Origin of the sequence: Colwellia hornerae (assembly GCF_007954355.1) — a bacterium.
GTDB lineage: Bacteria > Pseudomonadota > Gammaproteobacteria > Enterobacterales > Alteromonadaceae > Colwellia_A > Colwellia_A hornerae.
Window position 1 is genome coordinate 1 of sequence record NZ_VOLR01000025.1, and the last position, 57,671, is coordinate 57,671.

General features: G+C 37.2%; 40 protein-coding genes and 2 pseudogenes (1 of these 42 running past the window's edge). 15 read left to right on the forward strand and 27 right to left on the reverse strand.

All coding sequences use genetic code 11. The features are described from left to right. Positions 1-273: 273 nt before the first annotated feature. On the reverse strand, positions 274-957 hold the full coding sequence (locus tag ESZ26_RS15470; RefSeq protein WP_146800367.1) for a hypothetical protein: 684 nt from the start codon (positions 955-957) through the stop codon (positions 274-276). A gap of 749 nt (positions 958-1,706) precedes the next feature. On the opposite strand from ESZ26_RS15470, the gene ESZ26_RS15475 reads away from it, so the two are divergent. The 4 genes from ESZ26_RS15475 (at position 1,707) to ESZ26_RS15490 (ending at position 5,053) form a co-directional block, all read left to right on the forward strand. Then, entirely contained in the window at positions 1,707-2,081 is a 375-nt protein-coding gene (locus tag ESZ26_RS15475) for a BlaI/MecI/CopY family transcriptional regulator (RefSeq protein WP_146800368.1), read from the forward strand. Further along, positions 2,074-3,309, forward strand: coding sequence for a M56 family metallopeptidase (locus ESZ26_RS15480; protein ID WP_146800369.1), 1,236 nt, complete (start codon positions 2,074-2,076; stop codon positions 3,307-3,309). Before ESZ26_RS15475 ends, ESZ26_RS15480 begins: the two co-directional genes overlap by 8 nt. A gap of 181 nt (positions 3,310-3,490) precedes the next feature. Next, positions 3,491-4,093 carry a TetR/AcrR family transcriptional regulator gene (locus tag ESZ26_RS15485; protein WP_146800370.1) on the forward strand — a complete coding sequence of 201 codons (603 nt, stop codon included), beginning with the start codon at positions 3,491-3,493 and terminating at the stop codon, positions 4,091-4,093. Between the two features lie 405 nt (positions 4,094-4,498). After that, a complete protein-coding gene (locus ESZ26_RS15490; protein WP_146800371.1) occupies positions 4,499-5,053 on the forward strand; it encodes a carboxymuconolactone decarboxylase family protein in 555 nt (184 codons plus the stop codon). A 106-nt stretch (positions 5,054-5,159) separates the two neighbouring features. Here the strand turns inward: ESZ26_RS15490 and ESZ26_RS15495 are convergent, their stop codons facing one another. From ESZ26_RS15495 to ESZ26_RS15530, 8 genes are all read right to left on the reverse strand, one after another. Further along, positions 5,160-6,986 carry a monovalent cation:proton antiporter-2 (CPA2) family protein gene (locus ESZ26_RS15495; RefSeq protein ID WP_146800372.1) on the reverse strand — a complete coding sequence of 609 codons (1,827 nt, stop codon included), beginning with the start codon at positions 6,984-6,986 and terminating at the stop codon, positions 5,160-5,162. 565 nt (positions 6,987-7,551) lie between these two features. Next, positions 7,552-9,597, reverse strand: coding sequence for a response regulator (locus tag ESZ26_RS15500; protein WP_146800373.1), 2,046 nt, complete (start codon positions 9,595-9,597; stop codon positions 7,552-7,554). A gap of 7 nt (positions 9,598-9,604) precedes the next feature. Further along, a complete protein-coding gene (locus tag ESZ26_RS15505) occupies positions 9,605-10,228 on the reverse strand; it encodes a chemotaxis protein CheX (protein WP_146800374.1) in 624 nt (207 codons plus the stop codon). An 8-nt stretch (positions 10,229-10,236) separates the two neighbouring features. Then, positions 10,237-10,593: a response regulator gene (locus ESZ26_RS15510; RefSeq protein WP_146800375.1), complete on the reverse strand. Its 357-nt coding sequence runs from the start codon at positions 10,591-10,593 to the stop codon at positions 10,237-10,239. A gap of 460 nt (positions 10,594-11,053) precedes the next feature. After that, positions 11,054-11,920: a bifunctional allantoicase/(S)-ureidoglycine aminohydrolase gene (locus ESZ26_RS15515; protein ID WP_244947096.1), complete on the reverse strand. Its 867-nt coding sequence runs from the start codon at positions 11,918-11,920 to the stop codon at positions 11,054-11,056. Next, entirely contained in the window at positions 11,892-14,078 is a 2,187-nt protein-coding gene (locus tag ESZ26_RS15520) for a malate synthase G (protein WP_146800376.1), read from the reverse strand. The genes ESZ26_RS15515 and ESZ26_RS15520 overlap by 29 nt, the downstream gene beginning before the upstream one ends. 380 nt (positions 14,079-14,458) lie before the next feature. Continuing rightward, on the reverse strand, positions 14,459-15,136 hold the full coding sequence (locus ESZ26_RS15525) for a TetR/AcrR family transcriptional regulator (RefSeq protein WP_146800377.1): 678 nt from the start codon (positions 15,134-15,136) through the stop codon (positions 14,459-14,461). 14 nt (positions 15,137-15,150) lie between these two features. Next, positions 15,151-15,852 (reverse strand): GntR family transcriptional regulator, encoded by a 702-nt coding sequence (locus ESZ26_RS15530; RefSeq protein WP_170246399.1) that lies wholly within the window; start codon positions 15,850-15,852, stop codon positions 15,151-15,153. A gap of 657 nt (positions 15,853-16,509) precedes the next feature. Between ESZ26_RS15530 and ESZ26_RS19485 the strand changes: the two genes are divergently transcribed. Beyond that, positions 16,510-16,791: a transporter substrate-binding domain-containing protein gene (locus ESZ26_RS19485; RefSeq protein ID WP_244947097.1), complete on the forward strand. Its 282-nt coding sequence runs from the start codon at positions 16,510-16,512 to the stop codon at positions 16,789-16,791. Further along, on the forward strand, positions 16,745-17,086 hold the full coding sequence (locus ESZ26_RS19490; protein WP_223271667.1) for a transporter substrate-binding domain-containing protein: 342 nt from the start codon (positions 16,745-16,747) through the stop codon (positions 17,084-17,086). The genes ESZ26_RS19485 and ESZ26_RS19490 overlap by 47 nt, the downstream gene beginning before the upstream one ends. Before the next feature lie 347 nt (positions 17,087-17,433). Here ESZ26_RS19490 and ESZ26_RS15540 read toward each other — a convergent pair whose 3' ends face one another. After that, positions 17,434-17,955 (reverse strand): hypothetical protein, encoded by a 522-nt coding sequence (locus ESZ26_RS15540; protein WP_146800378.1) that lies wholly within the window; start codon positions 17,953-17,955, stop codon positions 17,434-17,436. Positions 17,956-18,258: 303 nt separating this feature from the next. Beyond that, entirely contained in the window at positions 18,259-19,194 is a 936-nt protein-coding gene (locus ESZ26_RS15545; protein WP_146800379.1) for a LysR family transcriptional regulator, read from the reverse strand. A 138-nt stretch (positions 19,195-19,332) separates the two neighbouring features. Between ESZ26_RS15545 and ESZ26_RS15550 the strand changes: the two genes are divergently transcribed. Then, positions 19,333-20,358 (forward strand): zinc-binding alcohol dehydrogenase family protein, encoded by a 1,026-nt coding sequence (locus tag ESZ26_RS15550; RefSeq protein WP_146800380.1) that lies wholly within the window; start codon positions 19,333-19,335, stop codon positions 20,356-20,358. A 76-nt stretch (positions 20,359-20,434) separates the two neighbouring features. Continuing rightward, positions 20,435-21,520: an L-dopachrome tautomerase-related protein gene (locus tag ESZ26_RS15555; protein ID WP_146800381.1), complete on the forward strand. Its 1,086-nt coding sequence runs from the start codon at positions 20,435-20,437 to the stop codon at positions 21,518-21,520. Positions 21,521-21,786: 266 nt separating this feature from the next. On the opposite strand, the gene ESZ26_RS15560 is transcribed toward ESZ26_RS15555, so the two are convergent. The 5 genes and pseudogenes from ESZ26_RS15560 to ESZ26_RS15580 form a co-directional block, all read right to left on the reverse strand. Beyond that, entirely contained in the window at positions 21,787-23,433 is a 1,647-nt protein-coding gene (locus ESZ26_RS15560) for an FMN-binding glutamate synthase family protein (RefSeq protein WP_146800382.1), read from the reverse strand. A gap of 148 nt (positions 23,434-23,581) precedes the next feature. Further along, a pseudogene (locus tag ESZ26_RS15565) lies at positions 23,582-24,905 on the reverse strand (NAD(P)/FAD-dependent oxidoreductase). 259 nt (positions 24,906-25,164) lie between these two features. Next, on the reverse strand, positions 25,165-26,160 hold the full coding sequence (locus ESZ26_RS15570; protein WP_146800383.1) for a hypothetical protein: 996 nt from the start codon (positions 26,158-26,160) through the stop codon (positions 25,165-25,167). Continuing rightward, positions 26,157-27,188 carry a hypothetical protein gene (locus ESZ26_RS15575; protein WP_146800384.1) on the reverse strand — a complete coding sequence of 344 codons (1,032 nt, stop codon included), beginning with the start codon at positions 27,186-27,188 and terminating at the stop codon, positions 26,157-26,159. The genes ESZ26_RS15570 and ESZ26_RS15575 overlap by 4 nt, the downstream gene beginning before the upstream one ends. Before the next feature lie 350 nt (positions 27,189-27,538). Next, on the reverse strand, positions 27,539-29,929 hold the full coding sequence (locus ESZ26_RS15580) for an alpha/beta hydrolase family protein (RefSeq protein WP_146800408.1): 2,391 nt from the start codon (positions 29,927-29,929) through the stop codon (positions 27,539-27,541). A gap of 253 nt (positions 29,930-30,182) precedes the next feature. Between ESZ26_RS15580 and ESZ26_RS15585 the strand changes: the two genes are divergently transcribed. From ESZ26_RS15585 to ESZ26_RS15600, 4 genes are all read left to right on the forward strand, one after another. Further along, positions 30,183-31,550 (forward strand): leucyl aminopeptidase family protein, encoded by a 1,368-nt coding sequence (locus ESZ26_RS15585; protein ID WP_146800385.1) that lies wholly within the window; start codon positions 30,183-30,185, stop codon positions 31,548-31,550. Between the two features lie 271 nt (positions 31,551-31,821). Beyond that, positions 31,822-32,367 carry a GbsR/MarR family transcriptional regulator gene (locus ESZ26_RS15590; RefSeq protein ID WP_146800386.1) on the forward strand — a complete coding sequence of 182 codons (546 nt, stop codon included), beginning with the start codon at positions 31,822-31,824 and terminating at the stop codon, positions 32,365-32,367. Between the two features lie 110 nt (positions 32,368-32,477). Next, positions 32,478-33,845, forward strand: coding sequence for a cytochrome ubiquinol oxidase subunit I (locus ESZ26_RS15595; RefSeq protein ID WP_146800387.1), 1,368 nt, complete (start codon positions 32,478-32,480; stop codon positions 33,843-33,845). A gap of 3 nt (positions 33,846-33,848) precedes the next feature. Then, the gene (locus tag ESZ26_RS15600) at positions 33,849-34,847 is read left to right on the forward strand and encodes a cytochrome d ubiquinol oxidase subunit II (protein WP_146800388.1); all 999 of its coding nucleotides are present in this window, start codon (positions 33,849-33,851) and stop codon (positions 34,845-34,847) included. A gap of 85 nt (positions 34,848-34,932) precedes the next feature. On the opposite strand, the gene ESZ26_RS15605 is transcribed toward ESZ26_RS15600, so the two are convergent. The 3 genes from ESZ26_RS15605 to ESZ26_RS15615 all read right to left on the reverse strand — a co-directional run bounded on the left by ESZ26_RS15605 (position 34,933) and on the right by ESZ26_RS15615 (position 39,897). Then, positions 34,933-37,134, reverse strand: coding sequence for a xanthine dehydrogenase family protein molybdopterin-binding subunit (locus ESZ26_RS15605; protein ID WP_146800389.1), 2,202 nt, complete (start codon positions 37,132-37,134; stop codon positions 34,933-34,935). Then, the gene (locus tag ESZ26_RS15610) at positions 37,131-37,589 is read right to left on the reverse strand and encodes a (2Fe-2S)-binding protein (protein ID WP_146800390.1); all 459 of its coding nucleotides are present in this window, start codon (positions 37,587-37,589) and stop codon (positions 37,131-37,133) included. The genes ESZ26_RS15605 and ESZ26_RS15610 overlap by 4 nt, the downstream gene beginning before the upstream one ends. Positions 37,590-38,310: 721 nt before the next feature. Next, a complete protein-coding gene (locus tag ESZ26_RS15615; protein ID WP_146800391.1) occupies positions 38,311-39,897 on the reverse strand; it encodes a methyl-accepting chemotaxis protein in 1,587 nt (528 codons plus the stop codon). A 513-nt stretch (positions 39,898-40,410) separates the two neighbouring features. Between ESZ26_RS15615 and ESZ26_RS15620 the strand changes: the two genes are divergently transcribed. Next, positions 40,411-44,583 carry a hybrid sensor histidine kinase/response regulator gene (locus ESZ26_RS15620; protein WP_146800392.1) on the forward strand — a complete coding sequence of 1,391 codons (4,173 nt, stop codon included), beginning with the start codon at positions 40,411-40,413 and terminating at the stop codon, positions 44,581-44,583. A gap of 269 nt (positions 44,584-44,852) precedes the next feature. Next, entirely contained in the window at positions 44,853-45,875 is a 1,023-nt protein-coding gene (locus ESZ26_RS15625) for a helix-turn-helix transcriptional regulator (protein WP_146800393.1), read from the forward strand. Between the two features lie 113 nt (positions 45,876-45,988). Here ESZ26_RS15625 and ESZ26_RS15630 read toward each other — a convergent pair whose 3' ends face one another. Next, the gene (locus tag ESZ26_RS15630; protein WP_146800394.1) at positions 45,989-47,128 is read right to left on the reverse strand and encodes a cell division protein FtsZ; all 1,140 of its coding nucleotides are present in this window, start codon (positions 47,126-47,128) and stop codon (positions 45,989-45,991) included. Positions 47,129-47,476: 348 nt separating this feature from the next. On the opposite strand from ESZ26_RS15630, the pseudogene ESZ26_RS15635 reads away from it, so the two are divergent. Continuing rightward, positions 47,477-47,812 (forward strand): annotated as a pseudogene (locus ESZ26_RS15635) (pseudouridine synthase); the annotation flags it as partial. Between the two features lie 70 nt (positions 47,813-47,882). Here the strand turns inward: ESZ26_RS15635 and ESZ26_RS15640 are convergent. The 7 genes from ESZ26_RS15640 to ESZ26_RS15670 all read right to left on the reverse strand — a co-directional run. After that, a complete protein-coding gene (locus tag ESZ26_RS15640; protein WP_146800395.1) occupies positions 47,883-49,028 on the reverse strand; it encodes an ABC transporter ATP-binding protein in 1,146 nt (381 codons plus the stop codon). Next, entirely contained in the window at positions 49,029-50,576 is a 1,548-nt protein-coding gene (locus ESZ26_RS15645) for an ABC transporter permease (protein WP_146800396.1), read from the reverse strand. Between the two features lie 98 nt (positions 50,577-50,674). Next, complete coding sequence (locus ESZ26_RS15650; protein ID WP_146800397.1) at positions 50,675-51,697, reverse strand: extracellular solute-binding protein; 1,023 nt, start codon at positions 51,695-51,697, stop codon at positions 50,675-50,677. 345 nt (positions 51,698-52,042) lie between these two features. Continuing rightward, positions 52,043-53,023 (reverse strand): sterol desaturase family protein, encoded by a 981-nt coding sequence (locus tag ESZ26_RS15655; RefSeq protein WP_146800398.1) that lies wholly within the window; start codon positions 53,021-53,023, stop codon positions 52,043-52,045. An 88-nt stretch (positions 53,024-53,111) separates the two neighbouring features. Next, positions 53,112-55,325, reverse strand: coding sequence for a TonB-dependent receptor family protein (locus ESZ26_RS15660; protein ID WP_146800399.1), 2,214 nt, complete (start codon positions 55,323-55,325; stop codon positions 53,112-53,114). Continuing rightward, positions 55,325-56,590 (reverse strand): imelysin family protein, encoded by a 1,266-nt coding sequence (locus ESZ26_RS15665; protein WP_146800400.1) that lies wholly within the window; start codon positions 56,588-56,590, stop codon positions 55,325-55,327. The genes ESZ26_RS15660 and ESZ26_RS15665 overlap by 1 nt, the downstream gene beginning before the upstream one ends. Positions 56,591-56,739: 149 nt before the next feature. Continuing rightward, a protein-coding gene (locus tag ESZ26_RS15670; protein WP_146800401.1) for a DUF4856 domain-containing protein crosses the window boundary here: on the reverse strand, positions 56,740-57,671 show its 3' portion. Its footprint extends 802 nt past the window's final position; only the last 932 of its 1,734 coding nucleotides appear in the window; its start codon lies beyond the right edge, outside the window; its stop codon occupies positions 56,740-56,742.

A 57,671-nucleotide genomic window follows, 5' to 3' on the forward strand; every position in this document is an offset into this window, starting at 1 on the left:
ATCCAAGAAATGGACGATGCCGATAAGAAACTGGAAAACGGCCTTGAATCGATTTATGATTGAATTCGAAGACCGCTTAAAGGACTTTATTTAAAACGGGCAGTTACACAAAATCTGTTACAGGCTCCACAGCTGATTTAATTATCCACTAGTTATTTGCCTATCATTCGGCGTATCGGTACAAAAATTAAATTTAAGGTCTTTACTTGCACTCTAGCGCCCCCAACCCTGACAGATATAAAGCTGGCTCGTTGTGATTAGGCGACTAAACAATTAAATACTAGCTAATAGGAGCTGTTTATACTTAAGGGTTTCTTCGTATAAGGGTTCATATTCAGAGAATTCATGCCACTCTTTTTTATATATTAGTAAGCAGTTTTTCCTAGATTCGATGAAAACACCATCCTTTTTTGCCAATATTTTCATCAGTTCATGTGGAAAAAATTTTTCAATTTTTTTTCTCTCTAACGAGTGTAATGCATAACGTTTAGAGAATTCTTTGAAATCAGCAAAATCAATATCTTCATAACCTATTGTTTGCTTAAGTTTGTCATAGAAACTCTCAGGTTTCAGATCAAAATTATATAATAAATCATTGGAAAACTTTATAAAAACGACGCGTTGAGTAGCGAGTTGAGTAGCTTGGTTACTTGTAGCATATTTATAGTCAAATATATAAGTTTCATCTGTTTGATTCACTTTTTTCAGTATATTTTCAATCAGCTCATAATCACCTAAATCAAATATACTAAAACCGTTTTTGTAAAGTTCAGATGAGATAGTGATAACTTTTTCAAACTTATATGCCACCAAAAATTTATTCGATAAAACGTTGAATGTTAACTTACCTTTTGTTGCCATTTTAGTGGTAAATATTAATACTATAAATAAGAACCCTAAAAATATAAAGTCTCCGGTACTTATCTTTCCTCCTCTTGGATAACGGCATATCAGCAACTGAGTATAGCTTTTAACGGCTATTAATATTTCAAAGTGCTACGTATACGTAAGCTTATTTTTAAAAGTCTAGGGCTATTAACAATTTCATCACTAAAGACATCTAAACAAGTCATTAAAGACTCAGTGTTTTGAGAGTCTTTAAAATCCAATAATAACCATTGTATGCCACAACGTTTAGATATATTGCCTGGTTGTTTAGGTAAAATATAATCAAATAACCAATTATTAAAACTCCGAGTGCTTCTTGAATATTGGTAAACGCCCATACAATAAAGCATCACCACTACATATTTAATTATAAACATAACGACCTACCATGACCTTTGCTTTTAAAAACGACTGCTGCGATAAAGCTTAAATATCATTATTCTGTTTATATAAACTTTAAACCCGATCAATACTTTAAGCAAAATAAAACTAAAAACCCCAACACTTTAGTTATTTTTATTCTGTGTTATAAATTGACTTACCTTGTTTGATATCGACTATTTTTGAGATATTTATCGAATCTGTCGAGAAAACCCACTGATCGACGCGGAGCGGCGTCGGTGGGTAGTTCACCTATCTCTGTCAAGAAGAAATCACTTTAAAATGAGGTGAATGTCAGGGGGGTGTTTAATTTTCCACTGATGCATGCAGACCAGATTACCAATAGACATAGAAATCCCATTAAGTTCACAGAAGCTTGACAACGGTGATTACAAGTGTAATATCAGTACATCGATTACAACTGTAATATTTAAAATATGTCTGAAATTACTAATACAGAATTTGAAGTTTTAGAAGCGTTGTGGGCTAAACACCCAGCTACAGCAAATAGCATTATTGAACAACTTAATAAACATAAACCCTGGCACGATAAAACAGTGAAAACGCTGATAAGTCGTCTGGTCAAAAAAGAGGCGATAGGTTTTGAAAAACAAGAACGCCATTATCTTTATTTTCCATTACTTGAACGAGATGCCTATACGGAAGTTCAAAGCCAAAGTTTTATTGAACGGTTATTCAGAGGAAGAGTATCACCATTAGTTGCTGGTTTTGCGAAAAAAAACAATTTGAAGAAAGAAGATATTGATGAATTAAAGCTACTCATTACAAAATGGGAGCAAGAAAATGATTAATACCCTCTTTACTTTATTGCTGCCCTTAACATTGTTGCTAACTATATTATTAGTTGGACATAAATGGCTGATACATTATTTAGGCGCTAGTACTACCTATTTACTGTGGTTAGTCGTGCCATTAGGGCTGGTAATATATAGTTTACCACTCCCTTGGCAGCAAAATAGCCTATCAAAAATATTTGAAATAAAACGTTATTTGATAACTCCAACGGTTGAACTTCAACAAAGCCTTTCGCTGTATTGGGCTTTCTATGTTTGGCTAATTGTTGCGGCTGCCATGATAACTTATGGCTTATTAACTTATCATATCTTTAACAAGCACCTTCAGCTCACCGCTATTAATAAGTCTATGGTGCCATTAGTGTTACCCGCAAATATATTGCTTTTCCAAAGTACAGCTACTTATAGCCCGATGTTGGTGGGTTTGGTAGAGCAAAAACTTATTATTCCAGAAGATTTTTTTGAGCTTTACAGTAGTGAGCAACAAAAACTAATTCTAGAACATGAAATTTGTCATTTTGATCGAAATGACATTTATTGGAACCTAGTTGCGCTAACTTTTTTAACGTTATTCTGGTTTCACCCTCTTGCTTGGCTCGGCTATTTTAGGTTTCGTCAAGATCAAGAACTCTCCTGTGATCAACTCGTTCTGGCGCGCAAACCAAAAGAGAGCAGGATTAACTATAGTAAAGCGCTGTTAGTGGCGGCTCAGTCGACGCCTTCATTAGCATTTGCCCAACTATCATTTAAAAAATATGGAGATAAAAAAATGATGTTAGAACGAATTAACAATTTAAGAACTAGCCAAAAAACCTCAAAATTAATACTGGCTACCGCAATATTAACCACGGTTACCCTGCTTTCAGGATTAAGTTACGCAGGAAACCAACAGGAAAGTCTTGGAGATAAAGTCGCAGAGTCAGTTCATCTTCAGCCTATGCAGCGTGTTAATCCTCATTATCCAGCAGAGGCAGCAAAAAATAATATAGAGGGTTCAGTCGTACTAAAGTTTGATGTCATGGCAGATGGTACGGTTGAAAATGTAGAGGTAGTTAATGCAAAACCTGCCTATGTATTTGACCAAGCCGCTTTAACAGCATTAAAACAGTGGAAATACTCGGCCACTGGCCACACGGTAAAAAGTGCCTTAGTTCAATTAGATTTTTCAATGGACGAAAGTACAAAACATGAAAACTTAATTGAGCGCATTCAGATAACTAAATAAAGTTAGAGTAATATTATAAAGAGGTTACTCAGGTAGCCTTTTTACATTTAAGTGAGTATATCCTATGCTAGAATTAATCACTTTTGCTGTAAACCTTTCCTAACCATGTCTATTTTTTGCGACTTGAAAGCAGCTGTACCGTTAGGTACAATGAAGTGAGTTAATTTTATAGGCTAATATTGTGATAAAAGGTAAAAGAAGATCCTTCGATGAGAGTACCGCATTAAATGCTGCAATGAATGTTTTTTGGCAAAAAGGCTATGTTGGCGCATCACTCACCGATTTAACTCAACAGATGGGTATTAACAAGCCAAGTATGTACAGTACTTTTGGTAACAAAGAAGCCTTATTTGTTAAAGCCACACAGTGCTATATTGAGACTAAAATGAAACCTCATATGGCATTACTATTTACACCTGATCTTTCCTTAAAAAATCGTTTGAAAAATCATATGATGTCAATTGTAACTATGCAGTGCAGCGATGACCTAGCAAAAGGATGCTACTTAGTTTTATGTCAATCAGAACTGGTAAGTGGTGATATTCCTGAACAGGCAAAAATGATACTCAAAGATGCTGAAGTCATTCCTAAACAATTGTATGTTGATTTCTTTAATCAAGATTTAGAGGCCATCGCTTTAGGGCTAAATAAAAATGCCGACGCAAACAGTTTAAGCCTATATACGCTATTAAAAGGCACTGCTTCTATGGCTCGTTCTGGCGTAGCTAAATCACAACTTGAATATACGGTAGATAGTATGCTTAAAGGTATCGGCGTTAACTAAAGAGATTACTCTTTTATAAACGAAAATTACAAGGCTATGCACAACTAAAAATGATGTGCTATTTACTTTTATTTCTCTGAGTATTTAAAGTTTTACCTTCCGCCAATACGTCACTATAAGACCTCCACTTCACTCTCAATTACCCTTTCGTTCTTGAGTATAAGTAATCAGCATAGGTAAACACCTTATTTACTTATTAACATGACTTAATCTCTAGCACTTTAAATCGATAAAATTTATTTTATTCATTACGATTGACCTTAATGTACCGATCGGTACAATATAAAAATCAAGACATACCGATCGGTACGTTGTTTGTAAATAAGCACCATAGACATGAAATAATTATTCACTGTGAATTTTTAATCTGGTCAATAAAATTAAATTAATGATAAGGAAAGTAAAATGACAACTTTAACAATACATACCATTGAATCTGCTCCACAAGCAAGTAAGCCACTTTTAGAAGGCTCAGTTAAAGCTTTTGGCATGTTACCAAATTTACACGGTGTACTTGCTAGCTCACCTCAACTACTTGAAGCTTATCAAAAACTTCATGAGCTATTTACAAACACCTCATTTGATGCAGAAGAATTGACTGTTGTTTGGCAAACAATAAATGTTGAGCACGGTTGTAATTACTGTGTACCCGCGCACACCGCTATTGCTCATTCAATGAAAGTAGACGCAGCAATAACCGAGGCTTTGCGTAATCAATCGCCAATGCCAACGGCTAAGTTACAAGCACTTCAAGATATGACCTTGATCATTGTTCGTAACCGCGGACACGTTAGCGATACAGAATTAGCAAATTTCGTAGAGGCTGGGTATGGTGAACAGCAAATATTAGAAATAATATTAGGGCTGTCTCAAAAAGTGATCAGTAACTATACCAATCACATTGCGAGTACGCCAACAGACGCACCATTCAAAGAATTTGCATGGCAGAAAAATGCATAACTAGCGCTGGGCAAAAGGCTAAATTAATTATTGTCTTGGCCATTCCCCCAATAAATGCTGAATACTTTAATAAAGTACTAATAACATCGATTTATTAGTACTTTTATCAGTTGTTTTTTTGGCAAGTTTTTAACTTGTTTTGCTCAATTTTATCGTTTTGTAATACTTGTTTCAAATCTTCACTACGTTGTTTAACCGCTACCCCATAACTTTTATCATCACCCCATTTATCAGCCAAAATTGTCATTGACTCAGTATCATGTTCAGTAAAAAGCTCTCCTGCCCTAGCCGATTCAACCGGATCGTTGCCAAGTAACACTAATGCTTCAATACCAAAATTTACCGCAGAGTCAAAAGTTTCTCGTTTAAGACTTGTTACCCCAAGCTGCATAATTTGATAAGCGTGTCGTCGGTCAATCGCACGTGCAAGAATTTTTAAGTGCGGATAGTGTTTGTGAGCTAATTTAATAATATCTAAGGTTTTATCGGGTTCGTCTACGGCAATAACAAGCATTTTTGCGTCTTGGGCCCCTGCAGCTGCTAATAAATCTTGTCGAGCGGCGTCACCATAAAAAACTTTGTTACCAAAACGTCTAAGTAAGTCTATTTGGCTTGCACTGTGATCGAGAATCGACAAATGGTAGCCTTGAGCCGTTAATAGACGACCTATTATTTGGCCAAAACGTCCATAACCAGCAATAATAACATTTTTTGTCGGTTCGAGGTCTTTTATGGCATCAAATTCAGGGGCAGCAGACGTTTTTCTAGCCAACACCTTCTCATATACAATCAACAGTAATGGCGCACAAAGCATTGATATAGCAACGATAAGTGTAATTAACTTAGTCTGCTCTGGCGTGGTAATAAGTAGATTACTTGTTAATGAAAGTAAAACAAAAGCAAATTCACCTCCTTGTGCTAAAGCTAAAGTGAACAGTATCTTTTGACTGCCTTTCATCTTAAAAAAATGTGCCAAGACAAAAAGAACCAGTGCTTTAATCGTGATAAGGGCTAACACCGTTAGCGTAACTAGGGTAATTTTATCAAAGAGTAAAGGAAAGTCTATTGAAGCACCTACGGTTATAAAGAACAAACCGAGCAGGAGTCCTTTAAAGGGTTCAATATCAACCTCTAGTTCGTGCCTAAATTCGCTTTCAGCCAGCACGACACCCGCTAGAAATGTACCTAGCGCAGGAGACAAACCTATTTTTTCCATAATAAGTGCGATGGCAATAACGAGTAGTAATGCCGCAATGGTAAATATTTCACGTAACCTTGTTTCGGCAATATAACGAAATAATGGCGATGAAATGTATTTACCCGCTAAAATAATGGCTGCAATGACTGAAAGAGAAACACCAACCTGACCATAAACAGGTAAGTGAGCGATTAAACTATGCCCAGAAGACTGTGCGGTACTTAAGTCTTGAAAAGCAAGTAGTGGTAATATCGCGAGAATAGGAATGACCGCGATGTCTTGAAAAAGTAGTACTGAGAAAGCATTTTGACCCGCGTCTTGCTTGATCCAACCTTTCTCTGTCAATGTTTGCAAAACAATCGCCGTTGAAGACAGTGCCAACATTAACCCTATTGCTAACGATGTTTGCCAAGGCAAACTGAATAAGTAAAAACAAAGTGCAAAAATAAGCGCGGTGGTTGCTACAACTTGTAAGCCGCCTAAGCCTAGAATAGAGTGACGCAGTTTCCATAATCTGGCGGGTTGTAATTCTAAGCCAACTAAAAATAGCATCATCACAACACCAAACTCAGCAAAGTGCATAACACTGGTTTGATCGCCAACCAAGCCGAGTAAGTTAGGGCTAATTAAAATTCCCGCTAACAGGTAACCTAAAACAGACCCCAAGCCGAGTCTTTTTGCGACTGGCACTGCAACAAGTGCTGCAACTAAGTAGATAACTGCTATTTCTAACATCTTTAAATATGCTCCTTTTGCTAGGCCATCATCGAATGGTTAATCCTGGGACTAGTCGTGTAAATTATAAGTATTTTATCAATATTTTAAAGCTGATGCGACAACCTAATACTGATTCATAAACAACTAACAAATTTATCATCTGAATATTAATGATGAAGGTAATAAAATGATTTTTCAATTTAAAGGGTGTGTAGCAATTTGCTATTTGTTGACTGTTGATGGCGATAACAGCACTAATGGTATGTCTGATATCACCAAAGTAACTTATACTTCAGTCTCGACTGAAGAGCCTAAAGCTGTCAGTTTATCAACAAATCACTACATTATGTGAAGGAACTCAAACGCCAATAATACAACTAGGAATATATGTTCTTCTCTGTATACCGTTAGCAAGGTTATTAGAAAATGTTGCTCAGCATATATTAGTTTGCTTCATGGCGAAGATCTTGTACTGCACGATTAACAACATTTAGTTTTACTGCTAATGTTGCTTTTGATGGTCTTCAGATAACATAAGTAATGAGCGATGATAGTTAATTTTAGTGATACTTGATTGCTAACATCAATTATTATTTTTCAACCAATAACTAATCTTCTCTTCCAATAGTTTAGGGTTTATCGGTTTAGAAATATAATCATTCATACCCGATGCTAAGCATTTTTCTTTATCACCCTTCATGGTATTTGCTGTCATTGCAATAATAGGGATAGTTGAGAACAAAGCACTGTCCATATTATTTCTTAGATGTTCAGTGGCTTGATAACCGTCCATCTCTGGCATTTGGCAATCCATTAAAATAAGGTCATAAGGATGCTCTGGATTTTGCTTTTCTAAAATATCGATTGCATTTATACCATTGACCGCTATATCAATAGAATAATCAAACTTTCTTAGTATACCTAAAGCGACTTGTTGGTTAATTCGGTTGTCTTCAACTAACAATATTTTTGCTTTCGCGGTCTGGCTTTTATTGTCTAACATATGACTTCCAGGGCTAGCTAAAACGCCAGCCGTCTTTTTTAATAGCGATGCCTTGTTAAGCGTAACATCTAAGATATTAAGTAATTCATCAATGACTACAGGTTTTAATAAATAATCTGAAGATCCTGACGTTGATGACAAAGGACCTTTAACGATCTGATCCATTGAGGTTAACATCACTATTTTAAGCTCATCAAGTGACTTAATTCTTCTGATCTCAGCACTTAGCTCACTACCTGACATGCTCGGCATTTTCATATCAATAATAGCCAGAGTAAAATAATGGCTATCGTATTGCTTCAATATAGCCAATGCCTTACTACCACTGTTAGCTTGAATAACTTTAGCCCCCAAAAGACCGAGTTGTTTGCTAAGGACTTCAAGATTAGTAGGGTTATCATCAGTAACTAGAATTTTGATCCCATTTAAATGAGTACCTAACTGAGTTTGCGGCTTTTCTGTGCTTGGTTTTAATTGGATATTGAAACTGAACTCGCTGCCTTGCCCAAAGACACTTTGAACAGTAATGCTGCCCCCCATTAATTGACATAATTGTTTTACAATAGATAAGCCTAAACCTGTACCGCCATACTCACGTGTTGTCGATACATCGACTTGAGTGAACGCATCAAAAAGTATCGAACATTTATCCGTTGGTATACCAATCCCTGTATCTATAACACTGACACTTAAGGTTATATCTCCATTGTCATTTAAAGCTGTCTTTGCTTTAACAACAATTTCCCCCGCGGGGGTAAACTTTATTGCATTGCCAACTAGGTTAGTAATTATTTGTCTTAATCTACCGGGATCACCTATGACCATTTGGTGAGACACACCAGTGACATCAAGAATAATTTCTAATTCTTTCTCTTTACTGCTCATCGATAAAGACTGGACCAAATCGCCTAAATTTCTTAAAACATCAAAAGTAATCAATTCAACTTCAAGTTTGCCGGCTTCTATTTTTGAAAAATCCAAGATATCGTTAAGAATATGAAGCAAGGTATCGGCACTTGAATGCGCTAATCGAGTAAAATGAGCTTGCTCTTGACTTTGCTGAGTCGTTGATAATAAATTCAACATGCCTAAAACACCGTTCATTGGCGTTCTAATTTCATGACTCATATTAGCCAAAAACTGTGACTTTGTTCTATTAGCTAATTCTGCCTTTAATTGTTGCTTTTTATTATCATCGGCGAGACTTTTCAACATTAATTCTTTTTTAACCGAACTAGAAACATCCTGGATAAGAATTTCACACAAGCGTTCATTGGGGCAAGTATTGATACTTTTAATCGATATTTGTTGTTGTATACGGTAATCGCTATCACCGACATGACTTTTATGAAATAAAGCTAAAGGTTTAGGATTAAAAGTATTAGAAAGTTTTGTTGGCAATCCTAACGTTAACGCTTCACTACAAGCATCACTTAAGCGAGAGTCGTTGAATCCCTCTAAAATATCACCAAGTTTACAACCAAAACCTTTATCATCAGCTATAGCAGAATGATCTTTTATCCACTGATTATAAAAAACAACCTGATGATTTTCATCAATAATGATAATGCCAAGAGAAAGCTCATTGACAGAACTAAACAAAATATCTTTTGTTAAATTATTCATAGCAGTGCTAGGCTTCACTTTTATTGGTAATGCCAAAAACAAATTTTCGCACAGATTCTTGAAAAATCTCTAATGAGGTAATATCCATAATAAAAGAGATAAAACCTTCAATATTATCATCAGGCAAAGTGAATTTAACTTTTATATATAAAGACCAATCATTTTCGCTGCTATATACATAGACTTTATTAATATCTCCTTGTATAAACTCCGGCATTTCAATTTTAATTGAAGATTTTAGAAAGTTGATAACCGTTCCAAAACAAGCATTTAGAATCACATTACCTATTTCAACTAAAGAGTCTTGCTCAAGGTCAGACAAAGCCTCAGGAGGGAATTTATTACCAAGTAAAGTACTAACTAATTGCAAACCACTTTCTTTACTAAACATTAATATGGCTTGGCCCTTAAAGTCACCTTCAAAACGTTGAATTACAGCACTAATTTCCGTATCACTAGCAAATTGCAATTTAGACTTGGCTATTTTATTAGAGACAATTTCAACTTTTGGGATAGTTAAATCAACCGGCTGAGATACCATTTTATTCAGGGAGTTAGCAGCTCTACCAATACCAATGTTAAATATTTCGGTGAGGGCATCAATTTCAAGTGGAGATAAATTATCCTTCATGTTATTTCCTAACTATTTAAAAAATGGCTAATGAGTTCTTCGGTTATAGGTTTATTTAAAAAAACAACACCCGCTTGCTCAGCTTGCTGTTTTATTTCATCTTGAATATTTGCGGTTAACAAAGCCCGCTTAGGAATTGAAATTAGCTTATCTAAAGCAGAAATCAATTCAAAGCCTGTCATTCCAGGCATATTATAATCAAAAATTGCAATATCAATTTTACTGTCTGCTGTTATTTGGCTCAAGCACTGCTCTCCGCCTCCAGTTTCAATGATATTGACCCCAGGTATATAAGATTTTACAATTTCTTTAAGCATCATTCGAGAAACAATACTATCGTCAACAATTAATACAACTTTACTCATTTAAATACCCAATTATGTTTTTATCATCTTCACCCTAAAAGCATATAAACGAATGTGTTTATATGCAAGCTAATATATTGAAATATAATTAGTAATTTGAAGAAGGTCAAACATCCTGCTTAAATTTTAAATTCATCGCCTTCATCAGTGCGTGTTCTTTGTTTGAGCGTCCTTTCAAATAATATATTTTTAAAGAGGTAAACTTAGTTGCCGCGCTAGGGTTTATTACAAGATTTTTAAAGTAAAAATTAGTGTTATGGCGTGCGATGAAGTGAATTTTTGTTATAAAAATGATACTTTATCTTTGCAACACGGCTAACGTAAACTTGTTATTAAGGTTAACAAAAAACTAATAAAAAATGGTTATCCCGAGATTAAAGCAAAACATCCAACATTATTAGCACGTTAGATATTTTGCTAAAAAGTGCACACAGAGCGACTAAAAGAAGCACAGCAAAGCCTAACTTTTCGGACGTATAAACGGCATATGTCTATTTACATCTTTATATAATAAATATCTAAATGGACCTGGGCCACCTGCATAGCAAGATTGTGGACAAAAAGCACGTAACCACATAAAGTCACCCGCCTCTACTTCAACCCATTCACCATTTAAATGATAAACGGCTTTCCCTTCTAAGACATATAATCCGTGTTCCATAACATGTGTTTCGTCAAAAGGGATCACGCCACCTGGCTCAAAAGTGACAATGTTAACATGCATATCATGGCGCATATCTGATTGTTCAGTAAACCTGGTGGTTTTCCATACACCGCCGGTATTAGGCATTTCAATAGCTTCAACTTCATGGTCACTGGTTACAAAAGCTTCTGGCGCATCGATGCCTTCAACAACTTGATAGGCTTTGCGGATCCAATGGAATTTTACATTTTGTAAACTATTGTTTTTAAGTGACCATTTAGCGCCAGCAGGTAAATAGGCATATCCGCCTGATGCCATATGATGGTTTTTCCCTTCAATAATAACATCCATTTCACCCTCAACGATAAAGAGTACACCCTCAGCATTTTCATCAAGTTCTGGTTTTTCAGAACCGCCATTTGGCGCTACTTCTACTATGTATTGAGAAAAAGTTTCTGAAAAACCACTCAATGGACGAGCCAGCACCCACATCCGCATATTATTCCAAAAGGGTAGATAGCTGATAACAATATCAGTTAATACACCTTTAGGAATAATTGCGTAAGCTTCGGTAAAAATAGCACGATCAGAGATCAATTGTGTTTGTGGTGGCAATCCACCTGTCGGTGCATAATATGTGCTTTTATTCGACATTTTAGTTTTTCCTTGTTGTTTGGGCTTCATTAAATTCTTTCCGATAAGCGTGAAGTAAAGGCTCGGTATAACCATTGGGCTGTGTTTTTCCTTTAAAGACAAGATCTAATGCTGCCTGAAAAGCTAAACTACTGGCAAAGTCAGCAGACATCGCCTGATATAAAGGATCATGGGCATTTTGATGGTCAACAACGACCGCCATTTTTTCTAAGGAAGACCTCACTTGAGACTCAGATAAAATACCATGTGCTAGCCAGTTACAAATGTGCTGACTAGAAATTCGTAATGTCGCTCTATCTTCCATTAAGCCAACATTATTAATGTCGGGGACTTTTGAAGCGCCCATGCCTAAATCAACCCAACGAACTACGTAGCCTAAAAGACCTTGGGCATTATTATTAAGCTCTTTTTCAATAGTATCTTTGCTTAATTGTTCAGGGTTATTTAATAAGGGTACCGTTAATATATCATCTAAACTTGCGCGTGGTCTTTTCGCAATATTTTCTTGTACTTCAAATACATCCACTTGATGATAATGCATTGCATGTAAGGTAGCACCAGTTGGTGATGGTACCCATGCCGTATTAGCACCCGATAAAGGATGAGCAACTTTCATTTTCATCATATTAGCCATTTCATCAGGAATAGCCCACATCCCTTTACCTATTTGAGCTTTACCCGAAAAACCACAGGCTAATCCTATATCTACATTGCAATCTTCGTAGGCTTTAATCCAAGGTTGTGCTTTCATCTCACCCTTTGGCACCATAGGTCCAAGTAGCATACTGGTATGAATTTCATCGCCCGTTCTATCTAAAAAACCGGTATTAATAAATACAACGCGACTTTTTACCGCTCTAATACACTCTTTAAGGTTTACTGTTGTGCGACGTTCTTCGTCCATAACTCCAATTTTAATGGTATCTCTGGCAAGATTTAAACCATCTTCAACAGCATTAAACAGTTTATTAGCAAAAGCCACTTCATCAGGACCATGCATTTTAGGCTTAACAATATAAACACTGCCTTTTATTGAATTACGATGAATATTGTTTTTCTGTAAATCGTGTAAGGCTATTAAGGTGCTTATCATGGCGTCCATGATGCCCTCTTGAATTTCTAAGCCCTCTTTATCGAGTATCGCAGCGTTAGTCATTAAGTGACCAACATTTCGACAGAATAATAAACTGCGTCCCGGTAAACTCAAGGTGCCTCCGTTAAGGTCCTGATAAATTTTATCAGTTTTTAATACTCGCTGAGTTATTTTACCGGCTTTATTGATGGTTTCACTTAAGTCACCTTTCATTAGCCCTAACCAATTGCGATAAACATGAATCTTTTCTTTGGCGTCTACTGCAACGACCGAATCCTCAAAGTCTTGTATTGTGGTTAATGCTGATTCTAAAGTAATATCTTTTATATGCGCAGCGTCTGTTTTACCAATAGCCGAATTTGCATCTATTTCTATCGCCACCCGTAAATCATGATGGTTAAGTAAAATTGAGCTGAGCTTATTTTTATCCCCCTGAAAGCCAATAAATTGTTCAGCATTTTTTAATAGTGAAGTACGACCATCTACTAAGGTGACCACAAGCTTTTTATTGTCAATCGTATAAGCACATGACTGCTGATGTGAACCGGTAACGAGGGGAAAGTGTTTATCTAAAAATTCACGGCCGTAAGCGATAACTTTTTTTGCCCGAATAGGATTATGAGTCGCTGTTTTTTCAGCGCCATTTTCATCACTGATAACATCTGTACCATAAAGCGCATCATATAAACTTCCCCAGCGAGCATTGGCAGCATTTAATGCAAATCTAGCGTTGGCAGCAGGCACCACAAGTTGTGGTCCCGCTTGTGAGCTGACTTCAGTGTCTACGTTGCTTGTGGTGATCAGAAAGTCTTCGCCTTCGGGAATTAAATAGCCGATAGCAAAAAGAAATTCTTTATATTCGGCGATATCAAAATGTTCTTGATGCGCGATATTCCAATCATCGATTTTTTTTTGTAGTTCAATTCGTTTAACCAACAAAGCTCTATTTTCAGGCCCCAATTCATCGGTTATTGTTGATAAAGATTTCCAAAAGGTATCTGCTGAAAGATTTAAACCGAGCAAAACCTCTTCTTCTATGAAGTTAACTAGGTCAGCATTGACTTTTAGCGAGTGTTTTTGTTGATATAGTGTCATTTATTTAATCATTCTCTGATTATTGGCAGCTAACGCTTTAATGCCGGTAAATGTATACAAACCAGTAACACCTGTCAATAAAGACAACCAATTGAAAACAGTATTGTCAACAATGCGAATTGAGCTTTAACCATATATACAGAAAATTTTTTATTTGGACCTAAAGAGAAACACGAAAGAGAATAAAGGGTAGTAAGTGGCTAATAGTTCCAGACTATTATTGAGCGTCATCACATGATAAAACCTAATAACAAATGACATGAATCAGAGTGTTCCATGAAGTATTATTGTTAATATTAAACACCTAATACAAGGTGAATTAACAAAAGGGTTATGACCCTTGCTATTTTTCATAGAAATGAGGAAAGATTAGTCTATTGTTAGCGTTTATCAGCATGTGGCATACCACAGCCTTTTAAAATAATATGTTTTATCGTTCTTTTCGCATCATCAAAGTCTGTATTGGTTAGCGGTCGGTCTAAAGCAGCTTCTATTTCAACTGAAAAATTAGCATAATGTTGAGTTGCCCCCCAAATAGTAAACAACAAATGGTAAGCTGATATTTGTTCATCTAACTTACCTTGCGCTTGCCATGATTCAATAACGTTAGCTTTGTCAGCAATCCATTGCTTAAAGTCTCTTTTCAAATATTGACTTAAATAAGGTGCTCCATGCAGCAACTCACTGGCAAAAATAATTGATGCAGTAGGATTAGTTCTTGAATACTCAATTTTCGCATCTATATAGCTTGCAATCGCTTTTGCTGGATCATCGTTTGGTTTTATATCAGCAAAAGCTTGATTCCATAAATTGATAATATTACTCAGCACCGCGCCATAAAGCGCTAGCTTATTAGTGAAATAATAATGAATATTACTTCTGGGTAGCATTGCTGTTTCGGCAATACGCGCAATGGATGCGCCATTAAAGCCATATTGCTTAAATTCTTGTTCAGCAGCTTTTAATATTTTATTTTTGTTTAATAGCCTAGCTTTTTGTTGTGTATTTACTAAGTCATCATCAGTAATTTTTATTTTCACCATATTTAAATCAACCATTCACCTTTAGCTAGCTAACGTTGTTTAAAAATATCAACTAAATCACTAGTAAACTCTTTGCCATTTAACTTTAAACGAGCCTCAATACTTTCAATATGCTGATGCATAAGATTTGTTGCTTCTTCAATGAGACCTTTTTCCATAACATCAATAAGGTCAAAATGTTCAAGGTGCGAGCATTTGGGCGCGTCTGGGTTTTCATATAATACAATGACTAAAGAGGTTTGTGGTATCAAACTTTTTAGGATGTGCTCTAACGTCTCATTTTTAGATATCTTCGCCAGCATCAGATGAAAGTCTCCACCGAGTTGAATACCTTCAACCATATGTTCATGTGCGATATTATCTTCTTCTGATTTAACTATTTTTTTTAATAAGTCAAAATCACTTGGTGTTGCATACTTGATGACATCTTTAACAATTTCTACTTCAATTAACTTTCGAGCTTCAAGAATATCTTTACCTTGCTTCGCTGTAGGGCTTGCAATAAAAGCGCCCTTGTTTGGTTGGATTTCAATGATGTGATCTTGTGAAAGTCGCAATAAAGCACTTCGAATAGTTGTACGGCCAACATTGAATATTTTGGATAAATTTTCTTCAGTCAGCCGAGTACCTGGGCGCAAGCGAAATGATAATATAGCATCAAAAATTTCTTGGTATATTTCCTTATCGCTAATTTTTTTTATTTTCACGTCAGATTTCAACTTTACTTTCATCACATTCCTAAATACAAATAAACTGCTTGGGATAATTCTCTTGGATTATAGTACATAGCGTTTTACGTTGACTAGTCATTGATCTTTATTCACATTAATAACCTTATGACTTATTTTAATAAATACGATATTGCCCTACCCCTTTAATAATTAGATTAAAAGAGTAGGCTAAACGTTTCAATGTTATATCTTTAGTTTGTACAAACTAAAATTAATGTTAACCACATGATGAGTGATTTTTACGCTAAGTTAAGCTAATTCCTCATTAACGGTAACTAATGCCCAAAAACCGACCTAATTTAGCTGTCAACTGACATTAGAGTATGATTGCATTGTAAGTTAGCGGATCATTAACAGTTGAAGTTTCTGAAAACATTGAAAGTTAACTCATGATTTACTGTGTAATAGTTACATATTTATCTAAAAATCAGGCGAATAACTAAACTAGACCTATACTAAATTTATCTACATTCAATTTATTCATTATATGAAAAATTATTTTAAATGTATTCTCATTTGCCTAATAGCTGTGTTATCGACTCGCTCATTTTCAGAAACATTTACCTCTCATTGCCGTGATTATCGTCCTAATATTTTTTTGATGGTAACAAATGTGTAGGTCCAGTACCTGACTTAGTTACCGATATTTTTAGTGAACTGGGACACAAGATTAAATGGCTAAAAGTGCCTTGGATACGTTCGATTGAAGAAGCCAAGCATGGTAAGGTTGACCTGTTAATTCGTCACTCTATGACACCTGAACGAGAACTTATCCTACGTCCAATACCTTATGCTTACTATACAAGACACCTTTCATTTTATAAATCGCCCATGTTTAAAGCAGATATAAAGTCTTACAAAGATCTAGAAACTGTCAATATTGGCGCTATACGTGGTATTTTTTTACTCGCCCCGTTTTTCAGTTATCAATGCAAGTGAACTCACACTGGTAGGTAAAAGTGAACAATTATTAAGAATGCTTGAAATAGGAAGGATAGATGTAGTTGTTACATCGGCATCTCATAATCTAAAGTTATTTGAAGATAGTTTTGAAAAGATGACTTTTGTAGACACATTTGATAATCCTCTTTACATCAGTATTCCTAAAAACTCTAGGGCTGAAAAATTTTACAAGGATATAGCTGATCTGATGCTTGAATACCGTAAAAGTGGCAAAATTGAATCGTATTTTGAAAGATATGGAATATCAGTACCTAAGCAAGTTTTCGAATAATATACTTCACTTTCAAAGAAAAGAGCTGAGTGTATTATTCATCTAAGCTATTTTCACAGAAAAAGTGGTCTCTTCATACTAACGTTAATACAGAGACTAAACATTTTTTTGGCCTCTGTATGTCATAACAGCATTGTTCCAATGCGTATATTTTAGTAGATACTCTCGTATTTTAGTGATCATTAAACGCGGTGATTTTTAACAACAAAAATAAACGTTTTGATAGATCATTAACAGACAGTAACACACCCTAATCACCTGTTATGCTTAACTTTTAAAAAGTAGTATTTGTGTTTAGTACTACCACCAGAATTTACAGTCAATAATTTTTTAACTCAAGGTTATTCTTAATTACCGGTATTATTTTGTACTGACAAATTAAACGTTTTTACATCACAGTTACTGAAGGCATCACAACCTCTTATAATAAACCTTAAGCTTGATAGGTCTTTATCTTGAAAAGGCTGGCTCCCGACAGACTCGTTGCCAAAAGAGCAAGATAAGCTGTTGTTATCAATTTTACATTGAACTTGACCTGTAGCGTTTGGGCAGAGTGAGAAAGAAGCGCTACCACATTTAAGCCCGGCTACTTTATTATTATCAGAATATACTTCACCGTTAATCGATAAGTATAAATCTACTCTGTAAGCTGCAGAAGTCGGTGATACCCACTGAACTTCAAAATGAGTACCTTCTGTAACAGTAAGCTGCTCTCCTTGATAATAATCTCTTGAATCAAAGCGAATATTTTGTAAAGTAAAGCCCCCATCGCCGGATGGCAATACATTAATCTCTGGTGTTTTTTTATCAGCACCGCCCCCGCAAGCACTTAGCACTAATAAAATAGTGGTTAATAAAATATTTTTCATAAATGTCCTTATTATTACATTAGATGTATTCCATTCTCGGCTACTCTGTCGCCAAAGAAGACATTAAGCTTTCTAGTTCGTCACGTCAAAAAAACGTACTAAAATCATCCTAATTAACTTAGTGTCTGGTGGCGTTTTGCCAGTTACAGGACGTTTTATATCGTAAAATCAGCAGGTTAATTACTGCTATTAGTATTTTATCTGTTTACGCTTATGAATTACACGATAGAGTCATTCGACTCTATCGCATTAGGATTACCATAAGACTTCTAATCGCTAAAGACGGTCATTTAAAATGCTCGATTAGTAGACATCCGCTTGCGCTAAAATACCTTTGTTTATAAGTTCACTAAAGACATAGTTACACTTTATTTTTAAGTGCTCTCTAAGTAGGCGAACTGCCGGTGTAATGGTCTGTCTACTTGGGCAAATAATCCATAATTCTGTTGGCTTAGGTACAAAGCCAGTTAACAGTGTCACAAGTTGGTTACTTAGCAAGTCATGTGACATATCTAAACTAGATTTTACAGCTATTCCCTTGCCACTTACACACCAACGCCTTACTAGATCAGCATCATTTGAAAGGCGATTACTTTTCATTTTGACTTTAATAGACTCACTTTTATAAGAAAATTCCCATACATCATGAACAATGTCATGTAACTTATATAAAAGACCGTTATGTGTGGTCAAATCATTAGGATGCTTAGGTGTACCATGCGTTTTTAAGTACTGAGGTGTTGCACAAATCACTCGTGGCACTTTACAGATTTTAAAACCATAAAGGTTGGCATCGTTTGGTGAACCATAACGCAAGGCAATATCAACGGGATCTCTATAAAAATCGATATTACTATCACTGACATGCAATTTAACACTGATCCCTGGGTGCTCTTCCATAAATTCATCAAGCCAAGGTAATATTAAATTTCGGCCTAAATCTGAGGGGATAGATATTCTTAACTCACCGTCAATAATGTCTAAATCATCCTTAACGTTTTGCTTAGCTACGTCGAGCATTTGCAAGGCTTGCTGACAATTTGGAATATACCTTTCACCTGCAACAGAGAGTCTTAAGCTTCGAGTTGTTCGTATAAATAGCTCAACGCCAAGCACACGTTCAACTCTTTTTATTGCTGCACTAGCTGTTGCTGTATGCATGTCTAAACTCTCTGCCGCTGCAGTAATACTGCGAAATTCTGCAACTTTTAAGATAACATTAAGATCTTCTAATAGCATGATTGTCAAAAATTATTTGATAAAGATTCAATTATTATGCTGTTTCTATTTGAGTGGTCAAGTCATATCATTGTAATTAGGATAACAAATAACGTTAAATCCCCATAATTAACAATTTTAAAGCTTTGGAGAAAAACCATGAAAGCAGTTGGCTACATGCAATCATTACCAATTAGTAATCCAAAATCATTAATAGACATTGAACTACCGCAACCTATAGCTTCGGGACATGACTTATTAGTACGTGTTATGGCTATTGCTGTTAACCCTGTCGACTATAAAATCCGTCAAAATGTTGCAGCACAGAACGATGAATATAAAGTGCTTGGTTGGGATGCTGTTGGTGAAGTCGTCGCCATAGGTGAGTCAGTCAGCAACTTTAAACCTGGCGATAAAGTCTTTTATGCCGGAGATTTAAATCGCCAAGGAAGTAACGCACAATATCAATTAGTTGATGAGCGTATCGTTGGTCATAAACCAAAAAGTTTATCTGCTGGTGAAGCCGCCGCATTACCATTAACTGCGATTACCGCTTGGGAATTATTGTTTGAGCGCTTATTAATCAAACAACAACATCCTGAGATAAAGAAAAAATCAAACGATATAATTTTAATTGTTGGCGCGGCGGGAGGTGTTGGTTCGATTTTAGTTCAGTTAGCCAGTGCACTAACAGGGGCAACTGTCATTGCTACGGCGTCTCGTGATAGTTCTGCAAAATGGGTAAAAAAATTAGGGGCAGATTATGTTATCGATCACTCCAAACCATTAACAGCACAAATTGAACAATTAGCTATCGGGCAAGTAACACACGTTGCTAGTTTAACCCATACCGACTCCTATCTAGACAGCTTTGTTGAACTGTTAGCTCCAATGGGAAAGATAGCCTTAATTGACGATCCTAAGTCGCTTGATGTTAGTAAACTTAAGCTTAAAAGTTTGTCACTGCATTGGGAGTTTATGTTTACGCGTTCAATGTTCAAAACAACTGATATCAATGAGCAACATCACTTACTTAACAAAATTTCAGACTTGATTGACCAAGGGTATATCCAAACTACGGTTGGTCAAAATTTAGGAAAAATTAATGCTAAAAATCTAAGAGCGGCCCATAAAATACTTGAATCGGGACAATCCATTGGAAAAATTGTTTTAGCCGACTTTTAAAAGCGGCCCTGTAAATGTAAGAGACTCTCTAAGACGATTAAGTATAATGATTAATAACTTAATAATAGGTATAAAAATGAAAAAATTACTTACAGTAATAGCTTATAGTATAGCATTACTTACTACCGCGACTGCATTAGCCGATAACAGCGACCTTCACACAGTCGCTACATTCGATGCTCAACACCCGCCAGGTAACATTGCTATTACGCCATCGGGAAGGAAATTTTTGTCGATACATGGGTTTTACGGACAAAAGCAAAAGATCATGGAACTTTTGGCCGACGGCACCACAAAACCTTATCCTAATGAAGAATGGGCCTATGCTTACAATAATGGTAAAGGTTTTTATGGTGTTCTGGGTATCAATGTATCAGCCGATGGTGTGTTATGGATGCTAGATACGTCAGGTCCTGATCATGCGGGGCGATTAGTGGGTTGGAATACGACTACTGAGCAGCTTGAGAAAATCATTTATCTAGCAAAGCCAACGATCACCGATACTTCGTTTCTAAACGACTTAGCCGTTGATAACAAGAATGGCTATATCTATATTGCTGACACGGCGCAAGGCAGCCAAGCGGCAATTATTGCTGTAAACCTTAAAACGGGTACCGCACGAAGAATACTGCAAGACAGCCATTATACTACTGCCGAAAACATCGACATAGTTATTGAAGGTCGGACAATGAAAATTGGCGGGCAAGCGGCGCGTTTGGGAGTAAACCCAATCACCCTTGAGCCAAATGAAGACTGGTTATACTTTGGCTCTATGTCGGGCACATCGGTATATCGTGTGGCCACAAGCGCACTTATAAATGAAAGTCTGTCGAATAAAGAGCTAGAGGAAAAAGTTCAGCACTACGGTACTAAGCCTATTTCTGATGGTATTATTGTCGATGGTGGCGGTAATATATATGTCACCGACATTACTAACGGCGCTATTGGTGTGGTTAAACCTAGTGGCGATTACCAAGTATTATTTAAAGATGAACGTCTTGTCTGGCCTGATGGTTTTAGTTACGGAGCCGACGATAAAATTTACGTTACGGTTAATAAACTTCACCGTTCGCCGATACTCAACAAGGGTAAAGATGACAGCCAAGGGCAATATAGCGTACTTTCTTTTAAGCCCCTTGTTAAAGGTAAAGTGGGTCGTTAATGCCCCACTCCTTGACTTATCAACACTAAGAAGCCTTTTTGCTGCTTTTAACCATTAAAAGACTTAGGATAATTATCAATACGAACGTCTACTTTATTAATAAAGCAGACGTTCTATCCTAATATTGTCGCTGATAATATTAACGACCATATTGGAGATTTAATTGTCAATTTTTATTAATAATTGATAATTAATATTGATAATTAAATGGGTCCTAAACCTCAGAGATAACGATAAAATATCATTAAGCAACCTTTCGGTATTAATTAAAAAATTTGCTTAACCGCTAATTCAGGTGGTACTAAAGGTGCAATATCATTAACATAAAAAGTGTCGCTAGAGGCTTGATCCCACCACGTTAACCACATTCCAGTAATACTTTCTTGCGTTAACTGGCTCTCTTTTAGTTCGGGTACTGTGTGTGTATTAGATTCTAACATGCCGTTTGGTGTTCTACGTTTTATCATGTTGTAAGTTAACTGAGAAACATCCTCTAGTCCCATGCTGCCCATTAGTTCAAAGAAGCTATTTAGGGTGTGATGATGAAATGAGGTTACACGTTTGCCTTTGACTGCTATATCGATGGCTTTAGAACGGTTTTTATCTTGTGTAGCAACACCCGTTGGGCACATATTGGTATCACACTGCCTAGATTGAATACAGCCTAATGACATCATAAATGTTCGGGCCGCGTTGACAATATCAGCGCCAAAGGCAACCTTGTTAAGCATGTCAAAACCAGAAGCTGTTTTACCGGCTGAAATCACCCGTATCTGTTTACGTAGTCCTAATCCAACAAGTGCCTGATGAACAAAATAGGTTCCTTCCAAACAGGTCATACCAAGTCTGTTACTAAATTCCACTGGTGCGGCCCCTGTGCCCCCTTCTGCGCCATCAACCGTAATAAAATCAAGGTATATGTCACTTTCCAACATGGCTTTGCCAAGACATAAAAATTCAGCGGGGTTCCCAACACAAAGCTTAATGCCAATAGGCTTGCCACCACTTAACTCTCTAAGTTGGCTGACAAATGCAAGGAGTTCAAATGGACTATTGCATTCAGGGTTAATCGCCGGAGAGACACAATCTTCTTCTTTACTAACACCTCTGATCAGTGCTATTTCATCGGTTATTTTAGCTTTAGGCAATACACCACCATGACCTGGTTTAGCGCCTTGTGACAACTTTATTTCAATCATTTTTACTTGTGCTAATTGAGCCGTTTTAGCAAACATCGTAGGATTAAATCGCCCATTTTCATTTCGACAGCCAAAAAGCCCCGTACCTATTTGCCAAACCAAGTCTCCACCATGTTTTAAATGATAAGGGCTAACACCACCTTCACCAGTATTATGGTAAAAGCCACCCGCACTTGCGCCTAAATTCATCGCTTCGATAGCTTCTGCACTTAAAGAGCCATAACTCATTGCTGATATATTTAATCTTGACGCTTTATAGGGTTTTAAACATTGTAGCCCACCGACTGTAACGTGCTTAGATTCATCCTTTATTGTTTTTGGTGCTAACGAGTGCCATATACTTTGATAGTTAGTTTGCATTAAATCTCGTTGAGTGCCAAAAGGAATGGTGTCTGTTACCGACTTTGCACGTCGATAAACGAGATCTCTTTGTTCACGATTAAAAGGCATTTCTTCGGTGTTATTTGCGATAAAATACTGTTGAACTTCTGTTCGTATCGATTCAAAGAAGTAACGAAAGTAAGCAAGAACAGGATACAGTCTATTTAAGGTATGCTTACTCAGGGTAAGATCATAGGCACCTACTATTGAATAGATCAGGGTAAAAAACACCAAAAAACCAGGGAACCAGCCACCGATAGTATAAAGTAAGATAAAGCTGGCGATGTTACCTAGGGTTAAAACTTGCCAATAAAATTTTTGAGCTGAAGTCATTTTTAAATATCCTACTATATTTCTAATTTGCTTATTTAAACCCATTAATCAATGGGATAATATTATTTTTTGGTGCATGGAGTTAATAAATATGTGTAAGGTTTATAGACACTGAAAATCTTTATCAACAATGATTATCACCCACCAGCTAGTGTAATTTCAGGTTAGGCCTTAACGCTCTATTAACCCTGCCAACAAGGACAATGAGTAAGGTTTTTAACACACCAAAAAGGCTCACTTGGTGCATGCGGTATAACCCAATATAAACAAGTCTTGCCAACTTACCTTATGAACATGCTGCGTTGATTAATGTTTCCCATTAGGCTACCTACTGCCGTATAAGATGACAATGACACCAAGGAGCCATAATCGATATATTCATAGGCGACCAAGGGTTTTAATGCTAATTTAGCAATAATATTGGTAAAGACAGTCGATGCCATTTGATGTGCTGCTTGGGCCCTAGGGGGAACTTTTATCCCTTTTAATGTCGTGCATGAGGCGCAGTCGCCAAGGGCAAATATATCGGTATCTAAGGGCGTTTGCAGGAATGGATTAACCAGTAATTGATTGTTCTTTGCACTTTCCAAACCACCAATAGCTTGCATGAAATCAGGTCCCTTTATACCCGCGGCCCAAACAGTAATGCTGCTAGCGATTTTACGACCATCTTTTGTTATTACACTGTTAGCCGTAACTTCAGTAACCGTGGTGTTAGTATTTACGGTAATACCAAGCGCCTCTAGTTCTTGTTGCGCACTTTGCGCTATACGTTCAGGAAGTGCAGCAAGGATGCGAGGTCCTGCTTCTACAATATGAATATCTAGACTCTTTTTTGACAAATGGTCATATCCATAATTTTTCAGTAATTCAGAGGTTTTGACTATTTCTGCAGCAAGTTCTACACCTGTAGCACCACCGCCAATAATAGCAATATTGAGACTGCTGCGCGTTTCATCCCCTTTAAGTCGTAAAAAAGCATTGAGTAATTCAGTATGAAATCGCTCCGCATTTTCACAAGTATCAAGAAATGTACAATACTCTTTTGCCCCTAACGTATTAAAGTCATTCGTTACAGACCCCAACGCAAATACTAATAATGAGTATTTCACTTGGTGGGCAGGAAAGATTAAATCGCCGTCTTGGTCATTTAATTGTTTTAAAAGTACGTGTTTAGACTCTCGATTGAGTCCATCAACATTACCTAGCTGAAACAAAAAACCATTACGTGCACCATGGGATAAATAGTCAACACAATCTATATCTGCGTCAAGTGAACCTGAGGCGACTTCATGTAAAAGTGGTTTCCAAACATGTTTTCTATTTTGGTCGATTAAAATAATTTTTTGTTTGGTTTTGCGAAAATACTTACCCAGTTTAGTGGCAAGCTCTAAGCCTCCTGCACCACCACCAATTATAACAATGGGGTCTGAAGCAAGGGTTGGTTTACGCCACCAAGGCCTGATTAACATTTTATTCGCTGATCCTTAAACTACAATAAGCCAACATCATTAAAAGCTAGCGTCATCGGTATTATATATACCCCAAGCTTAATCTATGCTTAAGCTAGAGGTATATAATAAACTATCATGCTACATTTATGAATGCATTAAGGATAAAGAGTGCCTGCGGGTTTATTTTAAATATTAGTCATTTCTTATTGCCTATAAAGTCGTTAGTGTCGAGGCTAAATGACTTGTTCACTTCATTAGCGGCCTCATCAGCTAAAAGTTATAGATCTTTTATGTTGTTAAGATAATTTTTGTAGTTAGACTTTTTATCTTCGAATAACTTCAGTAAATCTAAAGTGACAAAAATACCATGTTGCTGATCGCTATTAGTGGTTAAACCAAAAGAATAAGTATTGTTTATGTGAAACATAACCCCGTGAGATACCGACTTAACTGAAACTCTATCGGCGTAGGTAGAAACGACTGAAAGTCCCAAAGGTATCTTTAACTGCCAGTAATTAATTCCCGCCCATTCGATAGCAAGTGCTTCTTTCATCTGTTCGCCATGGTCAGCATCAACACTATAATGCATGATAATAGAGGGATGCAGAGCAAAGTACTGTTTATTGGGCGGAGGAAGTAAACGGTTTTCTTTTAGCTTATCTTGGTAATACCAAGTATTAATGGCTAAATCTATAAAAGTTTGCGAGCGCGAATTTTCAAAATAATTTGCCCATGCGGTGTTCTTTAAAGCTATGTTTATACCTGCTTTTGAATTGGCATATTGATAAGAAGATTCAAAAGGAGCAACAATTGCTTTATACAAATTATCAAAGAGGATCCTACAATTTTTGGGACCATAATCCTTACAGTCGACATTATCTAAAACTGCAATTTCATCATTATTGTACTTGAGATGATATTTTCCAGTTTGGGTGTTTTTTGAGGCATTAATATTTTTAGGGTACGACAATGTGATTAACGATTCATAAGCATTATTAATGATCAAGTCACTATCGACACCAAGTTTTTCTAAGGGTTTGACATGAAAAGAGAGTTTTTCCTTCCAGTTAATAAACCAAGCCTTCATCGCTTGATCGACCTCGGAGCCATCAAAAAGTTTATTACATATTTTCAAAGAAATATCATCGACCCCCTCATACATATCAGTAAACAATGTCCCTTTTGCAGGCGTGCGTTCTTGACAAACAAGCTCTTGCGAAAAAGAACATAAAGATATCAAGGAAAGAAAAATACCCATCAATAAATATTTCATTGTTTATCCTCTTTGAAATATCGAATAAACCCGGTAATAGCTGTCACTAATCCCTTAATGTCAGCGGTAAAATTGCCTGTTTGTTGATAATGTTTAATTTTATTTAGCTCTCCTTGATAATGTTTAAATGCCTTATTAGCTTGTGTTTGCTCAGTCGAGCTGGGGTCGAAGTCATCGAGAAAAGCATAAAGTAAAGGATAAGATACTTTTGGATCTTCAATATAGCCTTTGATTGAATGGGTATTCTTGCGGCTAAATGCTTTGGTGACTATTTTTCGATATGCATTATCAAACGCTGCTTTACTTATCCAACGACCATTATTTTTAGGATCGAAGCGTCTAAATAGATCAAAAGCAATAGGGTCACACTCATGATAGATATTATAAAATTCATTCATTATTCCCCCAACACCGGGTTTAACAATAGATTGATAAGGTGAAGTTAAACCCGAGGCCCACGTGACTAAATCGCTAACATTAGCGAAACTCCAATAGGTAGATATTTGCGGTTGGCCAAGCGGTTTTTCATCGGGAAAGAGTTTATTTAATGAGTCATGCATTACTGACGTGCCAAGAGAATGCGTTAAAAAATGATAAGTCGTACCTGCGCCGTATTGAGCAAATATATTGACTAACTCTTTGATAACAAAGCCCCTAACGCTTTCACCAAATATAGACAAATACAGGATAACATCTAAGGCATGGGTATTTTCAAAGGTATCGCCACCCAAGTTGGCATCAATACCTATCAATTTATTCATTAAGTCAGGTGTATCGACACCCGCCAGCTGAGTTTTAATGAAGTGCTCAACCGTTTTACTGCTAGTTGAAATTTCCTTACGAATTTTTTCAAATAGATGATCATAACTAATGCTATGAATGATCAATTCATTTTCAATTTTTAGTTTTTTATAACTTGGGTACCTGGCTAGGGCATTGTTAATAGATTCAACAACCTCTTCTTTGAAAGAGTCAGAGGTGTGCATTCCAATGCCATGCATTAAAATTAAGACGGGCTTATCGCTCATTTTTTTCTCCAAATATCGACGTCAATGTTAAATTAAATAGACTTTGCGAACGTGAAGATTCAGCCAAGTAAAAAGGAAAAGCGCTATCCTAGCTAAGTCAAATTGAATCCATTTAAGTTCAGTAACCAACTATAGGTGCAGCTTATAAATTAAACAACAATACAGCACCATTAGTGCATGTTATATAGATTTTTTATAATAATCATAGCCTTAGCCGCTGACTGATTATCGCTTTGTTGAAGTGTACAATATCGCTATTTTGCGGTGAGTAATTCGCCATGCCCACTGATAAAAAGTTGACATGACTTTTACTTAAACGATGATTTGATCCTTAACGCGCCTGATAAATTTTATTCAGGGATAGCGCTATTAGTGGGATTTTTCACATGTATATCTAACCATTGATATTGTTCCCACAGCATATGGAGCAACGATTCTCTGGCTCGATAACCGTGTTGCTCATGGGGTAGCATCACCAAACGAGCATTACCACCCAGTCCTTTTAGCGCAGCAAACATTCGTTCTGATTGCATTGGAAATGTACCCGAATTTGGATCTTCTTTCCCGTGGATCATCAACATAGGCTCATTAATTTTTTCTGCATGAAAGAACGGTGACATCGATGCATAGGCGGGTTGCCCCTCCCAAAAACTACGCTCTTCTCCTTGAAAGCCAAAGGGCGTTAAAGTGCGATTATAGGCACCGCTTCTGGCAATACCCGCTTTAAACAAATCACTATGAGCAAGTAAATTAGCCACCATAAAAGCACCGTACGAATGACCCGCAATAGCAATTCGCTCTTTATCTGTAACGCCTTTTTCAACTAAAACATCAACAGCTGCTTGTGCACTTGCAACTAATTGCTCCCTAAAAGTATCATTAGGCAATTCACCATCAAAACCAACGATCGGCATTTTAGCACCTGAGAATACAGCAAAGCCTTGAGCTAAGTGCGGCATCGGTCCCCAATAACTCACGCGGACAAACTCATAAGGTGAATCAGAAACTTGGCCAGCAACTTCCTTGTCTTTATATTCTCTTGGATAAGCCCAAATTAAAGTGGGTAAAGGTCCTTGGCTTTTATCATAGCCGGCAGGTAAGTAAAGTGTGCCACTTAATTCCACGCCATCTTTACGTTTATATTTTAGCTTTTCTTTACTAATACCGACAAAGGCAGGTGTTGGATGCGGAAAATCAGTAAACTTTGTTAACGTATTTTTACTTAAATCACGGACAAAAAAGTTAGGTTGTTCGCTAATAGATTCTCGCAAGGTCATTACTTTACTGGCTTGGTCATTGAGTAATAAAACAACACGTTCATAGTAAGGCGCTTTTGATTGCCAGACCTTTGTTTTCTTTTTCGTACTAAAATCATATTGATTTAAAAAAGGAATATTACCTTGCTCAGAAGCGCCTCTGCCAGTTAAATAAACTTTATTATCGTTATCAAAGGTCTTAATAACCTCTAAACCAAATTGATTTCGTTCTTTAACAAAACGACCGGGGTCATTGTAACGATCATTATAAGAGCGCTCTTGAAAAAGTTCCATTTTAGCATTGGCGTTACTTGGGTTGAATTTCCATTGCCTGATTTGACGATCACTAAAACGCCAATCACTGATCATGGCGAAATTATTATTCCCCCAAGTTATATCATCGAAGCGACGTGCTACTTTTTGAAATACTTGTGGGCTATTTTTAAAAGGAGCGGTCCAGGTATAAATATAATCGTGGTAGTCGACCACTGTTTTCATATTGCCGCCATCTTGAGCTTCAGCCCAAACTAGCGTGGCAGCTACATCACTTCGCCAACTGATATCTCGTCGACCGGCTCGAACTGAATCAAATCCCTTAGGAATATTTTCTCCTGAAGCTAAATCAGCGACTTGGGTCACTAACTTACCCTTTACTGTCCATACTTGTGTTTCTAAAGGGAAACGACTGGCGGGTACCAAATAAGAAAAAGGCTTTTTAACTTGTGAAACTAGCAAATAGTGACCATCAGGTGAAATGTTAAAACCTTTCACCATACTGACTTTACCGAGCTTATTTATTTTACCGGTTAAGTTCATTTCAACTAATTGAGAACGCGTTAAAAACTCAAAAAGTGCTTCATCATATGGCGTTTTCAATAGGTTTGAATATGTTCTTACTGCGGCTTTTTTACCTGAGGTAGTTTGAATAACTGGCTCTATAGTCGCTTTAGACGCAAGAGGCTTATCGCTTGCGTTAGCAACTGTTAAACGTGTGTAAAAACCACTTGAATCAGGTTTCCAACGATATTTAGTACCGCCTAGCGAAGCATTAATTGTTTGCTTACTCACTCGCTTAGTTTTTTTCGTTTTGAGGTTATACTTCCATAATGTTAAACCTTGTTTATTTTCTAAGATAAAGGCTAAGTATTGAGAGTTAGGAGAAAAATTAACACTCATTATTTTTCCAGCGGGCAAGTCCTTAATCTCAATTTGTTTAGCGCCATTAACGCCTTTAAGACTAATCCCGGTATAACCACTGGAACGACTAGGTGCAAAGATATGGGCATTAATCCTTAATCCTGCGAGTTTTTCTTCAGCCTGAGCAAGCTCTTCAATAGTCTTAGCGCCAGGTCGAGCTAATAGCGCGACCCATTGTTTATCTGCCGAAATCATCACACTTGGTTGTCTTGGAGCATCAACAAGATCTGCAAGTTGCTTGGGGGGTGTTTTGAAGCCGCTATCAGCAAAAGCACTTTGGCTTAACATAAGCGTAATTAATATAAAAAGTATAGGTTTCAATTAGATATTTCTTTTCTTCGGTTGAAATTCTAATTTACAATACCATAGGTAATTTCAATTTTGTGGTCTTTATATCAACGTTTTATTTACAAAAAACCTATGGTCACAATAATTATTTTATAATTAAGCCAGAAACGTCCAATAGCACTTCAACTTAATCTTGCTTAGGTTACAATCTAGCAAGACATAAAAAACCAATCAATTCGTTCTAAGGAAATTCATGAATCAGTTACTACGTGCCGACGATAAAGGTACATCACTTTTTATTATCAACAAAAATAACTATAACGACTGGTTAAGCGAGCAAACTCAGCAAAACCAAGCATGGTTAGCCAATACTAATTATAAAGCTGAAGGTTTAGCGTTATTACCTAATACTCAAGGAGAGTTGTCTCTGGCGGTATTTGTTGTTGAAGATGCCCGACACTTCTTTGCCTGTGGCGAATTAATTAAGCAACTTCCTCCTGGTCAGTATTTGTTACACGCGACAGATGAACACCAACAAGCTATCTGTTTTTCATGGCTAATGGGTGCCTATAAGTTCGATCGTTATGTAACAAAAAACAAAAAAAATGATCCCCTGCCCTGCTTAGCCGTTAATAACAAAACCATTGTCGACAGCGCCATTAAATATGCCGAGGCAACCGCTTTAGTGCGTGACTTAGTCAATACACCAGCAGCTGATATGATGCCAATAGATCTTGGTGACTGTGCGCAAAACTTGGCTGATAGGTATCACGGTAAAGTTCAGCAAATTATTGGTGACGAACTGCTCGAACAAAATTATCCAACCATACATGCCGTTGGTCGCGCGAGTGCGCATGCACCTCGCTTAATTGACTTAACTTGGGGTAAGAGTCATCACCCAAAAGTAACCTTAGTCGGTAAAGGCGTTTGTTTTGACAGTGGAGGTCTCGACTTAAAACCTGCTGCTGGTATGCGTAATATGAAAAAAGATATGGGCGGATCGGCACATGTCCTTGGATTAGCTCAGTTAATTATGTCGCATAACCTCCCTATTAATTTACGCGTATTAATTCCCGCGGTAGAAAATGCGGTATCGAGCAATGCCATAAGACCGGGTGATGTTATTACTACACGCGCCGGTATTACCGTTGAAATTCACAACACGGATGCAGAAGGTCGCTTAGTATTGTGTGATGCTCTAACAGAAGCCGACACTGAACAACCTGATTTAATTATTGATTTTGCAACCCTCACTGGCGCAATGCGTGTTGCTTTAGGTACAGAATTACCAGGTTTTTTCTCAACAAGCGATGAAGTTGCCACAGGTATTACCCAAGCGGGTAGCAAAATTAGCGATCCGGTCTGGCGTATGCCGCTTTATAGCCCATACGGCGATTTACTGAAAAGTTCTATTGCTGATATGACCAATTGCGCCGCAATACCCTTTGGTGGTGCGATTACCGCAGCATTATATCTACAAGAGTTTGTTAAAAAAGACACTGATTGGCTTCACTTTGATGTGATGGCATTTAATATTAGAGCCTTACCAGGGCGTCCTCTTGGCGGCGAAGCTTTTGGTATTCGCGCCGTCTTTGATTACTTACAAACCAAGTATAAATAACCAATTAAAGCCAACATACCATAAAAATTAATAACTGCGGTGCTTTTGCGCCGCCATTATTCATAAATGTCTGTTGCTATCAAAGCTAGTTTTTATTGACACTTTCCCATTTTTCTACCGGTACCTCAATCAACAATACCTTGCTTTTTCATGAACTGAGTACCCCACTGAACCATCAACAAAAAAAGCCACAATATTCAAAATAACACTTGATCTAAATCAATAAAGGTTTAAACTTTCAGAAATTACTGAAAGTTCAGAAGACTTAATTATGATTATGACAGCTAAAATTGAATCGTTCGTTATGCACTGTGGTGAAATGGGCAGTCGCTGGGGCTTTAACCGCACTGTCGGTCAAATGTATGGTTTATTAATTATCCACAATGATTCACTCACTGCGCTACAAATATCAGCAGCCCTTAACATTTCTCGCGGTAATGTCAGTATGGGCATTAAAGAATTACAGTCTTGGCGCTTAGTTCAAGTACAACATAAACCCAAAGATCGCAAAGAATATTACTCACCTGCTGGGTCTATCTGGGAAATGGCAATTCGTGTCTTTGAAGAGCGTCGCAAACGTGAGGTTGACCCTACTCTGTCACTATTACGCGATAATCTTTTAGATGAACCCGCTAATCCTCAAGAACAATATGCACAGCAAAAAATGCATGAGATGCATGACCTACTTGAAACTATTACCCATTGGGCGTCAGAACTACAAAGTATGAGCCCAGAAAAACTTAATACATTGATGAAACTTGGTGCCGGTGTCAGTAAAGTTATTGATATAAAAGATAAACTTTTAAACAAAAACTAAATTGTCACTTTGACTTTTTTAAAGCTCCCCCATTAATGTTATAAAAATTGTCATTTTAAACGTTAAACCCATTGATACCAATAGTATTTTTAGGGTTTATGGAGTAAATCATGTTAGAAACCTTAATGCTTTCACGCATCCAATTTGCCGCTAATATTAGCTTTCATATCCTGTTTCCAACAATAACCATCGCACTGAGCTGGTTTTTGTTTTATTTCAAATTACGTTTTGACCAAACCAATGATCCTATCTGGATGCGGGCCTACCGTTTTTGGGTCAAAATTTTTGCCCTTACCTTCGCAATAGGTGTGGTTACCGGTATTACTATGTCGTTTCAATTTGGCACTAACTGGCCAAAGTTTATGGAAACCGTCGGTAATATCGCCGGGCCGTTATTAGGTTATGAAGTACTCACCGCTTTCTTTTTAGAGGCTGGCTTTTTAGGCATTATGTTATTTGGTATGAATCGAGTTTCGGCTCGAGTACATACGTTATCAACGTTAATTGTTGCTTTTGGTACCAGTTTATCGTCATTTTGGATCCTAGCACTTAACTCTTGGATGCAAACGCCTCAAGGTCATGAGATGCGCAATGGTGTCGCATTCCCCGTTGACTGGTTTGCTATTATTTTCAACCCGTCATTCCCTTATAAGTTATCTCATATGCTGGTTGCATCTGGGCTAACCGCAGCATTTTTAGTTGCAGGGATCAGTGCTTATCGCCTACTAAAAGGTGATAACAAAAAAGCACCACAATTAACGCTAAAAATAGCGTTAACAGTCGCTGCGGTGCTGGCACCGGTGCAAATATTGTTAGGTGATATGCACGGTTTAAATACCTTAGAACATCAACCACAAAAAATTGCCGCTATGGAAGGTATTTGGCATACCGAAAAAGGAGCACCGCTGTTATTATTTGCACTTCCTGATGAAGCGCAAAAAACCAATCATTTTGAAATAGCCGTTCCAAAAATGGCCAGCTTTATTTTGACACACGATTTTGATGGCGAAATTAAAGGGTTAAACGAATTTGAAGGTAACCACCCCCCTGTTGCACCAGTGTTCTTTGCCTTTAGAATCATGGTGGCTTTAGGTCTCTTGATGTTTATTGTCGCTTGGTTTAGTCGTTTTCAATTGTGGCGTAAAAAACAATTGCCCCCTTGGCTATTAAAAGTGCTGGTTGCGATGAGTTTCTCGGGTTGGGTCGCCACATTAGCGGGCTGGTATGTCACTGAAATTGGCCGTCAACCTTGGTTAGTTACAGGCATTTTAACGGTAAAAGATGCCGCGACAGATATAGCGCCAGCAAATGTAGGAATCACACTTACACTCTATTTGACTTTATATGTTGTCATTATGGTTGCCTACCTACACACCCTATTTACGATGGCAGGACGAGCGATTGAAATTGAAGAATTCAGTATCGATGAACAAGTAAAACCTGTTATTCACACACCTAGCAAAACAATCGAGGGATAAGTTATGTTTGAAGAAAATACCTTAGCGCTAATTTTTGTCTCATTAATGGGTTTTTCAATCTTACTTTATGCAATTTTAGATGGCTATGATTTAGGTGTAGGCATCATGCTACCGCTCGATCAAACAGACAATGCAGATACTATGATAGCTTCAATAGGTCCTTTTTGGGATGCTAACGAAACTTGGCTAGTCTTAGCGATTGGTTTATTGCTGATTGCCTTTCCTGCGGCGCACAGTTATATATTTAAAGAGCTCTATTTACCCACCGCGGTATTATTAATTAGTTTGGTACTGCGTGGGGTTGCTTTTGATTTTCGTGCTAAGGCAGCCTTTGGTCATAAACCTACGTGGAATAAAGTCTTTAAAACGGGCTCGTTACTCGCTTCTTTAAGCCAAGGTTACATGCTGGGTATGTATGTTATGGGCTTTGAAAGCACTGTTGCCGCTTATTTTTTTAGTGTACTTAGTGCCTTTGGAGTTGCGGCCGCTTATAGCTATATTGGTGCCTGTTGGTTAATTATGAAAACTGAAGGCGAGCTACAAATACAAGCAGTAGCTTGGGCGAAAAAATCAGGACTGATTTGTTTTATTGGTATTATAGCTGTTTCTTTTGTTAACCCGTTAATTAATCCAGGTGTTTATGAAAAATGGTTTACTTGGCCCAACACTTTACTGGTATTAACGTTACCGATAATTTGCTTTGCATTATTTATTTTTAGCCTAATACAACTAAAGCAATTACCTAAGATGAATGACAAAGGCTGTTGGCGACCTTTTGTTGCGGCAGTGATCATCTTCACTTTATGTTTTTTTGGTTTAGCCTTTAGTTTTTTTCCATATATAGTGCCTAACAAGCTGACTATTTGGGAGACAGCCGCGGCGCCTGAATCTTTGAGCTTTCTCTTATGGGGAACGTTAATTGTCGTGCCAGTAATATTTAGTTATACCGCCTTTTCTTATCGAGTATTTTGGGGCAAGGTACGAGAGCTGAGATATTATTAAGCGTTTATTGCTAAGAGTTGTTATCAGTTAAAAACCAGCGATAAGGCTGGTTTTTAACAAATCTAACTAGACTTCAGTTATAACACTAGGCGTTAATAGGCAAGCGCATTGGTCTTTTACCTAATATCGCCAATGCGTTTGCTACCGCTGGGGCAATAGTGGGTACGCCAACTTCACCAAAACCACCGGGTTCATTAGCACTTTCAAGCAATTTTACCTCAACAATCGGCGCTTCAGCCATTTTAATGATAGGGTAATCATGAAAATTGCTTTGTTTAACACCACCATTTTCGATATCACAACGGCCATACAGTGCCGCCGTTAATCCAAAGAGCACGCCACCTTCCACTTGTGCTATTGCTGAATCTGGGTTGACCACCACACCACTGTCAGTCACTATCCAAACACGGTGAACACGAGCTTGGTTATTTTGCAGTGAAACTTCAGCAACGGTAGCAACCATAGTGCCAAAACTTTTTTGTACAGCAACGCCCATCGCTTTACCGTCGGCGCTCACACCGTATTGCCAATTACACAGCTGCGCCACTTCCTTTAAGCATTTTGCATGACCATCGTTCTTATCAAGCAGTGCTAATCGATATTTAATGGGATCAGCCTGTGCTTTTTCAGCCAAGATATCGATAAAACTCTCGTTGAAAAATGCATGCTGGCTATTTTCGACGCTACGCCAAAAACCAATAGGTATAGGAGAAGGATGATTGGCAAACTGCACCTTGATATTATCAACATTATAAGGAGGCATAGAGGCTGGCGCACCACCTTCACTGCCATAGCTTGCCGATTGCCAGTAACGTGGCTTAGCATGTTCGTCTAGCTGTGCTGAAAATTTTGCCAGTACTGCCGGTCGATAAACATCTTGCCTAGTATCGGCCTCGCGCGACCAAGTCAGTTTAATAGGGAACTGGTATTTTTTCACTAAAGTGACAACTTCATCAATCCACATTAGCGGGTTGTCTTCACTCATGCTAAAACCAACACGACGACCAAAACCTCCTCCCATTGAGTGTGCATGAAAAACAACATCTTCAACGTCCATATTAGCGATTTTCGCCGCATGAACACGCGCATAAAGTGGATTTTGTACACCTGCAGCAACATGAAGCTTATCGCCTTCTAACCAAGCGCTCGCATTCATCGGTTCCATAGTAGCATGTGCTAAATAAGGTACCCAAAATTCAGCTTCAACCGTTTCACCGCTACCGCCTAATACAGACGCTATATCGCCAACACTGTGGGCATCACTCAACTTTCCTTGTAAACTTTCACGTTGAAAAGTTTCAATACTCGCTGAACTTAAATCACTATTTTGATGAGATACTGCCGTTATTTTTAAGGCTTTTACCGCTTGCTCTGCTCGCCAAGGATTATTAGCGATAACAGCAACAGATAGCCCCATATTTTCAACACCTAACACACCCCGCATCGAGGTGATTTCAGCTAAGTTATTAATAGTAGCAACATTAGCGCCAAAGACACCGCTGTGCGCAATAGCTGCATAGCGCATCCCTTCCACATGACGATCGATACTGTATTGTGTTTCAAGAAAAATTTTGTCAGGTAAGTCATGACGAGGCATTGCCTTACCAATAAACTTACGCTCACCTTTTGCACGAAGTGTGTAGTTATCAGGTACGTCTAAAGTTGCTGCATGCTCAACCAGTTCGCCATAACTCCAGCGGCTGTCGCCATCAACAACAAATCCAGCATCGGTCGTGGTATTAATGCTTGCGCCGTATTTATCGATGGCTGCGTTAATCAGCATTTGACGTGCGGCTGCAGCGGCTTCACGCATAACTTGCCAGCCAGTAAAACGAATAGAGGCGCTGCCTCCAGTCATTTGCATATTAAGTAAATCGGCTAGACGGTTAAAAGCATTGCTAGCAATATGCTCTGCCCAGGCTGGTGGCTTTCCAATCATTTCACCAACAAAGCCTTCAAAAACACCACCATTTGAAAATTCGCTGGTCGCAGGCGCAAGCTCTAGTTTGATTTGCTGCCAATTCAAGTCAAGTTCATCAGCTACTATTTGGGTTAAACCCGTACCGGCACCTTGACCAAGTTCAGTATGCGGAGAAAGTAGTGTAACGGTATTATCTTTGTTGATACGAAGCCACAAGTTGAGCAAGGTATCTTTGCTGTTGCCCTCTCGTTGCACACCAAGGCGATCATGCATGGCCAAATGTGTCCCTAAACCAATAACCCCTAGCGCTAATCCGCCGCCAATCGCTGCACCACCAAAAACGAACATCCGACGAGTAAGACTCATAAAGACATCTCCTTTGCTACATCAAGAATGGCCGCTTTAACTCGACTGTAAGTTCCGCAACGACAGATATTGGTCATTGCTGTATCGATATCGTCTGAACTTGGATTAGGCGTGCTCTTTAATAATGCCGCCGCTGCCATCATCATTCCTGACTGACAATAACCACACTGAGGAACTTGGTGTTTTATCCAAGCAGCCTGTAAGGCGTGCGGAGCCTCTTTTGAACCGAGAGTTTCAACCGTATTCACTTGCTTACCATGGGCTGCGACTGCTGGATACATACAAGAGCGAACCGCCTGATTGTCAATGTGTACCGTGCAAGCACCACATTGCGCTATGCCACAGCCAAACTTAGTGCCGCGAAGACCTGCTTCTTCGCGGATCAACCAAAGCAAAGGCATATCATCTTCGACATCAAATAATTGTTCGCGGCCATTAAGGTTAATCGAAATCATAAGGTTTCCTTGCTAAAAGATTATAAAGGGGGATAAAACAACTCCGCTAAAATTAATCGACAAGATTAATCTGCGAAATAAAAACGTGTGGCTATGGTATATGGGCTAGCGACGATACGCGCAACCTCATAAAAGTGATTGACGTTTGTTCAATAAAGTAAATATTATGTTGCTTTCTATTTTGAGTCAATAATTACCTTATAACCACTAAATTTCTTAGAGAACAACGACTATTGGTTGTTTAATATCATTAGATTCTGGCTGTTTATTTGAGTAAGTAAGGTATTATTTCATTGAAGATAGTGCCGATAAGCTTACTTTAATATCTTGTAAAGCATGCCTTGAAATTAACGATATCCTCTCCCTTTATTAACAACGACCTGTGATAAATTTAACTATTGATTAAGGAAGTGCAGATAGTTTTAGACCGAACTAGGAGATTAACAGCAATAAATACCTGATATTTTTTGCCCACTAAAAGGTAATGTTAATGTTAATTTTAACGGTTAACTTTTAATTGAAAAATATAGACTAAACGCTTCTTCTCTTCGGCTGAACATATTCTAAAGTAGCTGAAAGTAGAGATTAAGTGCTATGGCGCCTTGGCCATAGCACTAACGCGTTCAAAACTAGTTGTTGGTCAACATTATGTTTTTAAAATTATATCAGCTAGGCAGGGGTAAATAAGGACCTGATTCTTTGTTTATAAGAACTTACTATATCAACCCGCTTTAAAGCCGATTCTAAAGCCTCCCCAATGTTTGCCATTGACAAAAATGGGTGCGGAAACATCATGCATGATTTCCCCGGTATCGCGCTTATAGGTTTGTAATAAAAATTTATCTGTGTGTTTTCCACAGCGAATACCTGTGGGATCATTAAATAAACGTTTAGTGCGATTATTAATAACATCTATTGCTTGATTACCGGTTAGCGGTTTTGAGAAACATTGGTTATGCGTAGGAAAATAACCATTAATATCGACAGCGCCTGCGTAAATCATGTTAGAGAATTCTACTAATAAAGGTTCTTGAATGGCGGGTAGATGTTGGTCTGTGAATTTATCAAAGCCGGTGGTAAATTTTTTCGGCTCGGAAAGTCCCAAAGGTTTATAATTAAAATCAAATAACTGTAGTTCTGTTATCTCATTATTTTGAATACTTTGTTCAAATAATTGACCAATTTTACTGGCTGTATACTGCGCCTGACTGCACATATTGCTTATTAAAGTCTCACTAGAAAAAGAAGATATATGCACAAATATTGACTCGGTGCCATTGGACAATGTCGTCGCTTGTTTTGATACAGACTTAGTTTCGTGGCTTTTATCCACTAAAAAGTCATGTAAATTTATAATAGCGGAGGAAATTTCATTAGCGGCTAAGTCTTGTTCTTTTAAAGCGTGACTTATCTGATCACTCGCGCCCGATGAATCAGCCATAAGCTGATCAATTTCTTTGAAACCATGTGATAAATCAGTCATGGTGATGACAACACTATCAGTTTTTTCAACAATCTCCGCTATTACTTGGGTTGTTTCAGTTGTTTCGTCACTAATTTGTTTAAGCATTTCACCTATTTTTCGAGTTGCATCAGCAGTTTTTCCTGCCAGTGCTCTGACTTCATCGGCAACAACAGCAAAGCCACGACCTTGTTCGCCTGCGCGAGCAGCTTCTATAGCCGCATTTAAAGCCAGTAAATTTGTTTGGCTTGATATGCCATCTATTACATCGGTAATACTCTGTATTTGCTGTGTTTTGCTGGCCAGTGATTCAATTTTTTTTGTCGCGCTACTAACCGCATGATGAAGCTCATTGACGGTATCAATGTTGTGGCTTAGCTTTGCTGAACTTGAGCTGCTAGCGGTCATTGCTAGACTCGCTTGCTCCGAGGCTAATGAGGCATTTTCATTTATTTGTTTACTGTTGGCCGACATTTCTTCTGCTGCAGTCGCTAATCGGTCAACATCTTCACTTGATATTTCTATTGCTTGGGCCAATTGATTTAAAAAGAAGCTTACCTCTGCAGAATTAATTGCTAATTCACTGGCGGTATTACCGATAGATTGGCCTATATTGGCAAGAGATTCTGTTGTTAAATTATCACGCTGCTTTTTTGTTTCGTCTTTTTTTATAGTATTATGTAAGCGGCTTATAACGATGAATACAGCAATAAAACTGACGATGGCTACACTCAATGAAGAAAGCAATACTGATGAAAAAGCCTTATGGCTAGCATACGCAATTAAAGTGATCATTATGGTAATGACTAATGAAACAAGCACTGATTTCTGTAATTTATTTTCCATATGACTACTCACTATAATATTACGTTATTGATATCAGACATAAGAGATAGTTAATTTGTCTTTAATAACTACATTAATACCTGATTATCAAACAATATGCACTGTAGACCTTAGTGTTATAAATACCATTGTATTACTGAAGTCTCACCGTTAACGTTTAGCACATCATAGTAAATATTTCCTGGTTCTAAAACTTTTCTCCTAAAATAAGATGGTGCACTTGGGGAAACCAGGTAAAAGACCCAACCAACCTTTAGTTTTATTTAATCAGCTATATATTAAAAAAAGATTTTATATAACTATTACAGCTAAAGTAGCATACTAAACGATAAGCTTATGGCTTACATTGCAGGGGCGTTGCATATTGCATAGGTAAATAATGTATGAATAAACAAAACTAAGCTTGTGGCTTAATTAGGTTTATCGGCTTTTAGCAAGGTTACAGCCTATTAAATTAAATAAGATTTATGTACTTTTCGTTGACCTTACCTGGACTTGATATTCTTAATATTTATGAAAAATAATTTATCGCTTGTTAGTCACATTATCTGCTTTGTTATCCTATTTATTGGAACTATTGCTCCAGCTTATAGTAATGAATCGCCTTCAAAGCTCATTAATGAATACTCGGTTAAAATGCTGACCGAGGAAGATGGCTTTATTTCTTCTGAGATATATTCAATTATTCAGGATAATCAAGGGTTACTCTGGTTTGGTACCGCTGAAAATGGCGTTATGCGCTATGATGGTCGAAAAATAACCCTGTTTGAATTTGATAGTATGAGTTCAAACGGTTTATCGCATAATGATGCTGGAAACCTGATGTTGGACCACGCCGGAAATATATGGATTGGCACTTGGGGCGGAGGCGCTAATCTATATGAACCAAAAACAGGAAGCTTTAGTAACTTCATTCATGACCCGCTTCGCCTTGCTTCTATTTCATCTAATCGAATTCAATCCTTGTTTCATGACCAAGAGGACAATATTTGGTTAGGGTCATATGATAAAGGGCTAAGTCGATATCTAGGTAATAATACCTTTGAGCATCTTACAAAGACTGATAATTCGTCATCAAGTTTATCTCATAATAGAATATGGGATATTGAAAACAACAATAGTAATAGCCTCTGGGTTGCAACTAGCTTTGGCTTAAATTTATATGATAAAACAACGAAAAGCTTTTCTCATTTTTTCCCAGCGCCAGAAAATAAAACACCAACAGGTGCAAATGAAATACGCAATATTTTAAAAACGTCAAACGACAAGCTTTATGTCGGTACTCAACAAGGACCATTTTCCTTTGATAAAGAAAATGGTCTTTTTACACGATTAAAAACACTTGATAATCAATATTTAGATCAAGTAAATTCTATGATAGAAGACCAAGAGGGTTATGTCTGGTTCGTCACTAGCAAAGGCTTATTTCGACAATCAAACACCGGCCCTCAAATCGAACAACTTGACCTTGGCAATAACGATGGTTTGAGAATAATTTTCGAAGACAGCTCTAAAACCATCTGGGTCACTAGCGAAACTAACGGTATATATAAGTTAGTACCACATCGAAAATTCAAGTCAATTAATAGCCCTGAACTGACCGCACCAAATGGAATAACAACAGATACTAATGGTGATCTTCTCATTGTATCTTCGTCATCGCAGTTATATAAGTGGCAGATATCATCACAAAAGCTAGCGACATTATCAGCACCCATCTTTAGTGATAAAAATGGCTATGGCGCTAATAGACTATTAGAAAATCCTGTTATATTTCTTGATGCTAATAATAGTTTATGGGTTGCACAAGATGAAGGTTTAGCTAAATTCAACTTAGACACTTTGCAAGTTGAGTTATTAACCTACCCTAAAACAGATCCAAACCATAAAGAGTTCAGGGAGTTACGAGCCCTTAATATGGACCAATATGGACATCTTTGGATTGGTACTTATAAAAATGGTGTCTATCGCTATAACCCTTCGACTAAAACCTTTACGCATTTAAATGAATCTTTGGGATTGTCTCATCCCGAAGTTTTAAAAATATTAAAAGATAGTGAACAAAATATGTGGGTTGGCACCGGTAACGGTGTAAATCTTTGGCAGGGGGACGAACAAAAGTTCCTCTCATTTAAAAGTAATAAAAATAAATCTAATAGTTTATTAGGAAATATCGTCCAGGATATCCATCAAAGTAGAGATGGAAAAATTTGGATTGCTACGCAAAAAGGACTCAATTTATATCTTCCAAAAACAAAAACCTTTAAACATTTTGGTAAAAAAAATGGATTACCTACCTCTTTAATCCGTGCAATTGCGGACGATAAGAATGGTCATTTATGGCTAACGACCAATAAAGGCATCTCAAGATTAAACCCTTTATCAGGAAAAGTGGCTAATTTTGACAGCTATAACGGCTTATTAGGAATAAATTATTATCCAAATAGCTTAGTAAAAGGTGCAAATGAGACACTTTTCACCAGTAGCCAACGCGGTATTGAGTATTTTAGCGCTTCAGATATAGAAACAACCAGTGACGAATTCAATCTTGTTTTAACCGGCTTTAATAAAATGGGTCAGCCGATAAAGCTTGATAGACCTTATTCTTATGTCACTGATATTGAACTGACTTATCATGACTACTTTTTCTCTTTTGAGTTCTCTGTTTTAGATTTTATTTCACCTAACAAAAACAACTATGCTTATAAACTTGAGGGCTATGATGATAATTGGATTGAAGTAGGTAATAGAAATATTGCTTCATTTACTAATCTAGATGGAGGTACATATAAACTGCTTGTCAAAGCGACAAATAGTAGCGGTGATTGGGGGAAGAAGTTACTGTCGATTAACTTGTATATATCACCACCGCCTTGGAAAACCTGGTGGGCATATAGTTTATACGTATTATTAACCTTAATTTTTGTATCTATTACTATTTATCTAAGAACGCGTTTTCAGCAGACAGAAATAGATAGACAAAAACAATTTGTTTTAACACTTGAAGAACAAGTAACTGAGAAAACAGCTTCCCTAAAGACGCAGGCTAAGGACTTAATTGCAGCATTAAAAAAATCTGAAGAAGCAACACAACTCAAATCAGAGTTTTTAGCTAATATGAGTCACGAAATAAGAACACCAATGAACGGAGTTTTAGGCATGCTAGGATTACTTATTGATAGTGACCTAACAAAAGAACAAGCCCAAAATGTAAGCATAGCCAATACCAGTGCCCACACTTTATTGACACTTATTAATGATATTCTTGATCTTTCAAAGATTGAAGCGGGTAAAATAGAACTAGAATATATAGATTTTAATTTACGTAATTTGGTGGGAGAGCTTGCCGAGTCTATTTCACTTATCGCGCAAAGAAAAGGCGTTGAAATCATACTTGATTTAACCGGCATACCCTGTTCTTTCATAAATTCAGATCCGGGGCGAATACGACAAATTCTGACTAATATTTTAAGTAATGCTATTAAATTTACCGAACAAGGTGAGATAGTCATTAAAGCTAAAGTCGAACCTGCAGAAAAAGAGCATCACTTTATATTCAGTTGCGAAATTCAAGATACCGGTATTGGTATTCCAGATGAAAAAATATTTTTACTGTTTACCTCATTCAGCCAAGTTGACGCTTCAACGACAAGGAAATATGGGGGCACGGGCTTAGGGCTAAGTATAACCCAAAAATTATGTAAGCTACTTAATGGTGATGTGACGGTCTCAAGTAAAATAGGCAGTGGCAGCTGTTTTAAAATAACCTGCTTAGTACAAGAAAGTGAATTATCGACTCTGGTAGCACCATCGACAAAAGACTTAAGCTTAAATATTCTAATTGTCGATGATAATAAAACTAACCGTGAAGTACTTCGTAGACAATTAGAGTGTTGGGGCATAAAGGTCACTGACGCTAAAAACGCTGAAGAAGCTTTACTTCATTGTGACAAACGTTTCTCTTCATCAAACACGCCAATATTTGACCTTGCATTAGTGGATATGGAAATGCCATCGATGAATGGAGAAGCATTAGTTAGAATAATCAGAGTAAATAAAAACTATGATGCCATGAAATTAGTAATGATGACGTCAATCGATGAAAAGCAAGACGCTCAACACTTTACAGAAATAGGCTGTAGTACTTATTTTCCTAAGCCGGCAACAACCCGCAATTTATATAACGCTTTGGCGGTTATCAACTATGATGCTGATGCATTAATTACGGCTCATAACAATATCGACCTACCGACTATAAATAAACCCAACATTAGTGAAATGAAAGATCACTGGCCTGAAAAGATGCGGGTATTACTTGTTGAAGATAACAGAGTCAACCAAATGGTAGCATTAGCTGTATTAAATAAAATAGGCTTGATAGCCGATGTTGCGGTTAATGGTATTGACGCTTTAAAGAGCTTAAAAGAAGCCGCAATGAGTAAACCTTATACGCTTATTATTATGGATTGCCAGATGCCAGAAATGGATGGTTATGAAGCGACCAAGAGAATAAGAGCAGGAGATGCTGGTAAAGAAAACACTTCAATTCCGATCATTGCAATGACAGCTAATGCGATGATTGGTGATAAAGAAAAGTGTATTAAAGCGGGAATGGATGATTATTTAACCAAACCAATAGAACCACTTCTTGTACTTGAAAAGTTAAAGTTATGGCGACATAAATAAAGATATTGACTGGCTTGAGCAGTGATTAAATTTAGAGTAACGGTGTTTAGTATTGTACTGTTTATTTATTACGGCTACATCTAGTTTAGTTTGTGTTACAGAGCACATTAGATGTATTCATTAAAAAGTCCTGTGTAAAAATCAACGTAAAATTAAGCCATATATAATGTGGAAATTAGATAGGCATTATCATCAAATGCAGCTATGCGTCATTTTTAGTCGTATGATTGTGTTACCGTTTGTTCATTATAAAATTAACCTGATCTGCCATGTCATCTTCATTCCAAAGAAAGCTTGATTTATTAGACCATATTCCACGTTATCCTCAGAAGATTTCCACAAGACAGTTGCTTAACCGCCTTGAGTCTGACGGCCATGAATATTTAATGATCAGAAAAGTACAGCGAGATCTTGAATCTCTTGAAAAGCTTGGTATGTTCGGATTAGAAGTGGATAAACGTTCAAAACCATATGGGTGGTCAATAAACTTGAACTGGAAAAAACTTAATATCTCTTTAATGGATGCGAACTCTGCCCTCGCCTTCTCTACCTTAAAAGAAGTCGCCAATGAACTATTACCGGTGTCAACTTTAGACGACCTTTCTGCATACTTTACTAAAGCTCAAACAATACTTGCAAGTGAAAAGTCACCGTTAATTTCTCATTGGAAACGCTCTGTAGCACTTATTAGTAGTAACAACCCAGTATTTTTACCTATGCCAGATAAACTCGCACTCAGTGAAATAAAACAAGCAATTTTTCATAAAAAACAGATAAATGCTGATTTAAAGCGTTACCTCGTTGCCAACCAAAACCCTCTTTGGAAGCGTTACCGTAAAATAAATCCCCTAGGATTAGTGCAACGTGAAAATATTATGACCTTAGTTTGTTCTTTTGGTAGCTTTCACCAAAAAGTATATAAATTTCCCATTGCTTTCATAAAAAATGTCGAAGTAACTGATGACAAATGTAGGCCTCCTACAGATTATGATTTTGAGATAATCAAGCAGTCCTACTTTTCGTCAAATAGCACCAGTAATGAAATAGCATTATGTTTATTGATAAGAAAAGACAGCCCTTTTATTCTCAGTAATGGTCAATTCAATCAAGATCAAACTATTACAGAAACAGATCAAGTTGAAATGGTTAAGCTCAATGCAACCGTTTCAGATACGCCAAAATTGAAAGCGTTTCTGCGCGGTATGGGTAATACTATTGAGGTTTTAGAGCCGCTTTACTTAAGAGAATACTTCAAAGAATTAGCATTAAGTTTATTACAAAAATACCGTTAACCGATCATAGTTATACGCTAAGTTATTAATTAAATTTTTAATAACTGTTTATAAAATAAGACTCAATGTGCTTTATTACCCTTTATCTACCAAGTCATTGCGTAACGTGTTCACTAAATTGATTGATTAAGCCGTTGCAGCTTTCTAACAATTGCCGGTATATCGGTAAAAGAAGGGCTATTCGTTAGAAACTCTAAGTGCTCATGGTCAGAAATAAAACTTAAATCGTCTCCAACATAAGATTCACCTAGTTCATTTAATGCTGTTGGACTTTTTTGATTTGGTAGTGCTTTTGTTGAAATACCCGAAGCAATAATTAATATCGTTAACTCTGTTGTTAGCTCAGGGTCAAGCGATACACCGGCAACAATTAAGGCTGAATCATGTTTTAGTTTTTTTCTCACGTTGTTCACTAAACCGTCGTAAGTTGATAACTTAATATCGTCTTTTTTACAGCAAATATGAATAATAATACCTTGGGCTGAATCAATGTTTTCAGCTGATACCAAAGGGTTGTTGAGTGCTTGCTCTAGGGCTGCAAAAGCATCTTCTTCTGTTTCGGCTTTACCTACTCCCAATACTGACTCTCCTTCAAAGGATAAGATTCTAGCAAAATCATTAATATCAACATTCATGTGCCCTGTTTGCGTTAGCATTTGTACCAAAGCAGTTAATAAATTATTGAGTACGTCATTACTTTGTTTAAAGGCTGAAAAGAGCCCAATATTCTCCCCTAAGCCTTTAAGCAACAAGTCATTAGATAAAGTAATGTAAGCTTGTGCAGGCTCTTTAATAAGCTCGATTCCCGCAGTCGCATAGTCCATGCGCATTTTACTTTCAGAGCCAAAAGGTAAGGTCACGACAGCAAGGCAATTAATATCTAGGTCTCTCGCTAACTTTGCAATAAAGGGGCTAGCACCAGTTCCTGTACCGCCACCGAAACCTGCGGTAATAATAACAATATCACTGTCTTCAATAGCGGCTTTGAGCACTTCTTCACTTTCTTCAGCAGCCTTAAGTCCTATGGCAGGATCAGCACCTGCTCCATAACCATTAGTCAGGTTTTGTCCAATTAATATCTTACTTTCAACCGTAGAGTGATTCAGTACCGCCAAATCGGTATTAACGGCAATTAAGTTAACCATGCTACTTAAATTATTTTCATGTAGCATGTTAATGGTATTACAACCACAACCGCCAACCCCTATCACCGTAATAAGCAAGCCTGGTCGAGATGTTAATAACTCTTTCATTGGGGTAAACCTATCAAATTAATCTATAAGCTGAGCATAAACCACCCTCACGACAAAAAGTGTCGCATAAGGTATTTTCGCTGGATGATGTGATGATGTGATGATGTGATGATGTTAGGGAGTTTAACGGCCACGCATAATAATAATAATAAACTGTAAATCTAGATAATTAATTAATCTCATCCGATAGATTGAAAGCTAAGTCGACAACTCACCATAAAAAGACAGACAACCTATAAAAGGGTGTTAGTTTTAATCAAGCATTACCCTTGTTAGATGTAGTGCATCTAGCGCAAACTAACCGTATAATGCCATACCACTAAGAGTGTACTATCAAGGCCTTGTTTAATGTCATCGACTAACCAAACCCGTTTAGTAGAACTTGCTGAGCCAATAGATAATCACCAGCACTTCAAAATATTTAAGCCCTATGGTTTTTTAAGTCAGTTTTTACCCGAATCACGAAAGACAAAACATCTGCTTGGTGAACTATTTAATTTCCCCAAAAAAACGATGGCTATTGGGCGATTAGATCACGACTCTGAAGGGTTATTGTTACTAACAACCGACGGAATGATGAGCTACAAAGTAAGAAGTAAAGATATTGAAAAAGAGTACTATGTGCAAGTTGATGGAGAAATCACCTTAGAAGCATTGTCACAGCTGCAAAATGGTGTTGATATAATTTTAGACTGTATACTTGAAGAATACCCTTAATAGTAAACTTAATTTTTGATAGAAATCCCATTTTTGATTACCCTAAAATATCATCATAACTATCAAAAACTTGATAGTCATGTATCTTAATTTTTATCGCTATTCTTTGACCCAATGTTAATAAAAAATTGCTATAAAAGCTCAACTGTTCAAACGACAAAGATAGGTCTCTATCAATACTACTCAGTAAATAGTGAAAGCCATGTTCGGTGATAGAGATATTATCAACTTGAACATTATTTTTTTCAAAACCACCCTCATAGTATTCAATAGCTTGGGACTTTAATAACAATTGCAGTTTTGGAGAATATTCTTTGTATTTCACTGTATTCTCCTCTAGATCAATATCTTCAGTTGAAGGTAATTCTCCAACAGCTGATTGAAATTGGCCATTTATTGCTTTTACAGGTATCCAGCTACCCAATTGCAAAAAGTCAGCAACTTGCCAACTGTTTGGTGATTGACAAACCTCGGCAGGACTGCCTATTTGAAGGATACTTCCTTTGTGCATTACTGCAATTTTATCAGCAAAAGTAAATACTTCATCTTTGCTATGAGTAACAAATATCGCACTCATTTTTAATTGCTTTAAAATTTGGCGCATTTCTAACATTAATTCATTGCGTAAACGCGCATCAATATTTGAAAAAGGCTCATCAAGCAATAATAAGGTAGGCTGAGGCGCTAAAGCTCTAGCAATCGCAACTCTTTGCTGCTGCCCACCAGATAATTGATGTGGAAATCTTGCTTCTAACCCAGTTAACTTAAGTAAGTGGAGCAAATCAGTCATTCTAGACTTCTGTTCACTTTTGGGTAATTTATTAATACCAAAACAGATGTTCTTTTCAACAGATAAATGAGGGAACAAAGCATAATCTTGAAAGATCATACCGATATTGCGATGTTGAGGCTCTACATGGCTAAAGGGCGTGATGGTGAGCACATTTTCTTGAACGACTAGATTCGCACTGTTTGAATTATTTCGCTTTATATTCAATTCACCCGTACTGGGTGTATTAAAGCCCGCAATAGTGTTAAGCAATGTGGTTTTTCCACAACCACTAGGTCCTACCAATCCAAGAATATCACCAAAATTGAGTGTTAAGTGAGTGTCTGACAATATAACATTATTATGTAATTTAACCGAAAGTTGCTTAACGCTTAATAATTCATTTGCGCCCATTTACGATAACTCCTTACTTCTGTTGAGCCAAATAATAGGTAATAGGCCTAATAAAACAATTAAAATAGCACTCAAGGCTCCCTGCTCAAGCATTTCGTCCGATATTAATTGATAAATTTGTATACTCAAGGTATCAAAATTAAAGGGCCTTAGTAATAATACCGCTGATAGTTCTTTCATTGACTCAACAAATACGAGTAACCATGCTACAAAAATAGAAGGCCTAAGTATTGGCAGGTGTACCTTTTTTAACATTTGTCCTACACCCACCCCCAAACTTGCAGGGGCAAGATCAACAGAATGAGGTATTTGTTTGATACCACTCGATATTGTTCCATTAGCAATCGCTGAAAAACGAACCACAAAGGCAAATACGACAGCAAAAATAGTGCCTGATAATACTAAACCGGGCTCTTTAAACTGGAGAGTTCTTGCTATATCATTAATAAAATGATCTAGGGGTCCAAAACTGGCCAATAAAGCCATGGCTAAGACTGTTCCAGGCACAGCATAGCCAATCCCCACTAAACTTGAAGGAAGTATTCGCCATTTATCGATGCTTAATCGATGATATAAACCCAATAATAATGCGAAAAAAGTGACAATAGTTGCGGCATAAAATGATACTTCAATACTGTTAAGACCTGGTGAAACTAGATTGGTTAACTGAGCCATATTGCTGTATTCAACGGCCATTATAACAAGTAAAGCGAAAGGTAAAAGAAAACCCGCTAACACTAATATCCAACAAAAACCGCTAATAAAGAGTTGTTGAAATAATGATAGTTTAATAATTTCAATATGCTGATTGGGTCTATTCGATTGATGGTTTTGACCCGCCCTTGCACGTTGCTCTGCAACGACCACAAACAGAATTAACAGCATTAATATACTGGCTAAAGCATTTGCTGTTGCTAAGTCATCATAGCCCAACCAAGTATCATATACCGCTGTAGTAAGTGTATTTACCGCAAAATAATTTACCGTAGCAAAGTCAGCCAAGGTTTCCATAAGGACTAAACTTGCTGATATCGCTATTGCTGGTCGCGCCAAGGGTAAAGCAACGCTTAAAAAACTTTTTGTTGCTGACAACCCTAATAAACGTCCAGCCCTTAATAAGTTTTGATCTTGTTGCTCAAGTGCAGTACGCGTTAACATATAAACATAAGGAAACAACACTAAAGAAATTACAATGCCAGCTCCAGGTAAAGTGCGTATATCAAAAAACCAATAATCACTCGGCGACTGCCAATCAAACCAGCCACGCAAAGTGCGCTGAATAGGTCCTGCGTAATCAAACATATCAGTATAAAGATAAGCAACTAAATAGGCGGGCATAGCTAAGGGCAATAAAAGTAACCATCTCAGAAACTTTTTACCAAAAACGTTGGTATGAACAATGAAAGCCGCACTAAAAGTACCAAAAACTAAAGATAAAAAAACGACCAACACACCTAGTACTAACGTGTTGGATATATAGACAGGTAATACAGTTTGCCAAAGATGGGAAAACAAATCACTTGACGAACCCAAACTCGCAAATAGCATAACTAATACAGGTGTTATGAGTAAAAATGCTATTAGCCAGCAGACACTTCGCCAGAGTTTGTTTTTTAACGGGGCTATCAAGAAATAATGATCATCTTTTATAAATCAAATTTAGCTTTATCTATAAGTTTAAGCGCTTCTTTTCTATACTTTGCGATCGATTCTAACGATAATGAATCCGCTTTAAAATCACCCCATGAGGCAACTAAATTAGAGGGCATCACATCAGTTCTCACTGGGTATTCCATATTCGTTTCAGCATAAAGCTTCTGTGCATCTTTTGATACCAAAAATTCCATTAACGCTTTAGCATTTTCATTATTAGGTGCATATTTTGCCATGCCCATCCCTGATATATTCACATGAGCACCACGGTTATTCTGATTAGGAAAATTAATGTATACCGAATCAGCCCATAACTTTTGCTTTTCATCAACCAACATTTTGCCAAAATAATAACTATTACCTAACGCTATATCACATAGATTTTGATGAATGGCTTGTACTTGTCCTCGGTCATTACCCTGAGGTTTGCGGGCCAAGTTTAGTTTAAATTTCTCTAACCAAGTGAGGGTATCAGCTTCACCATGGGCTGCAATCATAGAGGCAACAAGTGCAATATTGTATGAATGTTTACCGCTTCGGGTACATATTCTTCCTTTGTATTTAGTGTCAGCTAAATCTTCATAATTAATATCTATAGCACCCAAACGTTTAGCTGAGTATATATTACGTACTCGTGTTGTAAGTGCATACCAGGTATTGTCTGTAGCACGATATTGACGAGGAATGACATCAAGTAGTGTTTTCGAGCTATAAGCTTGCAGTAGATCACGGTCATGCAATTCAATGAGCCTACTAATATCCGTTGTTAGTAATATATCTGCGGGGCTATATTTACCTTCTCGGGCAAGACGTTCCGCCATGCCTTTTTTAGCAAAAATAACATTGACTTTAATCCCCGTTTTTTCTGTAAAAATGTCAAACAGCGGCTTAACTAAAAATGCCTGACGATAGGAGTAAACATTCACCTCATCATTAGCTTGTAAAGATGATGAAATAAATATAAAGCCAGCAAAAATTAAGAATAAATTTTTTCGGATCGACGTTATTTTTTGCATTATATTACCCTGGCAATATAATGCCAGTCCCAATCGTAAATGTTTATAGGCTGGCAATATTAAAGAAAACATTATAATTTGTCAATCCATTTGAGAATAATTCTTATTTAGATTGCTGTTCTATAAGTAACTTCGCCTAAGTGAGAGCAAGCCCCCGAATATATTGATGAGTTTCATTTTAGATTTGGACACTAAAGTTTTTCAATTATTTGATATCTATAAAGCTTAAAATAATACTTCTAAAGTAATTATTTATCAGTGATAGTTTGGTTTGTGTACCTTATTGCAACTGATCATTATAACTAAAACTTAGGGATAAAATTTAAATTAGCTACCGTTGATGTGCTAAAAAAAACGAAAGCGAAAACGTAATTTTTTATACACGTTGATAAAAGGCTGTGAATATATCCCAATCAACGACTTATGTAATTCACCTTCTTTACCTATGCCAAAAGACAACGGTCCCACCTCAGAAGCGCGTATAAAACAGTTAAACAAGCGATCCCAAAGGGATAAAACTGTACCAAAGTTTTTATCAAAATGCTTAGCGTTATCACTGTGGTGAATTTGATGCTGTGCAGGGCTTAAAAATAGACCTTCCAATTTATTCCCCCAACTTATCCTGATATGACTATGACGTAAGTTTGAGCCCATAATATTAAACGCAAAGACAAAAACATTGGCGCCAATAATATCAATCATTTTTAATGTGGGTCCGAATAAGTAATAACACAAGCCAACAACAAAGCCCTGAGTTAATGCCATACGACAAGCATAAAGATAATTTTCAACGGGGTGTGAGCGATATATAGTAAAGGGTGTTAGTACTGTTGCTGAATGATGAACTTTGTGAAACTCCCACAAATAATGACTTTTGTGTAAACAGTAATGCAATAAGAAACGCGTAAAATCATCAAAAATAAATAATAGTATGGTAAAAACGACCATAATACTTGCCGATGATAGAGTAAAGTGATCTATAGGCCCAAATAACCATTCTATTGCTGATGAAATACCTAAAGCTACAGGTACCATTGTTAAAATAATAAAGGGAAATAATGCTGCCTTAAAAAGTTTATTTACGATAAACAAGGCATAATCATTGACTGCTGAGCGCGCTAAAAAAACTTTTTTAGGAAATAAAAAGCCTACTAACCCTAGTGGTTTTTCTTGCGTTGAACCAGACTTCAGCACCTTCTTTAAATTAATAAAATACACTATGCTGGCAAATATTAATGCTGATAAAAGATAGCCCCAAAATAATCGTTGATTAGGATCAAGGATATAGAGGGCTAATTCTTTAAAATTTGAGCTGAGAAAGTCCATAAATAACTTTTCTTAATAAGGTTACAAATAAAAACGATAAGTATAACACTTAACGCTTTTATTTAATCTTAAACACTATTAATGCTAATTAGAAGCTATATTGATAACCAATAGAAGCAGTTCTAGGTTTACTAGGTCGGGCTCCATAAGGACGTCGACTGACTATTTCTTGATCATCGAGTAAGTTATCAAGTTTAAAGTAGATATTGCCCATATCTCCTAGTTCATAACTTGCAGCCAAATCAACGATAGTTAACGCTTGAGTTGTTACGCCAGACAAGAGAACATTTTCACCTGATGCTTCTTTCATTTCATCAATGTAGCGAGTGATTAAATTAACTTGCCAATTATTAGCCGCCAAACCGATATCAAGTGTTAATTGATTTTCAGGTAAATACGGCAACGTATCTCCTACGTTAACGTCTCCCCACATACTAAAGTCAGAGCTAAATGCACTATCAAACTCGCCTTTGGTGTAGGTATAACTCAATAAAATGGGCAAGTCATAATCCGCTGATAGCTCATAAGTATGTTTTGCACTCAGTTCAAGGCCTATAACACTTGCTTCACCACTGTTAAATTCTCCGTCCGTGTTATCTTGACAAAGTGAGGCCGTTGAAAATGAGCAACTTTCTTTCAAATTCTCTATATCGTTGTAAAATATAACCGCTTCAAGTTGGCTACTCTCGTCATGATAACGAGCACCTAATTCATAGTTGATACTATTTTCAATTTTCACACTTGTTGGCTCTTTTGGACTCGTTGGCACAAAGCCTTCATGAACACCAAAAAACACCCCTGAATATTCAGATAATGTATAAAATCCACTTAAACTTGGTAACCAAATATCTGTGCTTTTCTTTTGCCATTCACCTTCTTTACTTGGCGCATCGTTTTGGTAGTCGGCCTTTATAAATTCACCACGTAGACCTAAGGTTAAATCTAATGCCCCTAACGTCATCGTATCTTTAAAAAAAACAGAAATAGCCGTAGTTTTTTCTGTATTTGTATCTCCAGCAAGTGTTGCACTACCATCACTCACTAGTTTACCTGAAGTTATTGTATAGGCATCAGTAGTGTGGCGTCGCTCAATTTGGTCTTGATGAACCCTAAAGCCAATATTAAAGGCATGTTTTGCATCGAAAACCTCTTGGTAAAGGTAGAGCTCAGATTGAATACCTTGCGAATAATACTCTCTTTGGTTATCACCTAGTATAATTTTTTCATATTCTCTTTCGGTGTCACGTTGGCCCGTTAACACCTGATAAAACGGTGCATTAGCGTCGGTTTCAGGATTCGTTAAAATATTTTGTAAATCAGTAACGACTGCTCCTGCTTTAAAACCCTTAATTTTATCCCATGAACGCTCAAAGTCGTTACGGTATAAGCGAGTCGTTATATCAAAGTTATCATTACCAATAAAATGCGTAAACTGTACTTGCTGATGCTCCCAATCCATTAAATCTTTTTGGCTGACGACATAACGGCGATTAGCATTTTGCTTAAAATCAGTGTCTGTTAATCCTAGGTAGGTTTCATGAGACTTTTCATTAGCATAGGCTAGCTTCATTTCAACAATTTGACTATATTGGCTATTAGACAAATTATATTGAAACTTAGTCATAATATCGTTTTTATCAAATCCAGTATCACCACCGCCGTCTAACGTTTTAAAACCATCCGCTTCGATATGCACAGCATCAATCAAATAGCCAAAGTTGCCATTAGTAGTGCCAAAGTACGCTTTTGTTTTAGCATATCCGTCAGCTCCAAAAGCAAGGTCTATTGCACCTTCTTTGTCCTTGGGTATTTGACGTGTTGTCATGTTCAATGCACCAGCAACAGTATTAGGTCCATACTTAATTGCAGAAGGACCTTTAAATACTTCTAATGCCGTCATTTTACTGACCATCGGAAAGTAATAGGCTGCAGGTGCAGAATAAGGTGCAGGACCGATTAATACACCATCTTCCATGATGGTGATTTTTTTACTGCGCTCTGGTGTCGCACCACGAAAGCCTATATTGGGTCTTAAACCATAACCATCTTCTTCGCGAATATTGACGCCAGGTACGCTATATAACACACGGTTAATATCGTCAAATTTGAATTTTTGTAATTCAACTTCACCAATTAACGTAGCGGCACCAGCTTCAGTACGCAATTTATCATTATGGCCAATAATTTGAACACGTTCAGTGTATTCAGCAGGGGTGTCGCTAGTACTGTCGTTAGCATTAACATTAGTATGTAAGGTAAAGGCAAAAACAACCGCAATATATTTATGCGCGTTAGTATTCATTAATCGTTATCTCCTGCGGAAGTCGCGGGTAATTTCAGCGATAAACTGGTAATAAAATCTATTTTTAGTCTATCCGTAACTTGTTTAACATCGGCATGCGTTTGTGTTACTTGCGCTTCATTATTAACAAGTGCGTCAGCTAAACTATTTTGGTAACTCTGAACACCATCAATAGCTAGTTGAACGTCTGTAGACATTGAGTCTGCGGTATCTGGGTCGCCAACGTCAATTAAATAATGTGTAAAACCAGTCCCCGTTTTGCCTGTTAAAAGTTTTTGAAATGCCAATAAGTTGTTTTCAATATTAGTGACAGAGTGATGTGCATATACTGATTCCACAACGTCAGGACAGGCTTGTGAGCCACAGCTATTAGCCTGAAGCCCCAGCGGAGTCGCTAACTTGCCATCTTTAGTGAATGTATCTAAATAAAACAATCCATCGCTGATCAAATTAATCGCTTCTAATTCAGTGCTAAATTGGCTGCCTATACTACCTGCCGCTTTTAGCGTACTTGCATAACCATTATTGCCAGACCAGGCGGTTATTAATTCTTTCGCACTATTATTAACATCACGTGCAGCTTCAAGTGCAAACTCACAACGCGCTATTTTTCGATATCCATCTGTTTGATTGTCCCAATTTTCAGGCTGAGTACTTGTCATACAACTATGATTAAGTTGCTCGTTAAACAGTAAATATTCTATCGCTGCTAAGCCACGTCGAGAAGGGGTACGTTGAGCAATATTAAATGGCTGTCCATTGACAACCCCTGCTTTAAAGTTTACCACTTCAAAATCAACAGAGCATGAATTAACCACAGGCCACGAATAAATTTTATCACGTAACAATCCTTCATTATCAGTTAAAGGACCCACTTTCATGACTTCGGCTTGTTGCCATACATTCATGGTGTTACGCCATGCCGTCCTTGCATTATCACGTGTAGCGTTAACTTGCTCAGTAGTTGCATTGCCTAGAACTATATCTTTTTCCATTTTGCAGTAGGCTGCTATCTCTGGGATTTGTGTTGCTGATACTGTAGCGAATTGTTCAAAAACGGGGGTGATTATATTATCAGTAATGTTTTCAAGTAACGCTTGTTGATTAAAATTACTGCTGGGATTTGGCGCAGGGTTTGGCGTAGTTGCTAAACTGGTACCAAAGCTTTCACCACTACTACTACTGGTACTTTCCCCGCAAGCACTCACTAATAAACCGGCAACGATGGCTATAGAGAGTGCGGTGTGATTAATGTTAACTGACATTTTTTAACCCTATAATGTAAATAAAATGAATGTTATAGATATTAATGATTTTTATTAGTGAATAATCTATAAAGATCATTCACTAATAAAAAACAGCCAAGCCTTGAGTTGAAACAACTTAAGGCTTGGTTTGTTATTAACTTAAAATATTACCAGTTAGCAACGTTGTCAGCATCTAAGCCCAGTGCTTTTTGCAATATATCACGCGCTTTTGCTAAGTCAGCAATGTAAGTAGTTACAGCCGTTTTATCCGCAGAGCCAAATGGAAGTAATACTGGTTTTTGTCCAAAGTGAACATGGATCTCAGCAAATTGTGCATCAGTGATCGGCGAATAAGGATTAAATTGTAAGCCTAATGCAAAACCTTTCATTTCAGACCAGTGCTTAGCAACATTTTCGTAGTTATATTCATCGCCTGATTTAGCTAAATCTGCACGAAGATCATTAATATAATGAATAACAGTAGCAGCAATGGCTTTTTCCCATGCATTAACAACATTATCACGCTGTGTTTCAAGTGCGGTTGTTTGCTCTGCTGTAAACACAGTCCCTACATTATCATTGATGATTTTACGAGCCGCTAAAAAGGCTTCCATGGCATCTTTAGTAAAATCAGTTGGGTTAGCATTAGTTGAAGAGCCGATATCACGCTTAGCTGCATTAACCGAGCTACCTAAATTGACTTCTGACGTTAAATCAAAAAGAGCATCACCATCAGTGTCGTGTTTACCATTCCAATCTGCGCGGCCTGTCGTTGCATCATCAGCTTTAACTTTTCCAGCAATTTCTTTATCGGTATATTCTAAGTAATTGCGAGCAGCGCCAAAATAACCAAACCCTTCATCAAAACCATGTTCAAGGGCAGTATCTGCTTTGCCTGTACCGCGAGGATCGATATTGTCTATGGCTAAGCCTTCATCTAAATAATCATCAGTGCCCTGCGAATAGGTGACGCTCATCAATAAGAACTTTTGAAGTAATTGTTTTAAGTCAGTACCATCTGTATTGACATAAACTTTAGTGATTGGGCTGTTTGTCGCTTCATCGAGGCGAATATTCGCATCAACCGCGTTATCAGCCA

Excerpts from the sequence above, each read along its gene's own strand:
- ESZ26_RS15475 (WP_146800368.1), top strand. The coding sequence starts at position 1,707 with ATGTCTGAAATTACTAATACAGAATTTGAAGTTTTAGAAGCGTTGTGG.
- ESZ26_RS15480 (WP_146800369.1), top strand. The coding sequence starts at position 2,074 with ATGATTAATACCCTCTTTACTTTATTGCTGCCCTTAACATTGTTGCTA.
- ESZ26_RS15490 (WP_146800371.1), top strand. The coding sequence starts at position 4,499 with ATGACAACTTTAACAATACATACCATTGAATCTGCTCCACAAGCAAGT.
- ESZ26_RS15495 (WP_146800372.1), bottom strand. The coding sequence starts at position 6,986 with ATGTTAGAAATAGCAGTTATCTACTTAGTTGCAGCACTTGTTGCAGTG.
- ESZ26_RS15500 (WP_146800373.1), bottom strand. The coding sequence starts at position 9,597 with ATGAATAATTTAACAAAAGATATTTTGTTTAGTTCTGTCAATGAGCTT.
- ESZ26_RS15505 (WP_146800374.1), bottom strand. The coding sequence starts at position 10,228 with ATGAAGGATAATTTATCTCCACTTGAAATTGATGCCCTCACCGAAATA.
- ESZ26_RS15510 (WP_146800375.1), bottom strand. The coding sequence starts at position 10,593 with ATGAGTAAAGTTGTATTAATTGTTGACGATAGTATTGTTTCTCGAATG.
- ESZ26_RS15515 (WP_244947096.1), bottom strand. The coding sequence starts at position 11,920 with ATGAAGCCCAAACAACAAGGAAAAACTAAAATGTCGAATAAAAGCACA.
- ESZ26_RS15520 (WP_146800376.1), bottom strand. The coding sequence starts at position 14,078 with ATGACACTATATCAACAAAAACACTCGCTAAAAGTCAATGCTGACCTA.
- ESZ26_RS15525 (WP_146800377.1), bottom strand. The coding sequence starts at position 15,136 with ATGGTTGATTTAAATATGGTGAAAATAAAAATTACTGATGATGACTTA.
- ESZ26_RS15530 (WP_170246399.1), bottom strand. The coding sequence starts at position 15,852 with ATGAAAGTAAAGTTGAAATCTGACGTGAAAATAAAAAAAATTAGCGAT.
- ESZ26_RS15540 (WP_146800378.1), bottom strand. The coding sequence starts at position 17,955 with ATGAAAAATATTTTATTAACCACTATTTTATTAGTGCTAAGTGCTTGC.
- ESZ26_RS15545 (WP_146800379.1), bottom strand. The coding sequence starts at position 19,194 with ATGCTATTAGAAGATCTTAATGTTATCTTAAAAGTTGCAGAATTTCGC.
- ESZ26_RS15550 (WP_146800380.1), top strand. The coding sequence starts at position 19,333 with ATGAAAGCAGTTGGCTACATGCAATCATTACCAATTAGTAATCCAAAA.
- ESZ26_RS15555 (WP_146800381.1), top strand. The coding sequence starts at position 20,435 with ATGAAAAAATTACTTACAGTAATAGCTTATAGTATAGCATTACTTACT.
- ESZ26_RS15560 (WP_146800382.1), bottom strand. The coding sequence starts at position 23,433 with ATGACTTCAGCTCAAAAATTTTATTGGCAAGTTTTAACCCTAGGTAAC.
- ESZ26_RS15570 (WP_146800383.1), bottom strand. The coding sequence starts at position 26,160 with ATGAAATATTTATTGATGGGTATTTTTCTTTCCTTGATATCTTTATGT.
- ESZ26_RS15575 (WP_146800384.1), bottom strand. The coding sequence starts at position 27,188 with ATGAGCGATAAGCCCGTCTTAATTTTAATGCATGGCATTGGAATGCAC.
- ESZ26_RS15580 (WP_146800408.1), bottom strand. The coding sequence starts at position 29,929 with ATGTTAAGCCAAAGTGCTTTTGCTGATAGCGGCTTCAAAACACCCCCC.
- ESZ26_RS15585 (WP_146800385.1), top strand. The coding sequence starts at position 30,183 with ATGAATCAGTTACTACGTGCCGACGATAAAGGTACATCACTTTTTATT.
- ESZ26_RS15590 (WP_146800386.1), top strand. The coding sequence starts at position 31,822 with ATGATTATGACAGCTAAAATTGAATCGTTCGTTATGCACTGTGGTGAA.
- ESZ26_RS15595 (WP_146800387.1), top strand. The coding sequence starts at position 32,478 with ATGTTAGAAACCTTAATGCTTTCACGCATCCAATTTGCCGCTAATATT.
- ESZ26_RS15600 (WP_146800388.1), top strand. The coding sequence starts at position 33,849 with ATGTTTGAAGAAAATACCTTAGCGCTAATTTTTGTCTCATTAATGGGT.
- ESZ26_RS15605 (WP_146800389.1), bottom strand. The coding sequence starts at position 37,134 with ATGAGTCTTACTCGTCGGATGTTCGTTTTTGGTGGTGCAGCGATTGGC.
- ESZ26_RS15610 (WP_146800390.1), bottom strand. The coding sequence starts at position 37,589 with ATGATTTCGATTAACCTTAATGGCCGCGAACAATTATTTGATGTCGAA.
- ESZ26_RS15615 (WP_146800391.1), bottom strand. The coding sequence starts at position 39,897 with ATGGAAAATAAATTACAGAAATCAGTGCTTGTTTCATTAGTCATTACC.
- ESZ26_RS15620 (WP_146800392.1), top strand. The coding sequence starts at position 40,411 with ATGAAAAATAATTTATCGCTTGTTAGTCACATTATCTGCTTTGTTATC.
- ESZ26_RS15625 (WP_146800393.1), top strand. The coding sequence starts at position 44,853 with ATGTCATCTTCATTCCAAAGAAAGCTTGATTTATTAGACCATATTCCA.
- ESZ26_RS15630 (WP_146800394.1), bottom strand. The coding sequence starts at position 47,128 with ATGAAAGAGTTATTAACATCTCGACCAGGCTTGCTTATTACGGTGATA.
- ESZ26_RS15640 (WP_146800395.1), bottom strand. The coding sequence starts at position 49,028 with ATGGGCGCAAATGAATTATTAAGCGTTAAGCAACTTTCGGTTAAATTA.
- ESZ26_RS15645 (WP_146800396.1), bottom strand. The coding sequence starts at position 50,576 with ATGCTATTTGCGAGTTTGGGTTCGTCAAGTGATTTGTTTTCCCATCTT.
- ESZ26_RS15650 (WP_146800397.1), bottom strand. The coding sequence starts at position 51,697 with ATGCAAAAAATAACGTCGATCCGAAAAAATTTATTCTTAATTTTTGCT.
- ESZ26_RS15655 (WP_146800398.1), bottom strand. The coding sequence starts at position 53,023 with ATGGACTTTCTCAGCTCAAATTTTAAAGAATTAGCCCTCTATATCCTT.
- ESZ26_RS15660 (WP_146800399.1), bottom strand. The coding sequence starts at position 55,325 with ATGAATACTAACGCGCATAAATATATTGCGGTTGTTTTTGCCTTTACC.
- ESZ26_RS15665 (WP_146800400.1), bottom strand. The coding sequence starts at position 56,590 with ATGTCAGTTAACATTAATCACACCGCACTCTCTATAGCCATCGTTGCC.